The sequence below is a fragment of the Enterobacter asburiae genome (assembly GCF_008080435.1).
Classification (GTDB): domain Bacteria; phylum Pseudomonadota; class Gammaproteobacteria; order Enterobacterales; family Enterobacteriaceae; genus Enterobacter; species Enterobacter asburiae_C.
The window spans coordinates 114,631-172,301 of record NZ_VRKN01000007.1 but is presented as its reverse complement, the minus strand read 5'-3'; the positions used below and the strand labels follow the sequence as shown (position 1 = coordinate 172,301).

General features: G+C 56.8%; 45 protein-coding genes, 1 tRNA gene and 3 pseudogenes (2 of these 49 only partly in view). 23 read left to right on the top strand and 26 right to left on the bottom strand.

Going from position 1 to position 57,671, the window contains the following annotated elements; all coding sequences use genetic code 11:
• The 3 genes from FU672_RS15265 to FU672_RS15255 form a co-directional block, all read right to left on the bottom strand.
• Positions 1-1,177 carry the beginning of an efflux RND transporter permease subunit gene (locus FU672_RS15265; RefSeq protein WP_148243861.1) on the bottom strand. The gene continues 1,934 nt to the left of window position 1, outside the view, so only the first 1,177 of its 3,111 coding nucleotides appear in the window; it begins with the start codon at positions 1,175-1,177; the stop codon falls past the left edge of the window.
• Positions 1,177-2,298: an efflux RND transporter periplasmic adaptor subunit gene (locus tag FU672_RS15260; protein ID WP_148243860.1), complete on the bottom strand. Its 1,122-nt coding sequence runs from the start codon at positions 2,296-2,298 to the stop codon at positions 1,177-1,179. The genes FU672_RS15265 and FU672_RS15260 overlap by 1 nt, the downstream gene beginning before the upstream one ends.
• A 149-nt stretch (positions 2,299-2,447) precedes the next feature.
• The gene (locus tag FU672_RS15255; RefSeq protein WP_148243859.1) at positions 2,448-3,017 is read right to left on the bottom strand and encodes a TetR/AcrR family transcriptional regulator; all 570 of its coding nucleotides are present in this window, start codon (positions 3,015-3,017) and stop codon (positions 2,448-2,450) included.
• Positions 3,018-3,203: 186 nt separating this feature from the next.
• Here FU672_RS15255 and FU672_RS15250 point away from each other — a divergent pair, with 186 nt between their 5' ends.
• The 11 genes and pseudogenes from FU672_RS15250 to FU672_RS15210 all read left to right on the top strand — a co-directional run bounded on the left by FU672_RS15250 (position 3,204) and on the right by FU672_RS15210 (position 21,965).
• Entirely contained in the window at positions 3,204-3,623 is a 420-nt protein-coding gene (locus FU672_RS15250) for a GNAT family N-acetyltransferase (protein WP_148243858.1), read from the top strand.
• A gap of 129 nt (positions 3,624-3,752) precedes the next feature.
• Positions 3,753-4,019, top strand: a complete 267-nt coding sequence (locus FU672_RS15245; RefSeq protein ID WP_148243857.1) for an antitoxin — start codon at positions 3,753-3,755, stop codon at positions 4,017-4,019.
• Positions 4,010-4,404: pseudogene (locus FU672_RS15240) on the top strand (type II toxin-antitoxin system VapC family toxin). The gene FU672_RS15245 and the pseudogene FU672_RS15240 overlap by 10 nt, the downstream one beginning before the upstream one ends.
• 139 nt (positions 4,405-4,543) lie before the next feature.
• Entirely contained in the window at positions 4,544-5,344 is an 801-nt protein-coding gene (gene nlpA / locus FU672_RS15235) for a lipoprotein NlpA (protein ID WP_148243856.1), read from the top strand.
• 95 nt (positions 5,345-5,439) lie between these two features.
• Positions 5,440-6,219 carry an MBL fold metallo-hydrolase gene (locus FU672_RS15230; RefSeq protein ID WP_148243855.1) on the top strand — a complete coding sequence of 260 codons (780 nt, stop codon included), beginning with the start codon at positions 5,440-5,442 and terminating at the stop codon, positions 6,217-6,219.
• A gap of 26 nt (positions 6,220-6,245) precedes the next feature.
• Positions 6,246-7,199, top strand: coding sequence for a GlxA family transcriptional regulator (locus FU672_RS15225; RefSeq protein ID WP_148243854.1), 954 nt, complete (start codon positions 6,246-6,248; stop codon positions 7,197-7,199).
• A gap of 209 nt (positions 7,200-7,408) precedes the next feature.
• Positions 7,409-9,079 (top strand): ShlB/FhaC/HecB family hemolysin secretion/activation protein, encoded by a 1,671-nt coding sequence (locus FU672_RS15220; RefSeq protein WP_410053332.1) that lies wholly within the window; start codon positions 7,409-7,411, stop codon positions 9,077-9,079.
• A 14-nt stretch (positions 9,080-9,093) separates the two neighbouring features.
• Positions 9,094-11,682 (top strand): annotated as a pseudogene (locus FU672_RS25470) (two-partner secretion domain-containing protein); the annotation flags it as partial.
• 525 nt (positions 11,683-12,207) lie between these two features.
• Positions 12,208-20,592, top strand: a pseudogene (locus FU672_RS15215) (hemagglutinin repeat-containing protein); the annotation flags it as partial.
• A gap of 189 nt (positions 20,593-20,781) precedes the next feature.
• Positions 20,782-21,465 (top strand): endonuclease toxin domain-containing protein, encoded by a 684-nt coding sequence (locus FU672_RS25465; RefSeq protein WP_340673984.1) that lies wholly within the window; start codon positions 20,782-20,784, stop codon positions 21,463-21,465.
• Entirely contained in the window at positions 21,465-21,965 is a 501-nt protein-coding gene (locus FU672_RS15210; protein ID WP_148243917.1) for a contact-dependent growth inhibition system immunity protein, read from the top strand. The genes FU672_RS25465 and FU672_RS15210 overlap by 1 nt, the downstream gene beginning before the upstream one ends.
• A gap of 193 nt (positions 21,966-22,158) precedes the next feature.
• Here FU672_RS15210 and FU672_RS15205 read toward each other — a convergent pair whose 3' ends face one another.
• The 4 genes from FU672_RS15205 to FU672_RS15190 all read right to left on the bottom strand — a co-directional run bounded on the left by FU672_RS15205 (position 22,159) and on the right by FU672_RS15190 (position 25,690).
• A complete protein-coding gene (locus tag FU672_RS15205; protein ID WP_148243852.1) occupies positions 22,159-23,247 on the bottom strand; it encodes an AAA family ATPase in 1,089 nt (362 codons plus the stop codon).
• Positions 23,248-23,392: 145 nt separating this feature from the next.
• Complete coding sequence (locus FU672_RS15200; RefSeq protein WP_148243851.1) at positions 23,393-24,352, bottom strand: YbgA family protein; 960 nt, start codon at positions 24,350-24,352, stop codon at positions 23,393-23,395.
• 102 nt (positions 24,353-24,454) lie between these two features.
• On the bottom strand, positions 24,455-24,865 hold the full coding sequence (gene uraH / locus FU672_RS15195) for a hydroxyisourate hydrolase (RefSeq protein ID WP_148243850.1): 411 nt from the start codon (positions 24,863-24,865) through the stop codon (positions 24,455-24,457).
• Positions 24,866-24,964: 99 nt separating this feature from the next.
• Positions 24,965-25,690 carry a MerR family transcriptional regulator gene (locus FU672_RS15190; RefSeq protein ID WP_148243849.1) on the bottom strand — a complete coding sequence of 242 codons (726 nt, stop codon included), beginning with the start codon at positions 25,688-25,690 and terminating at the stop codon, positions 24,965-24,967.
• A gap of 117 nt (positions 25,691-25,807) precedes the next feature.
• On the opposite strand from FU672_RS15190, the gene FU672_RS15185 reads away from it, so the two are divergent.
• Positions 25,808-26,332, top strand: a complete 525-nt coding sequence (locus FU672_RS15185; RefSeq protein WP_148243848.1) for a lipocalin family protein — start codon at positions 25,808-25,810, stop codon at positions 26,330-26,332.
• 4 nt (positions 26,333-26,336) lie between these two features.
• Here the strand turns inward: FU672_RS15185 and FU672_RS15180 are convergent, their stop codons facing one another.
• From FU672_RS15180 to FU672_RS15155, 6 genes are read right to left on the bottom strand one after another with little or no spacing between them, the layout of a single operon-like run.
• On the bottom strand, positions 26,337-27,350 hold the full coding sequence (locus FU672_RS15180) for a fimbrial protein (RefSeq protein ID WP_410053331.1): 1,014 nt from the start codon (positions 27,348-27,350) through the stop codon (positions 26,337-26,339).
• Entirely contained in the window at positions 27,347-27,862 is a 516-nt protein-coding gene (locus FU672_RS15175; RefSeq protein WP_148243847.1) for a fimbrial protein, read from the bottom strand. Before FU672_RS15175 ends, FU672_RS15180 begins: the two co-directional genes overlap by 4 nt.
• Positions 27,853-30,378, bottom strand: coding sequence for a fimbria/pilus outer membrane usher protein (locus tag FU672_RS15170; RefSeq protein WP_148243846.1), 2,526 nt, complete (start codon positions 30,376-30,378; stop codon positions 27,853-27,855). Before FU672_RS15170 ends, FU672_RS15175 begins: the two co-directional genes overlap by 10 nt.
• A 23-nt stretch (positions 30,379-30,401) precedes the next feature.
• Entirely contained in the window at positions 30,402-31,079 is a 678-nt protein-coding gene (locus tag FU672_RS15165; RefSeq protein ID WP_148243845.1) for a fimbrial biogenesis chaperone, read from the bottom strand.
• A 53-nt stretch (positions 31,080-31,132) separates the two neighbouring features.
• Positions 31,133-31,717 (bottom strand): fimbrial protein, encoded by a 585-nt coding sequence (locus FU672_RS15160; protein WP_148243844.1) that lies wholly within the window; start codon positions 31,715-31,717, stop codon positions 31,133-31,135.
• Between the two features lie 53 nt (positions 31,718-31,770).
• The gene (locus tag FU672_RS15155) at positions 31,771-32,373 is read right to left on the bottom strand and encodes a helix-turn-helix transcriptional regulator (RefSeq protein ID WP_148243843.1); all 603 of its coding nucleotides are present in this window, start codon (positions 32,371-32,373) and stop codon (positions 31,771-31,773) included.
• A 706-nt stretch (positions 32,374-33,079) separates the two neighbouring features.
• On the opposite strand from FU672_RS15155, the gene FU672_RS15150 reads away from it, so the two are divergent.
• From FU672_RS15150 to FU672_RS15130, 5 genes are all read left to right on the top strand, one after another.
• The gene (locus FU672_RS15150; protein WP_148243842.1) at positions 33,080-33,856 is read left to right on the top strand and encodes a winged helix-turn-helix domain-containing protein; all 777 of its coding nucleotides are present in this window, start codon (positions 33,080-33,082) and stop codon (positions 33,854-33,856) included.
• A gap of 1 nt (position 33,857) precedes the next feature.
• On the top strand, positions 33,858-34,337 hold the full coding sequence (locus FU672_RS15145) for a YqeJ family protein (RefSeq protein WP_148243841.1): 480 nt from the start codon (positions 33,858-33,860) through the stop codon (positions 34,335-34,337).
• A 192-nt stretch (positions 34,338-34,529) separates the two neighbouring features.
• Positions 34,530-35,468 carry a GlxA family transcriptional regulator gene (locus tag FU672_RS15140; RefSeq protein ID WP_148243840.1) on the top strand — a complete coding sequence of 313 codons (939 nt, stop codon included), beginning with the start codon at positions 34,530-34,532 and terminating at the stop codon, positions 35,466-35,468.
• An 85-nt stretch (positions 35,469-35,553) separates the two neighbouring features.
• Positions 35,554-36,552: a class I SAM-dependent methyltransferase gene (locus tag FU672_RS15135; RefSeq protein WP_148243839.1), complete on the top strand. Its 999-nt coding sequence runs from the start codon at positions 35,554-35,556 to the stop codon at positions 36,550-36,552.
• A 104-nt stretch (positions 36,553-36,656) separates the two neighbouring features.
• Positions 36,657-37,100, top strand: a complete 444-nt coding sequence (locus tag FU672_RS15130; protein ID WP_148243838.1) for a GNAT family N-acetyltransferase — start codon at positions 36,657-36,659, stop codon at positions 37,098-37,100.
• Positions 37,101-37,132: 32 nt separating this feature from the next.
• Here the strand turns inward: FU672_RS15130 and FU672_RS15125 are convergent, their stop codons facing one another.
• From FU672_RS15125 to FU672_RS15110, 4 genes are all read right to left on the bottom strand, one after another.
• Positions 37,133-37,720, bottom strand: coding sequence for a hypothetical protein (locus FU672_RS15125; protein WP_262349018.1), 588 nt, complete (start codon positions 37,718-37,720; stop codon positions 37,133-37,135).
• A complete protein-coding gene (locus FU672_RS25125) occupies positions 37,717-37,986 on the bottom strand; it encodes an Hcp family type VI secretion system effector (protein WP_148243837.1) in 270 nt (89 codons plus the stop codon). Before FU672_RS25125 ends, FU672_RS15125 begins: the two co-directional genes overlap by 4 nt.
• A gap of 263 nt (positions 37,987-38,249) precedes the next feature.
• On the bottom strand, positions 38,250-39,287 hold the full coding sequence (locus FU672_RS15115) for a virulence RhuM family protein (protein WP_148243836.1): 1,038 nt from the start codon (positions 39,285-39,287) through the stop codon (positions 38,250-38,252).
• Positions 39,288-39,346: 59 nt separating this feature from the next.
• Positions 39,347-39,688: a SymE family type I addiction module toxin gene (locus FU672_RS15110; RefSeq protein WP_148243835.1), complete on the bottom strand. Its 342-nt coding sequence runs from the start codon at positions 39,686-39,688 to the stop codon at positions 39,347-39,349.
• Positions 39,689-39,813: 125 nt separating this feature from the next.
• On the opposite strand from FU672_RS15110, the gene FU672_RS15105 reads away from it, so the two are divergent.
• Both FU672_RS15105 and FU672_RS15100 read left to right on the top strand, forming a co-directional pair.
• Positions 39,814-40,005 (top strand): toxin-antitoxin system HicB family antitoxin, encoded by a 192-nt coding sequence (locus FU672_RS15105; protein WP_032649915.1) that lies wholly within the window; start codon positions 39,814-39,816, stop codon positions 40,003-40,005.
• A gap of 23 nt (positions 40,006-40,028) precedes the next feature.
• Positions 40,029-40,835, top strand: coding sequence for a toll/interleukin-1 receptor domain-containing protein (locus FU672_RS15100; RefSeq protein ID WP_148243834.1), 807 nt, complete (start codon positions 40,029-40,031; stop codon positions 40,833-40,835).
• A gap of 4 nt (positions 40,836-40,839) precedes the next feature.
• On the opposite strand, the gene FU672_RS15095 is transcribed toward FU672_RS15100, so the two are convergent.
• Positions 40,840-40,934: transfer RNA gene (locus FU672_RS15095), tRNA-Sec, on the bottom strand.
• Positions 40,935-41,222: 288 nt separating this feature from the next.
• On the opposite strand from FU672_RS15095, the gene FU672_RS15090 reads away from it, so the two are divergent.
• Together FU672_RS15090 and yicI are read left to right on the top strand one after the other, a co-directional pair.
• A complete protein-coding gene (locus FU672_RS15090; RefSeq protein WP_089598287.1) occupies positions 41,223-42,614 on the top strand; it encodes a glycoside-pentoside-hexuronide family transporter in 1,392 nt (463 codons plus the stop codon).
• A gap of 12 nt (positions 42,615-42,626) precedes the next feature.
• Positions 42,627-44,945, top strand: a complete 2,319-nt coding sequence (yicI, locus tag FU672_RS15085) for an alpha-xylosidase (protein WP_148243833.1) — start codon at positions 42,627-42,629, stop codon at positions 44,943-44,945.
• Positions 44,946-45,102: 157 nt separating this feature from the next.
• Here the strand turns inward: yicI and FU672_RS15080 are convergent, their stop codons facing one another.
• The gene (locus tag FU672_RS15080) at positions 45,103-46,791 is read right to left on the bottom strand and encodes an AsmA family protein (protein ID WP_148243832.1); all 1,689 of its coding nucleotides are present in this window, start codon (positions 46,789-46,791) and stop codon (positions 45,103-45,105) included.
• Between the two features lie 119 nt (positions 46,792-46,910).
• Complete coding sequence (gene xanP / locus FU672_RS15075) at positions 46,911-48,302, bottom strand: xanthine/proton symporter XanP (RefSeq protein WP_148243831.1); 1,392 nt, start codon at positions 48,300-48,302, stop codon at positions 46,911-46,913.
• Positions 48,303-48,526: 224 nt separating this feature from the next.
• Here xanP and gltS point away from each other — a divergent pair, with 224 nt between their 5' ends.
• A complete protein-coding gene (gltS, locus tag FU672_RS15070) occupies positions 48,527-49,729 on the top strand; it encodes a sodium/glutamate symporter (protein ID WP_148243830.1) in 1,203 nt (400 codons plus the stop codon).
• Positions 49,730-49,731: 2 nt separating this feature from the next.
• Here gltS and recG read toward each other — a convergent pair whose 3' ends face one another.
• Genes recG through gmk form a run of 5 tightly spaced genes read right to left on the bottom strand, consistent with a single transcriptional unit; the run spans position 49,732 to position 55,598 of the window.
• Positions 49,732-51,813 (bottom strand): ATP-dependent DNA helicase RecG, encoded by a 2,082-nt coding sequence (gene recG, locus FU672_RS15065; RefSeq protein ID WP_148243829.1) that lies wholly within the window; start codon positions 51,811-51,813, stop codon positions 49,732-49,734.
• A gap of 3 nt (positions 51,814-51,816) precedes the next feature.
• The gene (trmH, locus tag FU672_RS15060; RefSeq protein ID WP_045354723.1) at positions 51,817-52,506 is read right to left on the bottom strand and encodes a tRNA (guanosine(18)-2'-O)-methyltransferase TrmH; all 690 of its coding nucleotides are present in this window, start codon (positions 52,504-52,506) and stop codon (positions 51,817-51,819) included.
• A 4-nt stretch (positions 52,507-52,510) separates the two neighbouring features.
• On the bottom strand, positions 52,511-54,625 hold the full coding sequence (spoT, locus tag FU672_RS15055; protein ID WP_023309883.1) for a bifunctional GTP diphosphokinase/guanosine-3',5'-bis pyrophosphate 3'-pyrophosphohydrolase: 2,115 nt from the start codon (positions 54,623-54,625) through the stop codon (positions 52,511-52,513).
• Between the two features lie 19 nt (positions 54,626-54,644).
• Positions 54,645-54,920: a DNA-directed RNA polymerase subunit omega gene (gene rpoZ / locus FU672_RS15050; RefSeq protein WP_000135058.1), complete on the bottom strand. Its 276-nt coding sequence runs from the start codon at positions 54,918-54,920 to the stop codon at positions 54,645-54,647.
• A gap of 54 nt (positions 54,921-54,974) precedes the next feature.
• Positions 54,975-55,598: a guanylate kinase gene (gmk, locus tag FU672_RS15045; RefSeq protein WP_010426438.1), complete on the bottom strand. Its 624-nt coding sequence runs from the start codon at positions 55,596-55,598 to the stop codon at positions 54,975-54,977.
• Between the two features lie 251 nt (positions 55,599-55,849).
• Here gmk and ligB point away from each other — a divergent pair, with 251 nt between their 5' ends.
• Positions 55,850-57,520, top strand: coding sequence for an NAD-dependent DNA ligase LigB (gene ligB, locus FU672_RS15040; protein ID WP_148243828.1), 1,671 nt, complete (start codon positions 55,850-55,852; stop codon positions 57,518-57,520).
• Positions 57,521-57,522: 2 nt separating this feature from the next.
• On the opposite strand, the gene FU672_RS15035 is transcribed toward ligB, so the two are convergent.
• Positions 57,523-57,671 carry the final stretch of a trimeric intracellular cation channel family protein gene (locus FU672_RS15035; protein ID WP_148243827.1) on the bottom strand. The gene runs 469 nt beyond the window's last position, so the window shows 149 of its 618 coding nt (coding positions 470-618); its start codon lies beyond the right edge, outside the window; its stop codon occupies positions 57,523-57,525.

Below are 57,671 nucleotides of genomic sequence, written 5' to 3'. Positions count from 1 at the left end.
TGTTAATGGAATAGCCGAACAGCGCCAGCACGCCGAAGGTGCCCAGCAGAACGACAGGTACAGCCAGCGCCGGGATCAGCGTCGCGCGGATGTTTTGCAGGAACAGGTACATCACCACCACCACGAGGATAATGGCTTCGAACAGGGTCTGAATCACGTCCTCAACGGAGATCTTGATGAACTCGGTGCTGTCTTTCGGGTAGGCCACGTCGTAGCCTTCCGGCATCGACTTTTTGAACTCGGCGATTTTATCTTTCACCGCCGTGGCGGTGTTGAGCGCGTTCGCGCCCGGTGAAAGCATCACCGCCATACCCGCTGCCGGGTGGCCGTTGAGTTTTGCGGTTGAGGTGTAATCTTCGCTGCCCATCTCCACGCGCGCGACGTCGCTGATGCGCACGACCGCACCGCTGGACTGGCTCTTCACGATGATATTTTTAAACTGATCCACCGTTTGCAGGCGCGACTGGGCGCGCACGGTCGCGGTCAGCTGCTGGGCGTTCGACGAGGGCAGCGCGCCAATTTTACCGGCGGAAACCTGCACGTTCTGCGCTTCAATCGCGCTCTGCACGTCGGACGGCATCAGCGAGTACGACGCCAGCTTCGCCGGGTCGAGCCAGATGCGCATGGCGTATTCTGCCCCGAACACCTGCAGGCTGCCGACGCCTTCCACGCGCGCCAGCGGGTCCTGCATATTGCTCACCAGCCAGTCGGCGATATCCGAGCTGCTGGCCGTGTCGGTTTTATCGTACACGCCCATGATCAGCAGGAAGTTACTCTGCGATTTCTCGACGGTAATGCCGGACTGCTGCACCTCGGTCGGCAGGCGCGATTCTGCCTGCTGGACCTTGTTCTGCACCTGCACCTGGGCGGTGTCCGGATCGGTTCCCTGTTCAAACGTGACGTTAATGCTCACCGACCCGTCCGAGCTGCTGGTGGAGGTGAAGTAGAGCAGGTTATCCAGCCCGGTGAGCTGCTGCTCGATCACCTGCGTCACGCTGTTTTCCAGCGTCTGCGCGGAGGCACCGGTATAGGTGGCGGAGATTTTGATCGACGGCGGGGCGACGTCCGGGTACTGCGCCACCGGCAGCGTGCGGATCGCCAGCATCCCGGCAAGCATGATAAGAATGGCGATAACCCAGGCAAACACCGGGCGACGCACGAAGAAACGGGAAAACATCAGGCGTTCCCTCCGCTGGCTTTCATCTCTTCGGGTTTCACTTCCTGCCCGGCGGTCACTTTGTCGGTGCCTTCCACAATCAGCTTATCGCCCGCCTTCAGTCCGCTCAGCACCAGCCATTTGTCGCCGTAGGTGTCGCCCGTCTCCAGCTGACGCTGCTCGACCTTGTTGCTGGCGTTCACAACCAGCGCGGTGGCGGCGCCTTTGGCATCGCGGGTGATGCCCTGCTGCGGGGCGAGGATCGCGTCGTTCATGACGCCTTCATCCAGTCTGGCGCGAACGAACATTCCCGGCAGGAGCTGATGCTGCGGGTTCGGGAAGACGGCGCGCAGCGTGACGGAGCCGGTTGATTCATCCACCGCCACTTCGGTTAACGCCAGACGGCCTTTTTCACTGTAGGTGCTGCCGTCTTCGAGGATTAACGACACGCTTAGCGTATCGCTATTGGTGGCAAGGGTTTGCTTGCGTAAACGCAGCAGATCGGCGCTGGAACGGGTTAAGTCGACGTACATGCTGTCCAGCCCGCGAATGGTGGCGAGTGCGGTATCCTGCTGTGCAGTCACCAGCGCGCCGGGGGTCACGGAGGAGATGCCGATGCGTCCGGCAATCGGTGCGGTGACGGTGGTCCAGTTGAGGTTAATACGGGCGCTCTCCTGCGCGGCCTTCTTTGACTCAACGCTGGCCTTATCCTGTGCGCAGGTGGACTTCGTGTCTTCTGCGTCCTGACGCGACACGCCGTCGTCTTTCACCAGCTGCGCGTAGCGCTGGGCTTTCTGGCAGTCGGCCGCTACCAGCGCCTGGGCCTGTTTCAGCGCCGCGGCGGCTTCATCAAACGCCGCGCGGTAGCTGGAAGGGTCTATTTGATACAGCGCCTGGCCGGCCTTGACCGTATCGCCTTCGGTGAACAGCCGCTTCTGAATAATGCCGCCCACCTGCGGGCGCACTTCGGCGCTCATGGCGGCCGTGGTGCGGCCGGTCAGCTCACTGACGACGGACACCGGCTGGCTCATGAGGGTGACAATCCCCACATCCGCAAGAGGACGCTGGGGAGCAGATGTTTGCGCATTATCGCACCCTGTCAGGAGGAATAATGCCGCGATGGAGGTTGTTATGGTTTTCATAATCTTTTTTCCAGGGTGGACGATGCCTGCCCTGTTAATGGCTTAACAGGGAGGAGGGCTATTTAAAGGCACAGCGATACCGCATCTCCGGCATGGCCGGAAATGTTAAGTTGGGAAATTACTTATTCCCGTTAATTATTCACATGCGATTACTTCGCAGAGAAAAGCATATTTAAAATATTCTGATAGATAGGCTCTAATTGTTCTGACGGTACTTTTAAAGGCGCGAGTCGACGGTAAATAGTGCCTTCGATCATCACCGCGGTAATCTCCACGCAGCAGCGAATATGTTCATCGCTCAGATGAGGAAACTGTTTTTTCAGGTGCGCACAGGCGTTGGCAAACATACGGGCATCGGCTGCTGTTAACATGGCAGCCACCTGCGGATTACGCGTCGCCTCGGCAGACATTTCCAGCATCAGCGCATCGTCGTCTTCGTTGATCGTCTGACGCCAGGCGAGCGCCTGCGGCATCCCTTCCACCACCGTTTTGTCCTGCATCCCTTCGATACGTGAGTCGATAATACGGCGGATCATCTCTTCAATAATCGCGTCTTTGTTACTGAAATAACGGTAGATTTGCCCGACGCTGAGCTTCGCCTCACTGGCGATCTGCGACATGCTGGCAGCATGAAATCCGCTGGCGCGAAAGCAGCGACGCGCGGCGGTGATGATTTCGTCCTGACGTTGTTTTTGTCGTTCTTCCAGTTTCGTACTCATCGTCGGCTACCGTGTAAAAATGAGAATGATCGTTCTCAGTATACGTTTTGGGTGCGTATTGGAAAGGCCTTTTTTATTTAGATATTGAGAGAATGTTTCTGTATTTAAAAAATGGAGGAAATTAGGAGTTTTTATGAAGGTTAAGCTGTGAGATATTCAAATTGCGCTGAAAATAAGGAGAGAAATATGCACCTGAGCATAACAGATAATGTAACGCCCGCAGAAAAAGAAGAGCTATTTGTAGGGTTAAGAGCCTATAACGGACAGTTTATCGATCTGACAAACTTTAGCGGCGACATCGGTGTTTACGTACGAGACGATAAAGGCGTCATGCTCGGCGGGCTAATTGGGGTACGAAAAGGTGACTGGCTGAATATCGACTTCCTCTGGGTGAGCGACACCGTGCGCGGATCCGGCGTCGGCAGCCAGCTCATCAGAACGGCTGAAGAGGAAGCCAGACGCAAAGGCTGCAAGCACGCGCTGGTGGATACCGCCAGCTTCCAGGCGCGCCCGTTCTATGAAAAACAGGGGTACCAGCTGCAGATGTCTTTGCAGGATTATCCTTATCCGGGCATGCAGCGACATTATCTGGCGAAGCCCCTTTAAGTCCGTTTCTGCGATTATGGATTCAGCTATTTATTGCGAGTCGCATTCCTAATTTGAAGCGTGTTGCTTGTCTTCTTTTCAGGCCCTGGCGCATGCTTTGGCCTGGTCAAGTAAACCATGGAGATGGCAATGGAACGCACAGCAAAACTCTTCAAAAAGGGGCGAAACCAGGCCGTGATGCTGCCTGCTGAATTCGCATTTGATACAGAGAGCGTGTACATCCGACGGGATGAGGAGGGGAATGTCGTTTTGGCGGCAAAACCTGTTCAGACAAAGAGTTGGGATAAGTTTTTCCGCATGCTGGCAGTTACGGACGTACCGGATTCGTTTCTGAATAAAGACGAACGTAATCAGAGTGTTACGACAAGAGACCCTCTGGATGGAGCATGTTCATAAGGCATATGCTGGATACGAATATCGTGAGCCACTTGTTTAAACGACACCCGGAAGTTGTAAGCAGAATGACATGTTTGACTCCGGGAGACGTTTGTATCTCAAGCATTACCGAAGCGGAGTTGCTTTATGGTGCTGATAAGAAGAAAAGCAGTAGATTGAAAGAAACAATCCAGGAGTTTCTCAATACCATCACGATTTGCGACTGGGATAGTGATGCCGCCGCAACGTACGGCGAACTCCGTGCCGCGATGGAGAAAAAAGGGAAAGTGATGGGGGATCTCGATCAGCTGATCGCTGCACATGCTATCAGTCGGGGGTCACTAACGATCGTGCATTCAGAATGGTGCAGGAGCTTGCCGTCGAGGACTGGACGACAACGTTGTGATCCCTGATGCCCGGTGGCGCAGCGCCACCCGGCAATACCCGCATATAACTTATCCTTCTTATTGATTCTTTTTCGTTTTTTATTTCACCGCCTCGTTGTCGATATAGTCACTACAACATTCAGCAAAAGGAACTGTCTTGTGAAACGTCGATTGGGTGCTCTGGTACTTGCTGGCCTGCTGCTGGCGGGGTGCGATCAAAGTGGCAGCGATGCCAAACACATTAAAGTGGGCGTTATCAATGGCGCCGAACAGGACGTGGCGGAAGTCGCCAAAAAGGTGGCAAAAGAGAAATATGGCCTGGACGTGGAGCTGATCGGCTTCAGCGGCTCGCTGTTGCCTAACGATGCCACAAATCAGGGGGAACTGGATGCCAACGTCTTCCAGCATCGCCCGTTCCTTGAAGAAGATAACAAGGCGCATGGCTACAAACTGGTGGCCGTGGCGAACACCTTTGTTTTCCCGATGGCCGGCTATTCCCGCAAAATCAAATCCGTTTCTGACCTGAAGGACGGGGCGACCATTGCCATTCCAAACGACCCGACCAACCTTGGTCGCGCGCTGTTGCTGTTGCAAAAAGAGAAGCTCATTACCCTGAAGCCGGACACCGGGCTGCTGCCGACGGCGCTGGATATTACCGCTAACCCTAAGCACCTGAAAATCATGGAGCTGGAAGGGGCGCAGCTGCCGCGCGTGCTGGACGACCCGAAAGTGGATGTCGCCATCATCAGCACCACCTACCTCCAGCAAACCGGGCTGTCACCGGTGCATGACAACGTCTTTATTGAAGACAAAAACTCGCCCTACGTGAACATCGTAGTGACACGCGAAGACAACAAGGACGCGGAGAACGTGAAGGCGTTTATCCAGTCGTATCAGTCACCGGAAGTGGCAAAAGCGGCCGAGACGATATTTAACGGCGGGGCAGTGCCAGGCTGGTAAGGTTGACCCGATTCCATCGATCATCGCCCTTTAGCCCACATCGGACAACGCCGCATCTGGCTATTCTCCTTATCACACCAACAGGAGAATAGCCCATGAACATCACTCAAATTCGCAATGCCACCCAGGTAATCACCTACGCAGGAAAACGCTTTTTAATTGATCCCATGCTCGCGCCTAAAGGTGCTTACCCGGGTTTCCCCGGCACGGCACATGCGGATATTCGTAATCCGACGGTCGAGCTACCTGTTGACGTCAACATGCTGCTGGATACCGATGCGGTGATTGTCACCCACACTCACGACGATCATTGGGATCAAACCGCGATTGCCCTGATCGCTAAAGACAAGCCGATCTACGTACAAAACGACAGCGACGCCGCGCTGCTGAAGAGCCAGGGGTTTACTCACCTGACCGTGATGACTGAAGAGACTGCATTTGGCGATGTACATATCGCAAGAACTCACGGCGGGCAGCACGGTACCGATCGCGCTTACGCCGTGCCGGAGCTGGCGGAGCGTCTGGGCGAGGCCTGTGGCGTGGTGCTGCGTCATCCCGATGAGAAGACGCTCTATCTTGCAGGAGATACCGTCTGGCGTGACGAGGTGGCGGCCGATCTGCAAAAGCACCAGCCGGATGTGGTGGTGCTGAACGCTGGCTATGCCCACGTCATTGGTTTTGGGCCCATTATTATGGGGCAGGAGGATGTGCTCAACGTTCATTTCCTGCTGCCGCAGGCTAAAATTGTGGCGAGTCATATGGAGGCGATTAACCACTGCCTGTTGACCCGCAGCGCGCTGCGTGATTACGTTGAAGCCAATCAGGTGAGTGACGCAGTGAGCATTCCCCAGGATGGCGAAACCGTTATATTCTGAGTGCGTTAAAGGGAAAGGAGAAACAGATGTCGCCAATCAACGTCGCGATTGTCGCAGTAGACGGGTTCAGCCCGTTCCACTACTCCGTTCCCTGCATTCTGTTTGGTGATTCGGTCTCCGGCGAGAAGCGCTTTAACGTGACGATCTGCGCCGAAACGCCGGGTTTTCTCACCTCGAAAGACGGATTTGCCCTCAACGCCACGCAGGACTACACCGCCATTGGTCAGGCCGATATTGTCGTCGTTCCCTACTGGCAGCATGTCCTTGCGCGGCCGCCTCAGTCGCTGCTCGACAGCCTGGTGCAGGCAAGAGACAACGGCGCGGAAATCGTCGGGCTGTGTCTGGGGTCGTTTGTGCTGGCCTATGCGGGGATCCTTGATGGCAAACGTGCGGCCACCCACTGGGAGTTCGAACATCAGTTCCAGTCGCTCTTTCCGCATGTCCAGCTGGATATTAATGCCCTGTACGTGGATGACGGCAATATCATCACCTCTGCCGGTACCGCGGCTGCGCTGGACTGCTGCCTGTATATCATTCGCCAGCGCTTTGGCAGCGTGGTCGCCAACCAGATTGCCCGCCGGATGATTGTACCGCCCCATCGCGAGGGCGGGCAGGCGCAGTTCATCGCCCAGCCGGTACCCAAAGATACCCGTGACGGACGCATTAACTGCCTGATCGACTACCTACAGCAACACATCACCGAACCGCATAGTCTGGACTCGCTGGCGGAGGTGGTTTCGATGAGCCGCCGCACCCTGACCCGTCATTTTATTAAAGCTACGGGGATGAGCGTCGCCGACTGGCTTACCGCTGAACGCCTGCGGCGCAGCCAGATCCTGCTTGAAGCCGGAAATATGCCGATTGAGCGAGTGGCCGAGCTGGTGGGATTTAATTCCGCCGTCACCTGGCGACAGCAGTTTAAAGCGCGTTTTGGGGTGAGTCCCGCTGAGTGGCGAAAAACGTTTCGGCTTCATGCCTAGTGTATTACGGCTAACTCCAGATTTAAGGGTTAGTTAAATCATTTCTCATATTTTCTTAATCAACCTCTCACTTTTCTGAAAAAGTATTTTCTTTGATGTCCCTTAAAGCAAATTAGATATACTCGCATTAAGAATGCTCCTATATTTCGAGAATATTAATTGCGAATAAATTTTGTGGCATGGATGAATAGCAATAAAATAAAAAAAGAATAATTTCATTAGAAAATTATATTGTTTTTATCTTATCTGTTGCGCTTTTTTCAGCGAGCGTTAACGCTGCACCGTTGTCGCCAGCCGACCGCGACACTATTCAGCAGCAACAGCAGCAGCTTTTATTACAGAACCAGCAACAGCGTGAAGAGCTGGAGCGGAGTATTCCTCGCCCCGCGCCCGCCAGACCGCTGCCCGTTACCGGCACCGGGCCCTGTTTCACCATTGATACCATTACCCTTTCCGGCGCAACCTTAATCCCCCCGAAAACCCGACAGGCCCTTGTTGCGCCGTGGCAGGGCCGGTGTCTGGATATGGCGAAAATAACGGAACTTCTCGCCCATATTTCTGACTGGTATATCAGCCGGGGATATATCACCAGCCGTGCTTTTCTCACCGAGCAGGATCTCTCCGGCGGTCAGCTGAATATTGTTGTGCTGGAAGGCCGTCTGGAAGCGATCCGTCTGGAAGGCGAAACGCCGCGAATGCTGAAAATGGCGTTTCCGGGACGGGTGGGCGGCATCCTTAATTTACGCGACATCGAACAGGGTATGGAGCAAATTAACCGTTTGCGCGCCGAACCGGTTCAGATTGAAATTCTTCCGGGGACGCAGGCCGGATATTCCATCGTTAATCTCACGGCAAAGCCGGAATTTCCGTTAAGTGCATCGGTAAGCCTGGATAATAGCGGGCAGAAGAGCACCGGTGAAGACCAGCTTAACGGTGTGCTCACCGCCAGTAATATGCTGGGGCTGGCGGATAAATGGTTTGTCAGCGGCGGGCGCAGCAGTGATTTTGCCAGCGCGTACGATGCGCAGAATTTCCAGGCGGGCGTCAGCGTGCCGTTTGGCTACGGGTTACTGGACTACAGCTACGCCTGGAGTAATTACCGGACCACCATCAGTAACCAGGGATTTAACTGGCTCTCCACGGGCGATACCAAAACCCACCGCCTTAACGCGTCATGGGTGGTTTTCCGCAACGGGGATGTGAAAACCGGCATTGCGGCTGGCATGGTTCAGCGCTCCAGCCGCAACTGGCTCAACGACGCGCCGCTTCAGAGCAGCACGCGCAACCTCTCCAGCCTGGTCCTGGGGATTACCCACACGCAAAAAATGCTGGGCGGCGTGGCGACCTTCAACCCGACCTGGAGCCACGGCATGCCGTGGTTCAATGCCGAAACCGACGAAAATAAATCCGGGGATATGCCGCGGGCAGAATTCCGTAAATGGAGTCTGAACGCCAGTTTCCAGCGTCCTGTCGCCCGTAACGCGTGGTGGCTGACCAGCGCCTACGGCCAGTGGTCGCCCGACCGGCTGTACGGCGCCGAGCGCCTGACGCTCGGCGGCGAAAGCTCCGTGCGCGGTTTTAAAGAGCAGTACCTGTCCGGGGATAACGGCGGCTACTGGCGTAACGAGCTGGGGTATTCCCTCTTCACCCTCCCGGTGATTGGCGCGGTGAGCGCAACGGTCGCCGTTGACGGCGGCTGGCTGGAAAAAGACAGGCAGGACCGCTTTGCCTCCGGCACGTTGTGGGGAGGCTCGGTGGGGCTGAGCAGCGCAGGGCGCTGGTACAGCAGCCAGATTTCGGTCGGTACGCCGTTGCACTACCCCGACTGGCTCGGCCCGGATCATGTGAGCGTTAACTGGCGCATTGCCTTCATGCTTTAAGAGACTCTACGACTATGGATACCCGTCACCCACCCGTTCGTTTCTCGCAGCGTCTGATCAGCTGGATTGTCTGCGGCCTGATGGTCTGGCAGCCGATGGCGCCTGCCGTCGCGGCGGCGCTTACGCCGACCGGGCAGACCACGGTCGATCGGGCGGGGAACGGGGTGCCGGTCGTCAACATTGCCACGCCGAACGGGGCGGGTATTTCGCATAACCAGTTCGGTGAATATAACGTCGGCAAAGAGGGGCTTATCCTCAATAACGGCGCGGACCGTTTAACCCAGACCCAGCTGGGCGGGCTTATCCAGAACAACCCCAACCTGCAGGCCGGGCGGGAAGCGAAAGGCATCATCAACGAAGTCACGGGGGCAAACCGCTCGCAGCTGCAGGGCTATACGGAAGTCGCCGGTAAGGCGGCAAACGTCATGGTGGCCAACCCGTACGGGATCACCTGTAACGGGTGCGGATTTATCAACACCCCGAACGTCACCCTGACAACCGGCAAGCCGCAGTTTGACGCCAGCGGTAACCTGCTGGCGCTGGAAGTGACAAAAGGGGCCATCACGGTCGAAGGCCAGGGGCTGGACGCCAGCAAGAGCGACGCGCTGACGATTATTGCGCGCGCAACGGAAGTGAACGCCGCGATCCACGCGAACGACCTGACGGTGACGGCAGGGGCGAACCGCGTGGGCGCAGACGGCAGCGTTAAGCCGATTACCGGTGAGGGTGCCGCGCCCGTGGTGGCGGTGGATACCGGCGCGCTTGGCGGGATGTATGCCAACCGTATCCGCCTGGTCTCCAGCGAGACGGGCGTGGGGGTGAATCTCGGCAACCTCACCGCGCGCCAGGGCGATATTCAGCTGGATGCGGGCGGCAAACTGACGGTCACGAACAGCCTGGCCAGCGGATCGATTAGCGCGAATGGTGCGGGGGTGGCCCTCAGCGGCAGCCATCAGGCCGGTGGCGCACTGAATGTGGCCAGCTCGCAGGATGTGGAACTGAATAACAGCACGCTCGCCAGCCAGGGCGATATGCGCCTTTCCGCTGCGGGGAAAGTGCAGATGACGAGCGGCGGGACAAACAGCGCGGGCGCGCTGGCGGTCAGCAGCGGGCAGGCGATGACGCTCAGCAATACCTCCCTTATCTCCCGCGGCGCGGCGACGCTGGACAGTAAAGACACCCTGACCGTCAACGGCGGCGGCGTGTCGGCACAGGGCGGGGCACTGACCGTCGCAGGCGGGCAGGGAGTTGCACTTTCGGATGCAACGCTGACAGGCCAGGGCGACACCACGCTGTCTACCGGCGGCAGCCTGACGCAGCGCGGCGGCAGCGTCACCAGCAAAGGCGCGCTCAGCGTGGCGGCCGGGAAAGACATCACGCTGACCAATACCCGCAGCGGAAGCGATACCCGCGCGACGCTGACCAGCGGCGGCACGCTGTCATCCACGGCCAGTGCGGTCTCTGCAGGGGAGAGCCTGGCGCTGAGCGGCGGGCAGATAGTCCTGGACGGCCAGAGCAGGGCCGATGCCGCGGCAGATATCCGCCTGACGGGCAGCACCGTCAGTAACCAGGGGCAGGTGAATGCGGGGCGCGACATTGCGCTCTCCGGCGACAGGGTGTCAAACAGCGGCCAGCTGGCGGCGAAAGGGCATCTGGATGTGAATGCCGGAGACCTGACAAACGGCGGCACGGCGCAGGGCAACGACGTCACCCTGAAGGGGCAGACGGTCACCAACAACGGCACCCTGCAGAGCGCCGGTAACCTGGCGTTAAGCGCCGGAACCCTGGAGCAGCGGGGCACGCTGAGCGCGAAAGGTAATGCGAACGTCACAGCGCAGCAGACCCTGCGTAACGGCGGCAGCCTGCTGGCTGACGGCGCGATGAACGTGACCGCTGGCACGCTTGAGCAGAATGGCACCCTGTCCGGCGCGACGACGCTGACGGCGCAGGCCGGTACCCTGACCAGCGGTCAGGCGTCCCGCACCACCAGCCAGGGCAATGTCCAGCTTACCGCGACCCGCAGCGCCAGCCTGAACGGGCAGACGGACGCGGCGGGGGCATTAACCGTCAGCACCGGCGACCTGATCACCGGCCAGGATGCGCACCTGCAGAGCGGGCAGGCGCTCACCCTGCAGGCGCAGAATGCCACGCTGAACGGCACCCGGGCGGCGAAGGGCGCCCTGTCGGTGACGGCGGGCACGATTGCGCATGCCGGGAAATCCACCGGTGACACGCTGAGTTTGCACGCGACCGGCGACCTGACCAGCGGCGGGGAGCTCACCGCCAGCGCCATTACGCTCAGCGGACAGAACATCCTCCAGTCCGGTGTTGCAAAAGCGGACCGCATGACCCTGACGACCCCCGGGCGCATCACCAGCAGCGGCTCTCTGGTTGCCGGTACCCTCTCGCTGGACGCTGCCTCGGTGGAGAACGGCGGGCTGCTGCAGGGAACCACCCTGCTCAATCTAAAGACCGGGTCACTCACGAACCTCGCCGGCGGGTCGGTCTACAGCGCGCAGGATTTAACGCTGAACGTTCCGGTGCTGGCTAACAGCGGGCTTATCACCACTGACGGCACGCTGCGCATTAAAGGCGACACGCTGACAAACCAGGGTGAAATCAACGGCGTCAGCCTGAGCAGTGAGTACCTCAACCTGACCAACAGCGGACGTATGCTGGCGGACGACCGGCTCACGCTGAACGGCACTGCGTTTACTAACGCGGGCAGTATTGCCGCCGGCGACCTGCATATCACGGCGAACAGCCTGCAAAACCAGGGCACCGTTCTGGGGGAAGATACCCTGACGCTCGGCGTGGCAGACATCAGTAACCAGGGCGCGCTGCGCAGCAGCGGAACGCTGACGCTTAACGGCGAGACGCTTGCCAACAGCGGCGAGCTCAGCGCCACCGCCCTGCTACTGAAACTGACCCGCCAGGCCAGCAACGATGCCGACGGGCGGGTGATTGCCCGGGACGGCCTGACCCTGACCGCCGCCAGCCTGACGAACAGCGGGCTGATGGCCGGTACCGACGCGCAGTTTAGCAGCGTATCGGTGACCAACGGCGGCACGCTGCAGGGAACCCGTTCCCTGACGGCGACGGGGGAACAGCTCAGCAACCAGCAGGCGGGCATGCTGCTCTCCGGTGGCGCGCTCGACCTGCACCACACCACCCTGAACAACGCCGGACTCATGCAGGGTAACACCCTGAACCTGGCCACCGGCGAGTGGATTAACACCGGTAACACGCTCGGGGAAGCGGGCGTGACGGCGGTGGTGACCGGCGCGCTGACCAACAGCGGTAAGGTGCTCAGCCAGCAGGCGCTCGACGTTCAGGCCGGCAATACCGATAACCGGGGCCAGCTGCTGGCGAAAGTGCTGACCCTGCGGGGCGACCTGCAGAACAGCGGCCTGCTTCAGGGGAGCAGCACGCTGGCCTGGTCCGGCAACACCTTCGCGAACCAGACTCAGGGGCAGGTGACGGGCGGCGAGACCCTGACCCTGAGCGGGCAAACCCTCAGTAACGCGGGCAGCCTGCAGGGGCGCCGCGCGACGCTGGATGCCGGAAGCCTGAGCAACCAGGGCAGCGTCCAGGCGCTGGACGCCCTGACGCTTGCCACTACCGGCAGGCTGGATAACCAGGGGACCCTGCTCAGCCAGAGCCTGTTCACGCTGACGGCGGCGCAGCTGTTCAACGACGGCCAGCTGGCCGGGAAAGCGCTGACGGTGAAGGCCGCGCAGCTGAACAATACCGGCATTCTGCAGGGCAACGACACGCTGGCGCTGACCACCCGCGCGCTGAGCAACGGTGCCACCGGGCAGCTGGTGAGCGGAAGCAACCTGGATTTATCCCCCGACACGCTTGATAACGCCGGTCTGCTGCTGGTGAAAGGCAGGTTTACCCTCCGGGGCAGCGACCTGACCAACCGGGGAGATATTCAGGCGCAAAGTCTGGATTTTGGCCTGAGCAACACCCTGACCAGTATCGGGAACATCGTGGCCACCGGAGATGCCACGCTTAACGCGACGACGCTGACCAGCAGCGGCACGATGGCGGGCAAAACGCTGACCGCAGGCGCGGCGGAACTGCGCAACAGCGGCCTGATGCAGGGCAGCAACGCGGTTAACGCCACCGCCGACCGCTTTATCAACGAGCTGAACGGTAAATGGCTCTCCGGCGGCGGCTTCACGCTGAAGGGCGGACAGCTGACGAACGTCGGTACGTTGCAGGGCACGACGCTGGACATGACCGGCACCACCCTCACTAACAGCGGCACGGTGAACGGGCAGTCGGGACTCAGCGGCACGCTCAGCGGGGCGTTAACGAATACCGGGCTGCTGCAGAGCGGCGGCGCGACCACCTTCACCGCGGACACCCTGGCGAACCCGGGGCGCATCACCGGCGGCACGTTGACCCTCAACGCTCGCGACCTGAACAACAGCGGCCTGATGCAGGGAACGAACGGCCTGGCGCTCACCGGCACCACGCTGACCACGGGCGCGACCTCGCGCACCCTCTCCGGCGGCATGCTGACGCTGAACGCAGGCCAGCTGACCACGCAGGGGACGCTGCAGGGGAACGGCGCAGACGTCCGCGCCACCGACTGGACGCACGGCGGGTCACTGCTCAGCCAGGGAACGCTGACGGCCACGACCGGCGGCACGCTGACCTCAACCGGCTCGCTGATGAGCCAGGGCAGGGTGGATATCACCGCGCAGACGCTGGATAACCGCGGGCAGCTCCTCAGCGAGGGCGATGTGACGCTCGGCGGCAGCACGCTTAAAAACAGCGGCACCGTGCAGGGGAGCACCCTCGCGCTGCGTCAGGGCAGCATTAACAACCAGGGCACCTTAACCGGCCTGCAGAGCCTGACCCTGCAGGGGCAGCAGCGGCTGATGGCGCGCATGGCGATGGCCGCGCCGCAGCAGGAGCTGATTAACGGCGCAGGCGGTAAGCTTCTCACCCAGGGCACCCTGGCGATTACATCCGGCGCGGTGACCAACGCCGGCAGCTGGCAGGCACAGAACATTCTGCTTAACGCGCAGTCGCTCAACAACAGCGGCGCGGTGCAGAGTGCCGACGGGCTGCAGATGACGCTGGCCGACGCGCTCACCGGGACCACGGGCAGTAAGATTACCGCGCTGGGCACTGCCACGCTGCAGGCCGCCACGCTGGTGAACCAGGGGCAGTGGGCGGCGAAAAACCTGACGCTGACAGGCGGCACGCTCAGCAACAGCGGTGCCATCAGCGGGGTGAATGGCCTGACCCTCAGCCAGGCCGGCGCGGTCAGCCAGCAGTCGACCGGGACTCTGCTCTCCGGCGGGGCGCTGAACGTCACGGCGGCCTCCGTCACCAGCGACGGCAAAATGCAGGGGAGCACGCTCGGCATCACCACCGGGGCGCTCACCAACAGCGGACGTCTGCAGGGCGATAACGGCGCGACGCTGGCCCTCAGCGGGACGCTGACCAACAGCAGCGGGGGCGAAATCGTCAGCCGCGATGGCCTGACGCTGACCACGCCCGCGCTGTTTAACTACGGCCTGATCCAGGGCGGCGGCGAGACGCGCGTGACCGCCTCCTCGCAGGCGCGTAACGACGGCAGGCTGCTTTCCGGCGCGCGCCTGACGCTCGGCACGCCGCAGTTCTCCGGCACCGGCTGGCTGCAGGCCACCGACCTGATTCTTAATGCGGCAAACGCCGTCAACGGCGGTACGTGGGTGGCCGACCGGGCCACGCTGACCGGCACCACGCTTGCCAGCCAGGGCACCACCCAGGCGGGACAGCTGACGGTTAACTACGGCCAGCTGAACAACAGCGGCACGCTGCTCGGCAACACGCAGCTGAACATTAATGCCGACCAGGTGACCCAGAGCGCGGGCGGTAAGCTGCTGAGCGGCGGCAACCTGTGGCTGCAGAGCCGGGGGCTGGACCTGACCGGCCAGCTGGTGTCCCTGGGGGATTTAACGCTGCAGCTGACGAACGCGTTTACCAGCAGAACCGCCGTGGCGGCAGGCAGAACCCTGACCATCAGCAGCGGCGGCGATATCGATAACCGCAGCGTGCTGCAGGGGCAGGCGGTCAACCTCAATGCGGGCGGGCAGCTCAGCAATAACGGACAAATCACCACCGGCGGCGGCACCAGCACGCTCTCCGGCAGCAGCGTGGCGCTGAACGCCGCGGGCTCGGTGCAGGGCGGGGGCGATATCACCGTTGCCAGCCGGAGCAATATTACCGTCGACGGATTTACCGGTACGCGCGGCTCGCTGACCCTCAGCGCACCGGGCTCCATCGTCAACACCGCGCTGCTGTACGCGGCGAATAATCTGGCGCTGTTTGCCGACAGTATCACCAACCAGCGCGGTGACATCATGGCGGGGAACAACCTGTGGATGCAGCGGGATGCAGCGGGGAATGCCAACAGTCAGGTGGTGAACACGTCGGGGAATATTGAGACGCAGAATGGTGATATTGGGATCAGGACGGGGCATTTGCTGAATGAACGAGATGATATGGAGTCGAGCGGTAATACGCAGACTTTGACCAATCCCGCTTACGTCGGAACGGCATCATATCAGATATCTCTGGATGACATGCCAAAACTCAATTACGACATAGTTTATACCCGTACTGACGTATGGGTTGGCAGTTGCGGTCCAACGGGCGCATGTACTATGGATGAACCTTTTTACAGGAAATCCTATAAGCTTTCCGATACAGGAAAAACTCAGCGTTTTGCTATCTCCCGTACAACGATGGACATTTCAGGGAATAGCGCGGCAGGTCGTATTGCTTCAGGTCAAAACCTGAACATAAACGCCGCTACGCTAGATAACAATGCAAGTAACATTCTGGCAAATGATAATGTCGCGTTAAGCGGAAACGTGCTCAATAACAATAGCTATCAGTCTGGGGGTTATACAGATTATCTGGTTTACTCATCCTCTTATGTTGGCGCGGGTGGGGCTCTCTACACGCTGACAGGTCAGGAGCGGGTGCAAGATGAAGGGGGCGCTATTATTCGCGCCGTTATCCAGGCGGGCGGCAACGTCACCGCAAACTTCACCAGCAACATCAGCAACACTAATACCACCGCCAATGCAGGCGGCGTCAGCAACGTTATCTCCACCCCGTCGCTGAACACCCTCAGCAACCAGACTGTCGGCAGCGGCGTTCAAAAACAGGGGCTGAACGCTACCGGCACCGTGGCGGTGAACTCGCCGCAGTGGAACGATCAGCTTCAGGGGGCGCTGCAGCAGCTTAACGGCGGCGGCGCGCTGGAAAACGGCGGCGCGTCCGGCACGTCTCTCAGCAACATTGCCACCACGCAAAAAGGCAATGCGAACCTCGGCCAGCTGGGCGCACTGGCGAACGCCGGGGTCACCACCGCCGATCTCCGAACCGCTCAGGGCGGTGCCGTCGGGCATTATCAGGGCCAGCGCGTCGATACCAGCGCTTACCCGCTGCCGTCGGGCAACAACGGCTATTTTGTCTTCTCCGACAACCCGAAAAGCCCGTACCTGATCAGCATCAACCCGAAACTGAACGGTCTCGGGCAGCTTGATCCCGTCCTGTTTGCCGACCTGAACGCGATGCTCGGGGTCAAACCGTCTTCCACGGCGCCGCAGGAGACGCGGCCGGCGTTTACCGACGAGAAGCAGTTCCTCGGCTCGTCCTATATGCTGGGCCGCCTCAACCTGAACCCGGATTACGACTACCGCTTCCTCGGCGATGCGGCGTTCGATACCCGCTATGTCTCCAACGTGGTGCTCAACCAGACCGGTAACCGTTACCTGAACGGCATCGGCTCCGATCTGGATCAGATGCGCTATCTGATGGACAACGCCGCGTCGGCGCAGCAGTCGCTGGGCCTGCAGTTTGGCGTCTCGCTGACCGCCGATCAGATTGCCGCGCTCGACCACAGCCTGCTGTGGTGGGAAAAAGCCACCGTCAACGGCGAAACGGTGATGGTGCCGAAACTCTACCTGTCGCCGAAGGACGTCACCGTCAATAACGGCAGCGTGATCGCGGGCAACAATGTCACCCTGAAGGGCGGCAGCATCACCAACAGCGGCAGCTCGCTGCTGGCGAAAAACAGCCTGACGCTCGACAGCCAGAACAGCATCAGCAACCTCAACAACGGCCTGATGAAAGCGGGCGGTGACCTGAACCTGAGCGCCATCGGCGATATCAATAACATCAGCTCCACCATCAGCGGCAAAACGGTCGCGCTGGAGAGCCTGGACGGCAGCATCAACAACCTGACGCAGGTTGAGCAGATTGATATCAACGCCGGAGGGAAGTACGGCAACATCGGCATGAAAGACACCCTGCTGGGCAACACGGCGTCCATTACCGCGCAGGATGGCCTGTCGCTTGAGGCGGGGAAAAACATCACCGTCACCGGGGCGAACCTGGCTTCCGGCGGCGATATGCTGCTGAATGCGTGGGGCGATATTGCCGTCAACGCGAACCAGATCAACGACGCATTCAGCTCCAGCCGGGAGAAAACCAGCCGTTCGTCCGTCACGTATCAGGGCAGTAACGTCACCGCGGGCGGCAACCTGCTGGTGAATGCCGGGCACAACCTTGACGTGACCGCCAGCGACCTGAAAGCGGGCGGCAGCGCGGGGCTGAGCGCGGGCAACGACCTGAACCTGAACGCGGCACAGACAAGCGAAAGCAGCCGTAAAGGGAAAAGCGAATCCCACAGCACCGGGCTCGACCGCACCACGATTTCCGCAGGCGATAACCTGGTCCTGAAGGCCGGGCAGGATATCAACGCTCAGGCCGTCGCGCTGGCGGCGGAGAAAAGCGTCGGGCTGCAGGCGGGTCGCGACGTGAATCTGGCTGCGGAAGAGACCACGCAGGGCGACAGCTATAGGTCAGGCAAGAAAACCGTTATTAACGAATCGGTGCGTCAGCAGGGAACCGAGATCGCCAGCGGGGCGAATACCCAAATCCTCGCCGGACGCGATGTCACCACCGAAGCCGCGCAGGTGACGGCGAAGGGCGATATCGGCGTGGCGGCAGGCCGCGACGTCAATCTCAATACCGCAACCGAAAGCGATTATCACTACAAAGAGCAGACCAAAACCAAAAAAGGTTTCCTGAGCAAGAAAACCACCCACACCATCGAGGAGGACAGCGCGACGCGTGAATCCGGCTCATTGCTGAGCGGCGATAACGTGCAGGTGGTGGCGGGCAATAACCTGCGGGTGTTAGGTTCCGCCGTGGCGGGCGATGGCGACGTGCAGCTTAAGGCGGGCAACAACGTCGATATCGTGGCGGCCACGAACAGCGACACCTCCTGGCGCTTTAAGGAAGAGAAAAAATCCGGCCTGATGGGCTCGGGCGGGATTGGTTTCACCATTGGCAGCAGCAAAAGTACGCACGATCTCCGTGAGAAGGGCACCACCCAGAGCCAGAGCTTCAGTACGGTGGGTTCGACGGGGGGTAACGTGGCGATTTCTGCCGGAAACCAGGCCCACGTCGGCGGCGCGGATCTTATCGCCGGGAAAGATTTAAGCCTCAGCGGCGACAGCGTCGTCATCGAGCCGGGGCACGACAAGCGCACCCGGGATGAAACCTTCGAGCAGAAGAAAAGCGGGCTCACCGTGGCGCTCTCCGGCACCGTCGGTAGCGCTATTAACAATGCCGTGAGCGCGGCGCAGGAGACCAAAGAGCAAAGTGATGGCCGTCTGAAAGCCCTTCAGGCCACCAAAACGGTGCTGTCCGGCGTGCAGGCCGGGCAGGCAGCGGATATGGCGGCAACCACCGGCGACCCGAACGCAATGGGTGTAAGCCTCTCGCTGACGACCCAGAAGTCGAAATCACAGCAGCATGCTGAGAGTGATGCGGTGGCAGGCAGCACGCTGAACGCAGGCAACAACCTCGCCATCACCGCGAACGGCAAAAACAAAGGCGCGAACAGCGGCGATATAGTGATTGCGGGCAGTCAGCTGAAAGCCGGGGGTGACACCACGCTGGATGCACAGAACGATATTCTGCTGTCCGGCGCGGCGAATACCCAAAAAACAAGCGGCAAGAACAGCAGCAGCGGTGGCGGTATTGGCGTGAGCATCGGTGCCGGAGGCAACGGCGCGGGTATCAGCGTGTTTGCCAACGTCAACGCCGCGCACGGCAAGGATAAAGGCAACGGTACTGACTGGACCGAAACCACAATCGACAGCGGCAAAAACGTCACCCTTAAAAGCGGGCATGACACCGTGCTCGAGGGTGCCCAGGTTAACGGCGATAAAATCGTGGCAGATGTTGGTCACGATCTGCTGATGCGCAGCCAGCAGAACAACAGTGACTACGACAGCAAGCAGACCAGCGTTGCGGCGGGGGGCAGCTTCACCTTCGGCACCATGTCCGGTTCAGGCTATATCAACGCCAGCCAGGACAAGATGAAGAGTCGCTTTGATTCGGTGGCCGAACAAACCGGGCTGTATGCCGGGGACGGCGGCTTCGATATCACCGTGGGGCATCACACCCAGCTTGATGGCGCGGTTATCGCCTCTACCGCCACGCCGGACAAAAACAGCCTCGATACCGGGACGCTGGGCTTCAGCGATATCCACAATGAAGCGGACTTTAAAACGTCGCACTCCGGTATCAGCCTGAGCGGCGGCGGCAGCTTCGGGGATAAATTCCAGGGCAACCTGCCGGGCGGCATGATCTCCGCTGCGGGTAATAAAGGTCATAAGGAAGGCACCACACAGGCCGCGGTGGCAGAGGGCTCCCTCACTATCCGCGACAAGGCAAACCAGAAGCAGGACGTGGCCGATCTGAGCCGCGACACCGAACATGCTAACGACAGCATCAGCCCCATCTTCGACAAGGAGAAAGAGCAGAACCGTCTGAACGCAGTTGGGATGATCAGCGACATTGGTAGCCAGGTGGCGGATATTGCCAGGACGCAGGGTGACCTGAACGGGCTGAAGGCGGCCCAGAAAGAATCCGGCGCAACACTCCCCGCAAACGCGACAGAAAAAGAGCGGCAGGATTATCTTGGGAAACTGCGTGATACCAAGGCATACAAAGATGTGATGGTGACCTACGGAACCGGCAGCGCCATGCAGCGCGGCATCCAGGCGGCTACGGCAGCGCTGCAGGGACTGGCGGGCGGCAATATCGGAGGGGCGCTGGCGGGCGCGTCAGCACCGGAGCTGGCGAACATCATCGGCCATCATGCAGGCATTGATGACGATACGGCGGCAAAAGCGATTGCCCATGCCATCCTCGGCGGCGTAACCGCAGCGCTTCAGGGCAACAGTGCCGCAGCGGGCGCAGTGGGGGCCGCATCCGGCGAACTGATTGCGACAGCTATCGCCAGACAGTTCTATCCGGACACAGACCCGTCGAAGCTGACGGAAGAGCAGAAGCAGACCGTGAGTACGCTGGCATCTATTTCAGCGGGCATAGCTGGCGGGATTGCCGGGGGAAATACGGCTGGTGCGGCGGCTGGAGCCAGTGCTGGGAAGAATAGTGTTGAGAATAACTATCTGAGCAGTACGCAGGCAGTAGCATTCGATAAGGAACTTTCTGAGTGTCGAAAAGCTGGTGGTGACTGTCAGGCGATTATCGATAAATGGAAAAAAGTCAGTGATGAGCAAAGTGCTACAGTTGATGAGATATTGAAGGATGATCCCCTAACGGCTGTTGGCTGGAATAAGGAAGTTGCTGAGGGTGGCTACGATATGACAGAGCGCCCCGGCTGGTTGGGAAATATCGGCGCTGATGTTATGACCAGTGACGAAGCCAAGACCTACGTCCAACAGTGGAATGGTCAGGATCTGGCGAAAATAGACCAAAACAGTCCGGAGTGGATGAAGTATGCGGTATTCGCGTCCGATCCGGAAAATCAGGCCATGCTCGTCAGCGGTGGGTTGCTTGTAAAAGACATAACCAAAGCGGCGCTATCGTTCATGAGCCGCAATACTGCAACGGCTACTGTCAAAGCCTCTGAACTTGGAATGCAATGGGGACAGGGTAATATTAAACAAGGTATGCCTTGGGAGGATTATGTTGGATCATCCTTACCCTCCAGTGCCAGATTGCCCCAGAATTTTAAAACGTTTGACTATTATGATGTATCTACTAAAACAGCTGTGAGCGCTAAATCATTGGATACACAGACAATGGCGAAGCTGGCAAACCCTAATCAGATTTACAGTTCGATCAAAGGAAATATTGATGCAGCTGCAAAATTTGATACATACACACTCTCTCGAAAGACAATTGATTCTTCTATGATTGCTAATAGAGAGGTCCAGCTTGCTGTTCCTGCTACTACAACAAAAACGCAGTGGACAGAAATAAACCGAGCCATTGAATATGGCAAGAGTCAGGGTGTGACAGTTAAAGTGACACAGGTGAAATGATGAAATTTAATAAAAGTCAGGATTACAGGGCTAGTTGTTACTATAACTCTGAATTGTTGCTTGTTGAGACTCAATCGGGGCTGGGGATGGTTGCTGCTGATCCCCTCTTTCCTCCCCACTTATTGCACCCCGATGCCGATAATCAAAGTATCGGTGAAGTTGTTTTACAAGCGTTGTCAGATAGCCGGACATTGACGATTGAAGAGTGTGATACGTTCTTTGATGTTGAGAAAGGCAAAGAACAATATGCTGCCTGGATAGCAATGTTGATGAAAAAATACGGCTATAAAACCAAACGTGCTTTATTCAAAGATATGAAGAACTGTAGTGTACATTGTACCAATGGTTTTATCACTTTTTCACCCACTCGCCATGAGAAACTAGAAGGTTGGGGAAGAACTAAAGGTGATGGCATAGAAAATGTCGTTCTCTCTGTAGATAGCACTCCAGCCGAAATTGGCGCGGGTTTGCGACTAGCCCTCAGTCGTTGCAAAGGTTGATTCGAAATCCCGCCAAATGTCGGCGGGATTTTTGGGTTTGCCCTTTTTCACTTCCAGATAAGATGTATTTGGGCGTATCGTCTTCCGGTCAATTCTGATTTTCCAATAACTACTCTTGCCGTTGGAGGAATATTGCACATTATGTCAAAAGAAAAGAAGCGCTCTGAAGATCTACCCGAATGAGGGTATAGAGCTACCCTAGCCTCTCCACCCTCGTCTCCCCCTCCACCATCGACAGCTGATACAGCGAGAACGACCTCTGCTTCTCAATCAACTTCGCCAGCTCCGGCGAGTGGCTGGTGAGCCAGATCTGCGAGTAGCGGCTGGCCTCGGCAATTAAGCTCGCCAGCGCGGGCAGCATCTGAGGGTGCAGGCTGTTTTCCGGTTCGTTCAACGCGATAAACGCCGGTGGGCGCGGGCTTAACAGCGCTACCGCCAGGCACAGGAAGCGCAGGGTGCCGTCGGAGAACTCCGCCGGTTCCAGCGGCCTGCTCAGCCCCTCCCGCTGCATCATCATGCGAAAACGTCCGCTGGTGTTGTCGCTGTAAAACACGCAGCCGGGGAAGGCCTGGTCGAGAATGCGCATCAGCAGCAGCTCGTCGCCAATTTCCACGATGGTCTGAAACGCGGCCGCCAGGTTGGCACCGTCGCTGGCCAGCACCGGGGAGCGGAAACCGACCTGTGGGGCACGCATCGCCGAGCCGGATGAGACGGAAAACTCATGGTAAAAGCGCCAGTTACGCAGGGATTCGCGCATCTGCGACACTTCCGGGTAAAGATGCGGTTCGCCGAGCTGTCCGAATACCGATTCGTTCTCATACAGCGTGCCGCTGTGGGTCACTTTCTCGTGATGCACGTTGTTCAGAAACACCGCCTGGTTCTTACGCTTCATCAGCTGTGACGAAGGCCGACGGTGCTGGCCGCTCAGCCAGATGGACTCCTCTTTGATCACCGGATCGAGCTGAAACTGCGAGGGATAGGGCAGCTTCTCCACAAACCCGACCTGCAGTTCGTATTCGTAGGTCTCTGTTTCCACCGCCAGATTCATCCGCCGCAGCTGGTCGCTGCGGGTTTTGCCTGCCCAGAACACCTTCAGAATGCCGCCCTCATTCGCCAGCGCCTGGGAAAACTGCCCCTGGGCGGCGCTGTGCATCAGGTGTATCGCCTTGTAGATATTCGATTTCCCGGTACCGTTCGGCCCGAAGACGATGTTGAGCTGCTCCAGCTCCAGCGACATCTCGCGGATGGAGCGGTAGTTTTGAATGTGCAGGGTGTTGATCACAGGCGGGCCCCTTTTGCAGAATAAGCCTGTATATAATCACAGTCTTTGAGATGAAATGCAAAAAAGAGACGACAGTGAGGGTGTCGTCTAAACGGGGTACTGCTTTGGGCCTCTACGGGTTAGTGGGGCCTTCGCATTTTTATGATCACTTGACTGCCAGACGCAGACCCAAATCATCAGGATAGGGATCAAAGTAGTTTTGCGTCATCAGATACCGGTCGGGGTATTCGGCCAGGTAGTGCTTCAGCAGCGTGATCGGGGCGAGAATAGGCAACTGTCCGTTGCGATAGTGCAGGATCACGTCGCGTAGCTCGCCGCGCTGGCGGGTATTCAGTTGGCTACGAAAATACCCCTGGATATGCATCAGCACGTTGGTGTGATTCTTCCGCGAGGCGGGTTTTTTCAGGATGGTCATTAGCTTTTCCCGGTACGCCATGAAGAAGGCGTCCAGGTCTTCCCACTCGTGCAGCGAGGCAACGAACGGGCCGATTTCGCGGTAACCTGCCTGATGGTGCGCCAGCAGCTGAAGCTTATAGCGGCTGTGGAAGTCCAGCAGCGCGCGGCGCGTGAGCCCATTTTTACGCAGCGTGTTCAGTTCGTGCAGGGCAAATACCCGCTCGATAAAGTTTTCCCGCAGTACCGGGTCGTGTAACCGACCGTCTTCCTCGACGGGCAGCCACGGCCAGGTTTCAAGAAGGGCGGCGGTGAACAGCCCTACGCCCTCCTTGCGGCCCCGGTTGCCGTTTTCATCGTACAGCCGCACGCGTTCCAGGCCGCAGCTTGGGGATTTTGCACAGACGATAAATCCCGACAGATCGCCGATTTTTGGCAGATAGTCCGCCGTAAAGTCGGCCATTTTCTGCGTAATGTCATCATGAGGCGGCTTGCTGAAACGGAGTTGCGTTTCGCCGCAGTCCGTCAGCGTCAGGCGTATGGCCGGGCGAGGCGTCGGCAGACCGATGGCCATTTCCGGGCAGACGGGCCTGAAATTTACCCACTGGGCCAGCTCATCCATGACGAAGCCCATACGCTTGTGTCCGCCGTCAAAGCGAACGGCGGATCCGGTCAAACATCCGCTAATACCGAGCACAGGTTTCGTTGTCATGATGTGGTCCTCCCGTTCCAATAACTAAAACTTACACAATATGACTAATTTGTCCAAGTATTCGCGGAGCTATTTTTTATAATCCTTTAAAATCAATGCGTCTTAACTGCCCTTGTAGGTCGAGTAACCGTACTGGCTCAGCAGAAGCGGGATGTGCAGCTTTTCGTTGGTGCGGGTCACGGTAAACAGCACCGGGATCTCCGGGAAGAAGGAGTCCAGCTTTTTGCCGTGGAAGTAATCTGCGGTTTTGAAGGTCACTTTATACACGCCAGGCTGCATGTCCTGATCCTGGGGATAGAGCGATTTGATACGTCCGTCGTGGTCGGTTTTGCCGCTGGCAATCGGGGTCCATTTGTCCTGCTGCTGTTTCTCCAGCGTAACGGTTACGTCGGATGGCGGCATCCCGGTTTGCTGGTCGAGAATGTGGACGCTTAGCGTGCCGGCTGGGGCGCTAAAGGCGGCAGGGGCAAAGGCCATCGAGGCCAGGATCAGCAGAGGGGTCGTTTTTTTCATGGTGTTTTCCTGTGGAGTTATTCGTCACAGGAAAACGTTAGCATCTGCGGTGCGGGAAAATATTCAACTTTTCGTGAAGATTCCCGCAGGAGAAAATTATCAGAGGATAATCACTTCAAGCGATACCTGCTGCTGCCATTGCTCCAGCTGCTTTTTCCGCCCGACGGTAAGTTTGCCGCTGGTCACCAGAAGCCATTTACGTTCCGGGAAAATTTCCGGTGCCAGCGCGTCAGGCGGAACCGGCAGAATGTCGATCCGGTGGCCCTGCCCGCTGCGCGTTAGGGCTTCGAGCCAGATCTCGCACGGGTCGTTCAGGTGCCAGCCGCTGAGCAGAATATTATCGCCCGGCGCTTTTTTATCACCTTCGAGGCAAAACGAGGTGTAGGCGATGATGATGCCGTCGAGGATCGCGCGCAGGGTCATGGCGGCGGCGATGTTGGCCGAGACCTGGCTGCGCAGCGGGCGCAGCACGTTCGCGACCAGCTCCGGTCTTGGGTACTCGCGTCCGGCGTCGTAAATCATCTGGCGCAGGGACTCGACTTTGCCATCCTGCAGGCGTTGCAGCATGTTCTGCTGCAGGGTTTGCCAGTTGTTGGTCCGACCCGGCGTCGGGCGTTCCAGCAGCGGTTTGACCTGGCCGATCGGGACGCCTTTTTTTACCCAGTCGAGAATTTTTAGCGCCTGCTGGACGTCCTCATCGCTGTACTGGCGGTGGCCGCCTTCCGTGCGCTGTGGCTTGAGTAAACCATAGCGACGCTGCCACGCCCGCAGGGTGGTGGCGGTGATGCCGCTGAGTCGGGCGAATTCGCCGATGGAGTAAGCCATGTCCGTGTCCAGAGTGGAGGAATACTCTCAATATACTACGAATTTTCCCGGACGGGATGAAGCGCCGAAACGGTGCACTACACTTAACGTCCAACCGTGCAAATGAAAGGAATTCTCATGAAGCTATGGCCTGTTGTGACCGGTGTTGCCATTGCGCTGACGCTGGTCGCCTGTAAATCTCCTACGCCGCCGAAAGGCGTGCAGCCGATTTCCGGTTTTGACGCCAGCCGCTATCTTGGCAAATGGTATGAAGTCGCTCGTCTGGAAAACCGTTTTGAACGCGGGCTGGAGCAGGTAACCGCCACCTACGGTGAACGCAGCGACGGCGGCATCAGCGTGCTGAATCGGGGCTACGACCCGGTCAAAAATACGTGGAATGAGAGCGAGGGGAAAGCGTACTTTACCGGCGAGCCGACCACCGCCGCGCTGAAAGTGTCGTTCTTCGGCCCCTTCTACGGTGGCTATAACGTGATCAGGCTGGACGATAAGTACCAGTACGCGCTGGTCAGCGGCCCGAACCGCGATTACCTGTGGATCCTGTCGCGCACGCCAACCCTTCCCGAAGCGGTGAAGCAGGATTACCTGAACACCGCGCGCAGTCTGGGCTTCCGGGTTGACCAACTGGTGTGGGTAAAGCAGTAAGCCTCTACTGGTAGGAAAACGTAATGCTGGCCAGCGCGTTGGCCGAGCCGGGCACCAGTTCGCCGGTTCGGATGTACTGCGCCTGGAACGGCAACGTGAGCGTTTGCGCCGCCGTGGTGCTCTGGATAAAGAACTGGCCGGTTGTACCTGCGGCCGAGCTGTCCGGCCCCATCATCAGCGGTCCGGTGCCGTTGTAGAAAAACTGCACCCCAACGCCGGAAGCGGTGGAGTCTCCGGTCAGCGTCACCACCGACGAGGTGTTCGACGGCGTGGTCTGATCGGTCATCACCGCGTGAACCGCCACGTCCGCGTCGCAGGTCAGGCCGACGGTAAACGTCCCCGATGGCGACGTGCTCCCCACCATGGGCAGGGTGCGAATATCAATGGTGCCTAGTTTGACGCTGGCATTTTTGCTGCCGACCGTACATCCGCTGGCGGTCACCGTGATGGTGGTCGGGCTGATGATGACCTGCGCCGTTTTGACCTCGTTGTTGTAGGCGGTTAACACCGCGGCGTTGATGGTCGGGATGTTATAGACGTCGGATTTCAGCGCCGTGCCGGTTTTAATAAAGGTGACCTTGGCTGACCAGCCTAAACTGGTCGCATAACCGTTGGTGCCCTCCGCCGGGTAGCTTTGCGTAATACCGCTTTGCAGGGGAATGTATTTTGTCCCATTAAAATCCTTCAGCCCGATGATATACCCTACCCCCGGCACGCCGGTTTCAAAAATGGTGTAGTTTATGCCGTCGACGTTGACCGTCATCCCGCTTGAGATCGCGCTGCTGCTCGGCTCCAGCGTGCCTTTGGAACAGGTAAAAACCAGCCCGCACCAGAACACCTCCTTCACGCTGGCGGAGGCGCTCCAGGTCGATCCGATAATGCTGCCCGGCACAACCGAATCTGCCGGTCCGTTGTAGGTCATCGGTTGTGGGGAGAGCGTAATGTCCGATTTCCACTCCATCGCCTGCAGGCTGGCACAGAGAAACATACTGCTGATAAAAAAGAATAAACGCATCATAGATACTCCGTTGTCCATGTGGCGAAGGCTGACACATCGCCAGCGCTCACGGGTGCGCCGGTGGCAACCAGCTGCGCGTAAAAGGTCATCTGTACGCTGTCATCCCCCGTCGTTGCGTACGCGGTGGTTTGTGTTTTCAGGGGAATGAGTACGCTCTCTTTATCGAGGATTTGCACCGCCACGCCGGTAGCGCCACCGTCGGCAATTTTCAGCAGTTGCGGGTTGTCATCATCCGGCGTACCGCTGAAGCGGATTTTTACGCCAGCAAAGGTTGGCCCGCATGCTTCAAGCCTGAGCGTGAAGGGCGTTTTGATATTGCTGACGGCGCCGGTGCGGTTGAACTGTTTAATACCGATGGTGCCCAGCGGCACGTTCTGCTCCCCGGAGTCCTGTGCAACCACGCAGGTGTTGCCGATCAAATTGCCGGTGACGGAAACCAGCACGTCATACCCGCGAACGGGGAGGGTGAAAACCAGCAGTGCGATGCAGCCGATCCGAAACATTACTGACATACCACCTCCTGAGAATAGAGACCGGTGCGGGCGTTATAGTTCTGCTTGTTTAACGCATAGGTAATGGCGCAGCGCTGGCTGTTGCCGCGACCCCACACGGCATTCAGCGTGCCCTTCTCTGACAAACCGGACAGATACAGGCTGCCGCCATCGCCAACGATGCCGCTGGTTTTGTCATTATCGAGCGAGACCAGCGTGCCGAAGGGAAGCATGTCGTTGCCGCGACGCACGATAAACATCGCTTTTGCTCCCTGGTGCGTGGTGAAGGTGGCGCGAACCAGGGCACCATCGGTGGGCGTTTTATTGGCGATGGCGTTTTCCAGCTCCACGTTGTTGCCGGCGGTCGTCACGTCCAGTGCGACCTGGTTAACGCGGTACGGCGTGGCGTACGGGATCACCGCGTATCCCCGGCTGTCCGTTTTGATGCCCTTGTGGTTAAGCACGGCGACGTTGCTGGCCCCCGGGGCTTTCACCAGAATGTTGGTGTTCCCGAGTGGCTGGCTCAGCGTCAGGCCATCTTCATGCACTACCGCGCCACCGCTGATACCGTAGCTGAGGTTGCGGGAATCGCTGGCGTAGCTGTAGCCCAGGTTGTAGTCCCCCCACGCGCCTTCGTATTGCAGGGTGGCATCGCCGCCGTAGTGCTGCTGGGCGCTGTAGCGCTGGTTGACGCTATAGAACAGATTCTCCTGACCCGGCAGGTAACCGCTCACGCCCGTGCTGGCGGTTGTACCGGTGGCGTCCGCATGGGTCGTGGTAAAGCGCGCGCGGGTCGACAGCGCCGGGTTGCCCAGCGGGACCGAAATCGACATCGACAGGATGTTATCTTTCTTGTCGTCATACAGGCTCGAGCTTCGCTGGACGCTGACGCCAAGCGACACATTACGAAACGTGGCGTTCCACGCAAACTGCAGGCTTTGTGTGGTGTCTGACGTGTTCCAGTAGGTCTGCTGATCCCACGACAGTGACAGCGAGCCGTATTGTCCCATCGGCTGCGACAGCAGCAGCTGGTTTTTTGCCTTGCGCGACATGCGCAGGTTGTACACGTTGTCGTAATGGGTGGTGACGGTGCCATCATCTTCCACTGTCTGCTTTGGCGATCCGCCCGACATCCCTTTGTAGGTGGTATCGCTGAGGGTATAAAACCCTTTCGTGGAGTAGCGCAGGGAGAAGAAGTTAATCCGCGTGCCAATATCATTCAGCAGCTTGCTGTAGCGCAGGCGCACCGAATCACCGCTGTAGTGCCGATCGTCCGCCAGCTGGCTGCGGGCATGGGTCAGGTCAAGAGAGTAGGCGCCAAAGCGGCCGAGGTTTTGTCCAAACCCGAACGCCAGGCCGTTATAGCGATCGGCAAACTGTGCCCCGCCGTAAAACGTGAGGCCATATTGCCAGCCATAGAACAGCTCGCCCTGCACGAAGGAGGGCGCGTCCTGATCGCCCGTCGGGCGATATTTCCCGGCACCCAGGGCATATTTCACCTGTCCGTTACGCACAAGGTTCGGCACGCTGGCAAAGGGAAGCGTGTATTGCGTTTTGCTGCCGTCGTTCTCCTGAATGGTGACCGCCAGATCGCCTCCCGAGGAGGTCGGGTAGAGATCTTTCAGCACAAACGCCCCTGGTGGAACGGAGGTTTGATAGATGATGTTGCCGTTCTGTCGAACCGTCACGGTGGCGTTGCTGCGCGCGATGCCGCGAACTTCGGGCGCATAGCCGCTGAGGCTGGCGGGCAGCATGTTGTCATCGGTTTTCAGGGCGATGCCGCGCAGGCCCACGGAATCGAAGACCTGCGCCGAGGTGTACGTTTCCCCGGCATACATCTGCGCGCGCAGGGCGTGAATATCACGCTGCAGCCAGGTCTGCACGTGGGTGAGTTCATTACTGTCTTTGGTCCACGTGGTGAAGTCACGCAGCCGCCACGCGCCCAGGTTGACGCCGCTATTGAGGCTTGCAAACAGCTGCTGTTCCCGCGTGCGCGTCTCGCCGCGATACTCATTATTCGAGCCATTGACCACATAATTCAGCCATGCGGCAGGAATGCCAGCCTCCCAGCTTTCCGGGCTGACATACCCGCGCGGCAAATTGCGCATCGCACTTTGCGGTACGGTGAAGCTCAGGGTGAGCGTCTTCTGGTCCAGATCAAACTGCGTATCCGCAAACGCCTTCGTTAAGAAGATGCAGCGTTGCGCCAGCGGCAGGGCTCCGCCCTTCGCCTGATTGCTATCGATGCCCAGCGCGGCGAATTGCTCAGGCGTGAGGCAGGGCAGCGCTTCACCCGTGCTGTCTTCAGCAAGGCGGAACGTGACGTTACCTGTGAACGCGTAGTTAGTATTGATATACACGTTGAGGTTGTAATCACCCGGCGGCAACGCGCTCCCGGCGTTGACCCAGGCGAGATCGGCGCTGTTTGCGCTCTCGCCGTTGAGGAACGCGGGGTTAAATAGCAGCTCGCTTTCAGCAGCCACGGCTTGCCGAATCACCAGGGCGATCACCGTGGCGCACAGGATTTTTCTTTTCACGTGGTCACGCCTTACTGTTTGTATTATTGGGATAACGATGCGCGTGTGGCGGGAGTCCATGCCCCATAATCGTTAATGGTCTGGAAGCTCATGCTGCTCGCATGGCTGAAGGTTTCGGCCAGCGTCACGTTACCTTTTGGAGGCACCATCACCGGCTGCACCGGGATCCCGTCAATTTTCACGTTGATGGTGGTGAGGTAGTACGGCGTGGGGTTGCTGAGCGTCACCTTTCCGGCGCGATAGGCACCGGTCAGGCGTTTCCACGCCTCTCCCGGACTTTCCCCAAGTCCTTCCGGGCGATAAAAGACCTTGATGCGGTTAGCCGACGCAAACTGCAGCGTATTCCCGGAACCGCTTTGAGCCTGCTGTGGTATGGCTTTGACCGTCATCCAGTAGAGCGTCTCCCGATCCTGTGGCAGGGCTTTACCGTTAAACATGATTTTCACCGCGCTTTCGCTGGCCGGTTTCATGACGTACAGCGGTGGCGTGATCACGAAGTCGTTGGTGCGTTCCCCTTTCTCGTTCTCCACCCATGACTGGATCAGGAAAGTGGCGTCGGGATGGGTGTTTCTCACCTGCATCATGGACTGGGTAGTCGCGCTGGAGTAGACCATTCGCGTTGCGCCCAACCCCACGCCGCCGGCATAGACGGCGGAGGAACATAACGTGCCCGCCAGGCAAATCAATGTGTTTACGCGCATAGTGTTTCTCCTGAAAGCTAAGTCAGGCCCGGCCAGCAGACCGGGCCTGAAGATTACGAATAGGTCACGGTGTAGGTCGCGACAGCGCTGGCATCACCCGCGGTGGCGCCGCCCTTCGGCGAGTAATATTTCGCACTGAAGTTCAGGGTGTTGGCACCCTTACGCAGAGGGATGGCCGTAGCAGCTTCACCCAGCTTCACCACCTTGCCCTGCTCGTCATAAAGGCGAATAGCCACATTTTGTGCAAAGTTGGCACTGCCGTTTGTCCCGATGGCCAGGCTATTAACATCGGAGGTGTCTGGCGTACCGGTGAAGGTGACCGCCACGGTTGTTGCGGCAATCGGGTTCTCATCCGATGAGGCCGAGGTGTCGGCGATTTCACAATCTTCCAGCGTGATGGCAAACGCTTTTGCCGTGCTGGCTTCACTGCCTGCATTCTTCAGCGTTGCGGTACGAACTTCACCCATATCAACGTCAATGTTGGCGCTTCCTGCGCTGATGGCGCAGGCGGAAGTCACGACTTTGCCGTTGAAGTTCACCGTGCCGCCGCTGGTCTCTGCAGCCAGCGCCGTTCCTGCTGGCAGTAAGGCAGCAATAGCGACCGCAAGCAGTGTTTTGGTATTGAGTTGAGTTTTCATTGTCCTGATTCCATTATGTTGTTATGTCGAGATTTGCTCTGAAAGGAGCAGGTCTAACTGGTTAAAAAGACCAGCAAATCTGTCTTGTTCCTGAGCCCGAGTTTTCTTATCGCTGAGCTTTTTAACGCACTGACACGACGGTAAGAAAGCTGCTCTGTTTCGGCGATGTAACGCATATCCAGACCCTTTCGCAGTTCCTTCAATACCCTCCATTCGCCCGGCGTCAGCGATAACGCCGTGGGTTTCTTTATTGGGCGATAACGGCTATCGACCAGTTTTAATACGCTGGCTCGCCAGTGATAAAGCGGGTCCTGCAGCGAGATATAAGCGTCTATTTCACCGCGTATCCACAGCCAGGAATTTGCCGGCGCGGAATACATACAAATAAGCACGCCGGGATAGAGCACTTTCATCTTCTTGATATATTTCAGGCAATCATAACCCGCGTGATATTTATCCGTGCCGGATAAAAAAATTACATCTACAGGTCTTGCCGTTAACATCTTTTCGAGCTCCGCGTAATCATTGCTTGATGCATTAATCTGCATGTCAGGGGCAATGTTTTTTAATAACGCGGCGATCCCCTGGCGCGTAAAGTGATCTCCACCCAATAGCGCGATATTTAAATGACGTGTGTTGTTGTGTTTATTCGCCATGACATTCCCTCGATTTATAATTGTAATGAGACTCGCCTGTATGGTAGGGCGATGCCTGATATTTTCGAAGCAATTAAGCATTGCACGGTTTGAGCTCACTATACTCAAGGCGTAAAAGACGTAACCTGAATTAATCTTAATTTGTTTTAAGTGTGGTTTGCGTGTAGCGTCAATTTCTCCTCGTTGAACCGGTTCTTGCTTATCTGCCTGTAAATAATCATACCGGTATTTTTTATTGAAAAGTTGGCTTTAATAAATGTTTTGTAAGGGAATCGTCTAGTGATGTCATACGAGGCGCATTGTTACTGACGGTTACTAACAGTTTCGTGTTGAAATTGTTAATTAAGACGACAGCTTTCGAATTGGCCGTAATGTCGAAATCCGGTGGCAGGGCGCGTCCTCTCTGCTTTTCGCTAAAAAAATAAATTAAGCATGCTGAATAATTCAGACAGCGATGGCTAAAGCGTTCAACGGGCGCATTTGTCGAGTTTTGTCAGTGTCAAGATGGCTTAAGTGGCGATTAAGAAAAGTTCAGACCGGATAGATAAAGGGAAAGGAAAAATAAGATTTTTCGCCAGGCGTCAGGATATACAGTTGTGCATTTATCCGTCACATTAATCCTTACACAGGCGAGGGATACGCAGGTTAACCGTGAAGGGATTCTACTGTAGCAACAGGTGTTGACCAGAGGTATTTAGTCCATTCTATGCATAAGTATTACATTATTAATGGCCTGGTAGAGTTTCACCCAGCGGCCAGCACATTACGCGATCTGAACAATCCCGAGCGGGTAGTGGTATTAAATTCCCCGGCGGGCCGTTGTTTGTTGTTATTAATAGAGAGAGTCGGAAGTATTGTGACTCAACAGGAGTGCATGGATATTGTCTGGCAGCGTCGGGGGATGCTGGTTTCGCCTAATACCTATTACCAGAACATTTCTATTCTGCGTAAGGGACTAAAGAAAGTCGGTTTTGAAACCGATCCGATAGTCACTATCCCACGCATTGGACTGACGCTCGCAAGCGATACGCAAATCATTATTAAAGAGACGCAGCCGCAGACCGAAGAGGAAGAACAGGCTGCTCTGGATACCTGCGAAGAGGAGATTGTCGAGCCGACGGTTTCTAAACAACGCTTATGGTTGCCTTGCGTGCTGGTGGCGTTGCTGGTATTGGCTGGCGTGAGCGTGAGCGTGAGCGTTATCGGCCATCGCCTGACGCATGACAGCTATTTTGTTGACGGATACCGCTTCGCGACGAAGATGGGCGAGTGCCAGCTCTATTTTGCTCGCGATGTTGAAACGCAATACGATCGAGATAAAGCGCTGGTCTATGCTGCACCGTTTAAGGAGCAGTGCGTGAACTATCCCTGGATATATGTCAGCGGCTACACCCTGCTACCTCGTGCGTCAGTAATTCGCTGTGACAGGCCGATGACGGAATCCAACCACTGTATGTCTGATTATTTTATAGAGGATCGTTAGTATGATTCGCTACCGTCAAATGCTCTTTGCGCTCTGCCTGTGCCTGCTGATGGGGGCTGTTGTGGCAGCGTATTACCTCTGGCATCGCCATTACATCCAGCCCTTTGCCTGTCAGGTGAACTTTATTCAGCATCACCGTGATGAGACGTTGTCTCTGTGGCTGAACTACACCGTGGAGGGTAACAGCGGAATACTCAGCATGAATGGCAAGGTGAAAAGCGACCCAACGAAGAGGCTGAACCGCAAAGTTTTCTTTCAGATTGAGCGTAAAGACAGCGTCTATAACCTGACGTCCGTACGTAATATAAAATTCCCGGACGATAACATCAGCGACAGTTGGCTGGAGAGATACGAGCCCTTATTTTTTATCTACCCGGATAAGAATATTTATATGCGCATTAAGAAACAGCAGAATGAGAATTATTTATTTATTCTGGGGACGCTACCAACCTATGTGTGCCACACGTCAAAAAACAGGTAGTGACAACGAGAAATTCTTTTAAGTTTTTCCTGACATCATTTATGTTTGATTTAACAGCCAGACTATACATTAGGGAAATATAATAGCAGCAATAATGTTGCGATAATGTAATTATTATTCTTCGGCAAGTTAATGAAAACTTTAATTGATGATCACGTCAGAATGACGCCTGCACGGAATAAACCCCTGCATATGGGTTTACTCCTGTGGCCCCAGTTCTCGCTTTTCGCATTTTCAGGATTGATAGAAGCGTTACGCATTGCATCCAGCGTCCAAAAGCGTAGCCAGAAAATATGCTTTAAACTCAGCCTGATAAGCATTCACCCCGACTTACCGGTGGTAAGCAGTTCTGGGATCAGCGTACGGCCCGATGCCGCCCATGCGCCGCCCGGTGACTTCGACTACATTGCGGTGATTGGTGGAGGCCTGGAGCACCTTAACCAGGGGCACCGTGGCGACAGAGCGTTTCTCACGGATGCTCATCACAACAGCATTCCTCTGATAGGTATTGGGACCGGCAGCTTTATTCTGGCGGAGGAAGGCTTACTGAATGAGCGCCGCGCCTCGATTCATCCTCACCATCATGGCGTTTTCACGCAACGGTTCCCGCAGGTTTATGCTGAGCAAGGCCTCGATTTTATAGACGAAGGCGATGTGCTGACCTGCCCGGGTGGGATCTCAACGCTCACTCTGGTAACTTCGCTGATCCGCGCCCACGGGGGAGACGACATTGCGGCCACCACCTCCCGGCGGCTGTCTCTTCCTCCGCATGATGCCGCCACGCCACAGCCCGCGAATGTCGCCATGATCCCTGATTCACGGCTGCGCAGGGCGGTGACGATCGTCGAACAATATCTGACTCACCCGCTGAATGCCGCCAGGCTCGCTCAGGACGTTAGGTTGAGCGAACGTCAGCTTAACCGCCTGTTTCACGCCGAGTTTGGCAAAACGGCGCGGGAATTTATTCGCAGCGCCAGGCTGCGCTATGCCTGCTGGCTGCTGAAGAACTCTCAGCAAAGCGTCACGGATATCGCGCGGCGGATGCGATTTAGCGACTGTGCCCACTTTATTCGTCATTTTCAGACCGAGTACGGCTGTACGCCGGGGGTATGGCGCACGTCGCAGAACTGATGTGCCGATTTCGTGCTTTCTTCGTAGGGTATTACTGGCCCGCCTGGATAGACTTCCGTTAAAAGCCTAACGGAGGGAAGATGACATGAACTGGCAGCCTTTTCGCGGCGATGCACCGGAAAATATGACGATTTTCAGCGCGTCATTTCCCGACGTCAGCGACCAGTGGCCAATGAAAGACGATGCTGCCCGTGAGATCGCCTCCCTTGACCGCGCCCTGAAAGCCGAGCCAGCGCTCCGGCCGCCGCGGGTGGAGTACGAAGAGGGGGGGCAGGCCGTGCTTGTCCCGCAGAACCGCTATTCCGAACAGGCGTTTCACAACCGCCCGGCGCTCACCGCGTGGCGAACCCGGCTGGTACCCTCCGCGCTGGCGCTGTTTGTGGTGCAAAACCCGCTGGAAGACCGCCTGCCCGACGGCACAAAAATGGACAGCGACAGCCGCCAGTGGTTTATTCACGCTAACGATGCGGTTGGCGTGCGTTCCCGCGCCCGGGTGCTGGCCGCGCTGGTGGATAAGTACATTCATAATGAAAGCGAGAACAACTGGGTCAGCCTCGCGAGCGGCGCTGCCATCCCGGTGCTGGAGGCGCTGCGTGAAGCAAAGCTCGACGGCCAGCAGGTGTATCTCACGCTGGTGGACAAAGACCCCGTAGCGCTCAGCTGGGCCGAAACCATGGCGGCGCAGGAAGGGATTGTGGTGGGCGAACAGCTGACGTTGCTCAGGCGTAACCTGTTCCATACGCTGGTACGTAACGAGGATTTACTGCTGGAGCTGGGCGAGCATCAGGCCGAACTGGTCGACGCGCTGGGGATTTTTGAATACTTCAACGATACCGATGCGGTGATTTTTCTCCAGCGCGCGCTGCGGCTGGTGAAGCCCGGCGGGGCGGTGATTGTGTCGAACATGCTCACCAGCAGCCCGCAAATTGACTTTGTGCTGCGGGGCATCGGCTGGGAGGATATTCACCCGAGGTCGTTACAGCAGCTGCAGGATATTCATCTCGCGGCGGGCGTGCCGGTGGAAAACGTCACCGTGGTGGTGCCGAAGGATGGGGTGTATGCGGTGATGGAGATTAAAGCTTAGCGCAGTCTGTTCCCTCTCCCTTGAGGGAGAGGGCTAGGGTGAGGGGGGGAACAGATCGCAAAGAGTGGCTTGAAATAGTTCGATTTTCCAAACATGATCCCCCCATGAAAATTGAAACTGCACTCCCCACACACTTCGAACGTCTGGTCGCGATCTGGGAATCCTCCGTCCGCGCCACCCATCACTTTTTGCAGGAAAGTGATATTGCGGCGCTGCGCCCGTTATTGCTTAATGCCTATCTTCCTAACCTCAAGGTCGTGATTGCTCGCGATGACGCAGGCGTTATTCACGGCTTTTTAGGCGTGGATGAAAACCGCATTGAAATGCTGTTTGTTGATGATGTGAGCCGGGGGAAGGGCGTCGGGAAATTGCTGCTGCAACACGCTATTGCAGAGTTCGGCGCGAACGAAGTGGACGTGAATGAGCAGAACCCGCAGGGCGTCGCGTTTTATCGCCATATGGGGTTTGAGCAGGTCGGACACTCGGAACTGGACGGGCAGGGGAATCCGTTTCCGTTGTTGCATATGCGGTTGGGTGGGCAGGCTTAACGCCCTCTCCCTGTGGAGAGGGAGTCTGCAAACTAGTTACTGGTAATTTGCCCGATGATTACGCCACGCACTTTTTCGCCATCGAAGTAATAAGAGACGGTATTACTTTGAACAAACCCATCCTGGACTGGCGTCTCCTGATAAAAAAGCACCGCTTTCTTTTTAGCGATCTCTTTCTTGCCGAACAATTCGACTAAACTCCCGTGAGTTGCATTGAATAATGGAACGTTAGCGACTGAGACTCTGACTGGTTCTGTGGTTTTCGTACACTCTTCATGGCTGCCATCTTTGGCTATGGCTAGCGCAGTTAACAATCCTGCACCCATTTCGTTATCAGAAATGAACCAATAGTTCGTGCCATCGTCGTCATGAAGGCAGACCCAACGAGCGGAGTTGTCTTTGTTAACTGATGTGCTGGAGATATCTGTCAGATGAGTAACCTCCATTTGCACGGTTTTCTTACCAATGGTGATGGTCGGTGAAAGGGGTACTGTTGTAGAAATTTCCGTCAGCGATCCGTCTTCATCGTAATACTGGGTCGCGAAGCCGGTCATTTCAGTTGCTGAGACGTGCGAACTTACTGAAACGAGTAGTGGCAATAAATAAAATAAACGCTTCATTTGGCAACCAATACCGTATCGTTGCTTTTCCAGATACTCCTCCTGGCACTCAGAGGAGCAATGATGCAGCCCTCTGAAGAATCGTCAGGGTGCAAACTGCTTTTACCATTTGTTGTGATTTTTCCGGAGAACTTATCTATTGGTTGTTCTATAGAGTGCATAAACTCAATCACCTCTATTGAACCTTCGCGATCTTTTACATCGACAGATCCTTTACTCCTCCGGCCTGAATTATCCTCAAGCCATAAGTAAACTGATATAGCCATCTCAATCTCCTTTTACAGACTGAGTGAAACTACTCTTCATTAATCGTTTAAATTGTGACTGACATTTCAAAACATGAACGCTAAAAAACGTTGGCTGGTTAAAAAGAAAGTTATCGTTGTGAGATATGAGTGGCTTGAATTGATGTTAAAAAATTATAAGGTTGATTTATGGCTGCTCTTACATCGCAAGAACAATGATAACTAGAAAATAGCATTAAATATTGAAATGATGAATATGATTAAATACTGAGCCAGCACCGGCATTAGCGCTTAGCCTGCTTATCCCATTTTAATAAGCCGACAATATCTTTCTCACCTTCGGCTTCTTTCAGCAGGCGCTGCTTTTTTTCAAACTCAATGTATTCTGAGCACGCCTTTTCATCAGCCGCTTTCTTGCTGATTTTGCCTGCTCCTTCTAAAACGTCCCGGTCGTTAAATTGCAGGAACTGATCGAGTTTGGTTTGCCAGTCTCGTAAAAATACCTGCTTGCGGCGTTTGGCCTGATCTTCAGCAAAATCGAGCCACATATTCACGACGCGATTAAGCTCGCTCACCTCATCCTGAGAAAGATAATTTTTTGCGGTGGTGACATCGCTTTTACGGACTTCTTCGCCTTTATAGCTGGTCAGCCCCATATGCGGCTGAGTGGCGTCTGCACGTTGGTGAATCAGCTCAGCAGCGGTGTGGCCCGTGCAGGCAAAATGCAGTTTATTCTGGATGGTCTGGAAGAATTGCGCGGTTTCTTTGAGTGACGGCTGATAATCAGCGGCTAATGCGAAAATCTCCCTCACGCGGAGATAGACCCGGCGTTCGCTGGCTCGTATATCGCGAATGCGTTCCAGCATTTCATCGAAATAGTCAGGTACGGCGGATGATCCCACTGGCGGATTTTTCAGGCGCTCGTCGTCCATAACGAAGCCTTTAACCAGATATTCCTGCAACGTTTGGGTGGCCCACTGGCGGAACTGTGTCCCTCGAGCGGAGCGGACGCGATAGCCGATGGCGAGAATGACGGGCAGGCTATAGTGAAGCGTGTTGCGATTGACCTTTCGCTGACCTTCTTGTTGAACTTGTAAGTAAGCCTTACAAGTTGCTTTTTGTTCAAGCTCACCTTCTTCGTAAATTGCTTTAATATGCTGAGTAATGGCTTGAGGAGTGACCTGATAAAGAGCCGCAATGGCTGCTTGCGACAGCCAGAGCGTTTCATGTTCAAAGCGACATGTGATGCGAACAGTTCCATCATCACTGGCAAACATAACAAATTCGCCTGCTGGAGATTGGATTACGTCTTGATCTGCCATGTCGCCTCCCTCTTTCGAGTGATTAACCTTACCAGTGTGTAGTATGCCAGAAACAGTCGCTATACCAGGTGGTTTGTATGTGATTTTGCGAGGCGCTTTCCAGGACGCGGAGTTTGGATCGCTGCAAGCGCGTCCTCTATTTCAATGAGCTTTGCTTTCGTCCGTTTATAATCATCCTGCAACCTCTGCTCCTGCTCGTTATACGCCACCAGAACGATGCATCCCTTCATGACTTTTATTGTGACCTGCTGCCCGGTATCAAAACCTGCCGCGCGTAGCCATTTGCCGGAAAGGATGATTTTCGGCGTGGATTTGTCAAAAACATTCGGGCGGTATCCCACAATTACCGAACGCTCGGTTCCGGATTGGTCGGTGTCTGGGGTAGAATGCGAATCAGCCATAATCAACTCCTTGATAGTTGGTGAGGTTAGACGCTCCGGTTGTGTTCCCGCACACCGGGGCGTTGCAAGTACAGGAGGCTTAGGTGGCCTCCTATATGTGCCAGAGTAGATGGATAGGTGGCCTCATGTCAATCATATCGCGCGAAAAAAAACCAAAAGGCGGCGGGCAGTCTCCGCAGTTTAAGATGCGAATTGATCCGGCATTGAAGGAGCAGTTGGATGCTGTGGCAGCTGAGGAAGGGGTGAGTCTCGCCAGCTGGTTGAAGGAACTGGCGAGGGAGGCGTTACGATTAAGGAAAATTGAACCTAAGGGTTAACATGATGAATAAGGGATTCAGCCATGCCTAAAGAAATGGATCGATATGGTACCGTTAAAGTAATATCTGGAAAATTTAAAGGACGTATTGGTTATTACGATGATGATGATTCTCTTTTTCCAGAAAACTATGAATGGAATGAAGAAGATGATGATGATGAAACAATAGAAGGTATAATCCATGTCGCTATCGTATATTTTGGTCATTTTTCTCTAGCGACTGAGCATCATGGAATCTCTTATGATGATTTAGAATATGCATCAATGCACGATTTAGTAAATCGTAAAGCTGAACTTACTAAACTGTGCTCCCCATACAATAAAATATCATATAAGAAATTGTGTAGTTATTTTTCAGAATTACATTACATTGAAACTACTCTTCTGGATCAAATTGTGGAGCAGCGCTATATGAATAAACCTAACGGGGCAAAAGTTTTCATCTCTCATTCATCATTGGATAAACCGTTTGCAAAGATGTTATGTATGGACCTTGAAGCAAATGGGTATGCTCCTTGGTTGGATGAATGGGACATAAAAGTAGGGGAAAGTATTCCCGAACGAATTTCAGACGGACTAGAAGAAGCTGATTTTGTAATTGTTATTCTTTCTGAAAATGCGGTTTCATCAAAATGGGTAGAAAGAGAATGGCAAACAAAATATTGGAATGAAATTCAACATAATCGTATTCATGTGCTTCCTTTACTTTTGAAAGATTGCAAAATACCTGAATTGTTAAAAACAAAAAAATACGCAGATTTCAGAAATGATTTTAATAGTGGATTAAGGGACTTATTGGCAGCACTAGAAAGTTTGTATAAAAAGAAATGAATTTTGGCGGAAGATCACAGGAGTCGAACCTGCCCGGGAACGCTGGCGTCCCCAACTGGATTTGAAGTCCAGCCACCTCACCGGAGATGACGATCTTCCGCGCCTGCATTGCTACATGGAGGCGGGGCGCATTATAGCTACTTTCAGGCATTTACCACATACCCTCACACACTTTTTTCACCTCTCTTTTGACCTGTACCCCCCTGTTTCAGTTAATTCCTAAGAAAATCCTCATGTTAGCCCTTCGTGCTTCCAACATTTACCGCGATCACAAAAAACAAGAAACGTAATCTGCTAACCAGAAAACGCAATACCCGCATCTGAAACAATGGTTTAAAACCAATGCAACCGGTCTCAGCGCCCCCTACAGCGTGAAGGATAAAAAAGATGAGCGAAGTATTGTCAGTAAAAGAGAAGATTGGCTACGGCATGGGAGACGCCGCCAGCCACATCATTTTTGATAACGTCATGTTGTACATGATGTTTTTCTACACCGATATTTTCGGCATTCCCGCCGGGTTTGTCGGCACCATGTTCCTGCTGGCGCGCGCGCTGGATGCGATCTCCGACCCGTGCATGGGGCTGATTGCCGACCGCACCCGCAGCCGCTGGGGCAAGTTCCGTCCCTGGATTTTGTTTGGTGCTATCCCGTTCGGCATTGTCTGCGTGCTGGCCTACACCACGCCGGACCTCAGCCTCAACGGCAAAATGGTTTATGCCGCCATCACTTACACCCTGCTGACCCTGCTCTATACCGTGGTCAATATCCCCTACTGCGCGCTGGGCGGCGTGATCACCAACGACCCGACGCAGCGTATCTCCCTCCAGTCCTGGCGCTTTGTGCTGGCGACGGCGGGCGGCATGCTTTCTACGGTGCTGATGATGCCGCTGGTAAACCTGATTGGCGGCGACGATAAGGCGTTCGGCTTCCAGGGCGGGATCGCCGTGCTGTCGGTGGTCGCGTTCCTGATGCTGGCGTTCTGCTTCTTTACCACCAAAGAGCGCATCCAGGTGCCGCCGAGCACCACCTCCATGCGGGAAGACCTGCGCGACATCTGGCACAACGACCAGTGGCGCATCGTTGGCGTGCTGACCATCCTCAACATTCTCGCCGTCTGCGTGCGCGGCGGTGCGATGATGTACTACTGCACCTGGATCATGGGCTCGCCGGAGGTGTTCGTCGCGTTCCTCACCACCTACTGCGTCGGCAACCTGATTGGCTCCGCGCTGGCAAAACCGCTCACCGACTGGAAATGCAAGGTCAGTATCTTCTGGTGGACTAACGCCGCGCTGGCGGTGGTCAGCGTGGCGATGTTCTTCGTCCCGATGCATGCCACCGTGCTGATGTTCGCCTTTATCTTCGTCATCGGCGTGCTGCATCAGCTGGTGACGCCGATTCAGTGGGTAATGATGTCCGATACCGTCGATTACGGCGAGTGGACCAACGGCAAGCGTCTGACCGGCATCAGCTTCGCGGGCACGCTGTTCGTGCTGAAGCTTGGCCTGGCGCTGGGCGGGGCGATGATCGGCTGGATGCTGGCAGGCGGGGGCTACGATGCGGCAGCCAAAACCCAGAACAGCGCGACCATCAGCATCATTATCGGCCTGTTTACCCTGGCCCCGGCGGTCTGCTACGTGCTGAGCGCCATCATCGCCAAACGCTACTACACGCTGAAAACCCCCTTCCTGACCAAAATCATGGGCGAGCTGGCGCAGGGCGCGCGCCGCAATCAGCAGGAATTTGAAAACCTGCCGGTCAGCAAAGAATTACAGAACTAAGAGGACGAGAGCATGAAAATCAGTGATGGAAACTGGCTCATTCAACCGGGCCTGAACGTGACGTATCCGGTTCAGGTGTTCGACGTGGAGCAGCAGGGTAATGACCTGGTGGTGTACGTGGCGCCGCGTGACGTGCGCGAGCGCACCTGGCAGCTCGACACATTGATGTTCACGGTGCGCCTGTTTGCTCCGCAGGAAGGGATTGTCGGGGTGCGAATTGAGCATTTCCAGGGCGCGCTCAATAACGGCCCGCACTATCCGCTGAACGTTCTGAAAGACGTGAAGGTTGAGATTGAAAACAACGCGGATTTTGCCGAGCTGAAAAGCGGCAGCGTTAGCGTGCGCGTCACCAAAGGCGAGTTCTGGGCGCTGGATTTCCTGCGTAACGGCCAGCGGATTACCGGCAGCCAGCTGAAAAACAACGGCTACGTGCAGGATACCAACACTGACCGCAATTACGTTTTCGAACGTCTGGATCTGGGCGTGGGGGAAACGGTCTACGGCCTGGGCGAGCGCTTTACCGCCCTGGTACGCAACGGTCAGACGGTCGAAACCTGGAACCGCGACGGCGGCACCAGCACCGAGCAGTCCTATAAAAATATTCCGTTCTACCTGACCAACCGCGGCTACGGCGTGCTGGTGAATCACCCGGAAAACGTCTCGTTTGAAGTCGGCTCCGAGAAGGTCTCCAAAGTGCAGTTCAGCGTCGAAGGGGAATATCTGGAGTACTTCGTGATCGACGGCCCGACGCCGAAAGCGGTGCTGAACCGCTATACGCAGTTTACCGGGCGTCCGGCGCTGCCGCCTGCGTGGTCGTTCGGCCTGTGGCTGACCACGTCGTTCACCACCAACTACGACGAGGCCACGGTAAACAGCTTTATCGACGGCATGGCCGAGCGCGACCTGCCGCTGCACGTCTTCCACTTCGACTGCTTCTGGATGAAAGCCTTCCAGTGGTGCGATTTTGAGTGGGATCCGGTGACCTTCCCGGACCCTGAGGGGATGATCCGCCGCCTGAAGGAGAAAGGGTTGAAGGTCTGCGTGTGGATCAACCCGTACATCGGCCAGAAATCCCCGATCTTCCGGGAGCTGAAAGAGAAGGGCTACCTGCTCAAGTGCCCGGACGGCTCCCTGTGGCAGTGGGACAAATGGCAGCCGGGCCTGGCGATTTATGACTTCACCAATCCGGAAGCATGCCGGTGGTATGCCGACAAGCTGAAGGGTCTGGTGGACATTGGCGTCGACTGCTTTAAGACCGACTTCGGCGAGCGTATCCCGACCGACGTGCAGTGGTTCGACGGGTCCGATCCGCAGAAGATGCACAACCACTTCGCCTACATCTATAACGAGCTGGTGTGGAACGTGCTGAAAGAGACGGTGGGAGAAGAAGAGTCGGTGCTGTTTGCCCGTTCTGCCTCCGTCGGGGCGCAGCAGTTCCCGGTACACTGGGGCGGCGACTGCTACGCCAACTACGAGTCGATGGCCGAAAGCCTGCGCGGGGGGCTGTCGATTGGTCTGTCCGGCTTCGGGTTCTGGAGCCACGATATCGGCGGGTTCGAAAATACCGCGCCGGCGCACGTCTACAAGCGCTGGTGCGCGTTCGGGCTGTTCTCCAGCCACAGCCGCCTGCACGGCAGCAAATCCTACCGCGTGCCGTGGGCGTACGATGACGAGTCCTGCGACGTGGTGCGCCATTTCACCCAGCTGAAGTGTCAGCTAATGCCGTATCTGTATCGGCAGGCGGCGCAGGCCCGCGAGTTCGGCACGCCGATGCTGCGGGCGATGATGCTGGAGTTCCCGAGCGACCCGGCATGCGATTACCTCGACCGTCAGTACATGCTGGGGGATTCGCTGATGGTGGCGCCGGTGTTCTCCGAGGCGGGCGACGTGCAGTTCTACCTGCCGGAGGGCCGCTGGACGCACCTGTGGCACAACGACGAAATCCAGGGCAGCCGCTGGCATAAACAGCAGCATGATTTCATGAGCCTGCCGGTCTACGTGCGCGACAACACCCTGCTGGCGCTGGGCAACAACAACCAGAAGCCGGACTACGCGTGGAACGAGGGGACGGCCTTCCAGCTGTTTAACCTGGACGATGGCGCAACGGCGGTGAGCGAAGTGCCTGCGGCGGACGGCTCCGTGGCGTTTACGCTGAAGGCGTCACGTCGGGGCGACATCGTGACCATTACCGGCGCGGGAGACGCGCAAAACTGGTCGGTGTGCTTGCGCAACATGTTGAAGATAAGTGGTGTGAAAGGCGGCTCGCACGCAGGCAGCGAGTGGGGCGTGGTGGTGAAAGCAGAGGGGAATGAGGTAGTGGTTCACTTCTGAGCCGCAAAAATGCCCGGTGGCGCTTCGCTTACCAGGCCTACGGTAATTATGCGGTCTGGTGCCCTCACCCTGGCCCTCTCCCACAGGGAGAGGGAACAAATATCAAAAACGGCAACTGGGTTGCCGTTTTGCATTTACCTTACGCCACCCGGCTTGTTTATTGCACAGGTGTTGAAACCACGCCATCCGTTATCGTCTGCTGTACCTGCTGTTTATCCATATTCACCGCGTTCAGCTTGCCGTTCACCGTCGGCTTCAGTGGTGCGCTGGCCTGCACGCTGCCGCTGGCGGTGAGCTGAATATTGCCGTCGCCCGTAATCGGCAGTGCAGGCCAGCCCCATTGTTGCAGTACGTTAAGCGGTACGCCGCGCCCGTTCAGGCTCACCGTAGTCTGCCGCTGCGGGAGCTGGGAAACCGTCGCCGTTGCTTCCAGAATACCTTTCTCGGTAAACGCGCTCAGGTCGGTAATGTTCACCGTGGCGGCGTTGGCATTCAGCGCCAGCGACGGACGGCGCACGTCCACGCGGTTAAAGGTCGCCGCCGCGCCGTTCAGGGTTGCGCTACCACCCCAGATACCCCACTGGCGATCTTTCACCAGCTGCAGGTTTGCGCCATAGCCGTCCAGAGAGGTGATCTGCCACGGGAAGGCGGGATCGATGTCGATCACCAGGTTGCGGCTCAGGCCGAATTTTTGCAGCGTGACGCTGTTCAGCCATTCCGGCAGAGGCTCCATCCACAGCGTTTTCCAGTTCTGCGGCAGGGTGTATTCCAGCCCGGCGATGGCGACATCGTCCAGCACCAGCGCTTTACCGTCGCGCAGCCAGTTACCGGAGGTGCGCACCATGCCGCCTTCCCAGCGGGAAGTGAACTGGCGCAGCGCCATGCCCTGCGGGGAAAACTCCGCATTCAGGATCGGGTCGAACAGATGCAGCGAGCCGTAGATAAATTCGCTGGCGTTCATGGACAGGCGACCTTCCTGGCTTTGCCAGTCGCCTTTGCTGAGAGTCAGGTTGCGCAGGCTTAAATCGAGATCGGTCACCGCCCAGTCCGGGCCCTGAAGCCGGGCGTCGGTCACATCCAGACGGCCAATCTGCAGAGAGGGAATGGTGGCCAGCGGCGCGAAGAACGCCATCAGCGTTTTATCGCTCTGCAGGCGGATCTCGTTCAGACGCATCGTGTCGATAATCCAGCTCCCGTCGGCGTTGCGCAGGGCGGAGCCGGTGAGTGAGCCACGGGCCATGTCGGCGCCAATCGTTTTCAGCACCACTTCCTTGCCGTTAAGCTGGCCTTCGATCAGCACGTTGGTGGCCGGTACGCCGTTCAGGGTCAGCGAGCCTGCGCTCATCTGAATCTGCGCGTTATTACCCAGCACGTTGCCCGCTTCCGGCTGCCATGGGCTGACGCCGCCCGTGACCTTCTGCGCGCTGAGATCCCATTCGGTATTCGGGCTGTTAAACGCCATGTTGTTCAGCTGCAGGCGATCCGCCTGGAAAGGCAGCGGTGCGGTCTGTGGCGAGAGATTCAGCGTGCCGTCGAACAGGGTGATGGTGTCCATATGCAGCGGATCGGTTATCTGGCGGCTGCTCAGGCCGATATCGACTTTTTTGGCAACCAGCGTGGCGGGTTTACCGTCCCGACCGAAGGTGACGTTTTCCAGAATGATGTGGGAAGGTGACGAAAAGCGGTGATTCATCTTGTCGAAACTGAGTTCGTAGTCGGTATTCACCGTCACCCAGCTGCTGACCTGAGACGCGCCCCAGCGAGTCTGGAGCAGAATGTAGAGCGCCAGCATCACAATGAGCAGGGCTACCAGAAGATAGATGAGGAGCTTTCCAATAAATTTCATGGTCTTCCATCCCGCAAAACGCACATAAGGGAGTTATGCACGATTTATGCGCAATCCTCAAGGCGGGAATGGTGTAATTAGATGTCACGGCAGGCATTGACTGCCTGCCGTGAAGAGGATCAGTTCTTTTCAGGCGGGAAAACGAGGTTCAGAACGATAGCGGTGATACCGCCCGCGGCAATGCCGGAAGAGAGCAGGTTTTTCACCCAGTCAGGTGCAAACTGCAGGATCAGCGGCTGCTGGGAAACACCCAGACCGACGGCCAGCGACAGCGCGATAATCATGATCGCGCGGCGGTTCAGCGGCTCGCGGGAGACGATACGCACACCGGAGGCCGCGATAGTCCCGAACATCACCAGTGTTGCGCCGCCCAGCACCGGCTCAGGGATGTGCTGCACAAAGCCGCTCACCGCCGGGAACAGACCGAGGACGATCAGCATCAGCGCCACCACAAAACCGACGTAGCGGCTGGCGACGCCGGTCAGCTGGATCACGCCGTTGTTCTGACCGAAGCAGGAGTTCGGGAAGGTGTTGAATACCGCAGAGACAAACGAGTTCAGGCCGTTCGCCAGCACGCCGCCTTTCAGGCGCTTCATGTACAGCGGGCCGGACACTGGCTGCTCGGAGACGTCGGAGGTGGCGGTGATATCACCGATGGTCTCCAGAGAGGTGATCATAAAGACCAGCATCAGCGGCAGGAGCAGACCCCAGTCAATGCCCAGACCGTAGTACAGCGGCGTAGGGACAGTGATCAGCGCGCTGTTGGTCGGCGCGGTGCTCTCAGGCAGCATGCCCAGCGCCCACGCCAGCAGATAACCCGCCGCCATCGCGATCACCAGTGAGGCGACGCGCAGGTAAGGGTTACGCTGACGGTTAAGCAGAATAATGATCGCCAGTACCACGCCCGCCAGCAGCAGGTTTTTCGGCGCGCCGAAGGTGTGGTCGCTCATGGCGGCATATCCGCCGCCGATGGAGGTGAGGCCCACCTGGATCAGCGACAGGCCGATAATCATTACGACGACGCCGGAAACCAGCGGGGTGATGACGCGACGAGCCAGATGCAGAACGCGGGAGATCACCATCTCCGTACAGCTGGCCAGCATCAGCGTGCCGAACAGCGCCGCCATCATGGTCGGAACATCCGCACCGCCGGTTTTCAGCGCCGTACCGCCCATGATCAGTGGCGCCACGAAGTTAAAGCTGGTGCCCTGAATCGACAACAATCCCGACCCCACCGGACCCCACGCTTTAATTTGAATGATCGAGGCCACACCAGAGGCGAAAAGAGACATGCTGATGATGTGCTGCGTGTCCTGCGCCGGTAAACCGAGCGCCTGGCAGATCAGCAGCGCCGGGGTGATCACCGCAACAAACATCGCCAGAAGATGCTGGCAGGCGGCGAAAAGCGTTTGCGGCAGCGGCGGGCGGTCTTCAAGGCGGTAAATTAGTTCGCTATTTTGCTTCTGCGCAATCGGTTGCGCATCAGGCGACTCTATGGTGTTAACGGACATCGGCGGCAATCCCACGGTGGAAAAGCGGGCATTTTATCTGACCACCTGGTAAAAGCAAACGATTGCCAGCAAAAAAAGGGAATAAAATCTGCCGCTGCGAGCAGGTTTTCTACACCCCATCGGGAAAAAAAATTACACTTTTCGCGCCGGGGCTCATGACGAGCGCAAACCGGCCCAGGATAACGCCGCGTGTGTATGGAACACGCGCAAAACAGGAGCCTTCTATGATTCATCTCGATACGTTGTCGACACTTGTTGCCGCAACGCTGGTCCTACTGCTTGGCCGTAAGCTGGTACATAGCGTTTCCCTTCTGAAGAAATACACCATTCCTGAACCTGTCGCCGGTGGCCTGCTGGTGGCGCTGGCCCTGCTGATACTGAAAAAAAGCATGGGCTGGGAAATTGATTTTGATATGTCCCTGAAAGACCCGCTGATGCTGGCCTTCTTTGCCACTATCGGCCTGAACGCCAATCTGGCGAGCCTGCGAGCGGGCGGTAAAGTGCTCGGCGTGTTCCTGATTGTGGTGGTGGGGCTGCTGCTGATGCAAAACGCTATTGGCATCGGGATGGCGACGCTGCTGGGGCTGGATCCGCTGATGGGGCTGCTGGCGGGGTCAATTACCCTTTCGGGCGGTCACGGTACCGGCGCGGCGTGGAGCAAGCTGTTTATCGAGCGCTATGGCTTTGAAAACGCAACGGAAGTAGCGATGGCCTGTGCGACCTTTGGTCTGGTGCTGGGTGGCCTGATTGGCGGTCCGGTGGCGCGGTATCTGGTTAAGCACTCCACCACGCCGAACGGCAGGCCTGACGATGAGCTGGTGCCGACGGCATTCGAAAAGCCGGACGTTGGGCGTAGTATTACCTCGCTGGTGCTGATTGAAACCATCGCGATGATCGCCATCTGCCTGACCGTGGGTAAAGTGGTTGCGCAATGGCTGGCGGGCTCAGCGTTTGAACTCCCGACCTTTGTCTGCGTGCTGTTTATTGGGGTGATCCTGAGCAACGGTCTGGCGCTAATGGGCTTCTACCGCGTGTTTGAACGGGCGGTATCGGTGCTCGGCAACGTCTGCCTGTCGCTGTTCCTGGCGATGGCGCTGATGAGCCTCAAGCTGTGGGAACTGGCCTCGCTGGCGCTGCCGATGGTGGCGATACTGGCGGTGCAGGCGCTGTTTATGGCGCTGTACGCCATCTTTGTCACCTGGCGCATGATGGGGAAAAACTACGATGCGGCGGTTCTGGCGGCGGGTCACTGCGGGTTTGGCCTTGGGGCTACCCCAACGGCTATCGCCAACATGCAGGCGATCACTGAACGATTCGGACCATCACACATGGCGTTTCTGGTGGTCCCGATGGTCGGGGCGTTCTTTATTGATATCGTCAACGCGCTGGTGATTAAGCTGTACCTGATGCTGCCGATGTTTGCCTGAGATCAGGCGTTGGAGTAGCGTTCGGTTTCCGGCATCCAGCGCTCAATTAACGCTGCCGCCTGTTCGGGGTAGCGTTCATGAATATGGCGGGCCAGGCGCTGAACTTCGGGGATCATAGCCTGATCGCGCAGCAAATCCGCCACTTTGAATTCGGCGTTCCCCGTCTGACGCGTGCCCAGCAGTTCACCCGGGCCGCGGATCTCCAGGTCTTTTTGCGCAATCACAAAACCGTCGTTGCTGTCGCGCAGCACCTGCAGACGCATCTGGGCGGTTTTTGAGAGCGGGGCTTTGTAGAGCAGTACGCAGTGGGACGCTACCGCGCCACGGCCAACGCGCCCGCGTAGCTGGTGGAGCTGGGCAAGGCCGAGACGTTCCGGGTTTTCGATGATCATCAGGCTGGAATTCGGAACGTCCACGCCGACTTCGATCACCGTGGTGGCGATCAGCAGATGCAAATCACCCTGTTTGAACGACTGCATCACCGCCTGTTTTTCGGCGGGCTTCATGCGTCCGTGAACCAGACCCACGTTCAGCTCCGGCAGCGCCAGCTTAAGCTCTTCCCACGTTGCTTCGGCAGCCTGCGCTTCCAGCAGTTCAGACTCTTCGATCAGCGTACAGACCCAGTAGGCCTGACGCCCTTCGTGCGTACAGGCGTTGCGTACGCGGTCGATGATATCGCTGCGGCGCGTGTCAGGAATGGCGACCGTTGTGACCGGCGTACGGCCCGGCGGCAGTTCGTCGATGGTGGAGGTATCCAGATCGGCGTAGGCGGTCATCGCCAGGGTGCGGGGGATCGGCGTGGCGGTCATGATCAGCTGATGCGGATGGAAGCCCTGCTGCAGCCCTTTTTCCCACAGCGCCAGACGCTGATGCACACCGAAGCGGTGCTGCTCGTCGATAATCACCAGCGCAAGACCGTTAAACTGCACCTGCTCCTGGAAGATGGCGTGCGTGCCGACAATCATCTGCACCTGCCCGCTGGCAATAGCCTCCTGTTGCGCAAGGCGTGCTTTGCCTTTTTGCTTCCCGGCAAGCCAGCCCACTTCAATCCCCAGCGGTGCGAACCAGGCGCGGAAATTGTTGGCGTGCTGTTCAGCCAGCAGCTCGGTCGGCGCCATTAGCGCGACCTGTTTACCGTGGGCAATCGCGCGCAGGGCCGCCAGGGCGGCAACCAGCGTTTTACCGGAGCCCACGTCGCCCTGCACCAGGCGCATCATCGGCACGTCGAGCGCCATGTCGCGTTCTATCTCTGCGGTGACGCGCGCCTGTGCACCGGTGGGTTTAAACGGCAGCGAGGCCAGCAGCTTATCTTTGAGCTCATCACGCGGGCTTAAGGGCTGGGCGTGGAAACGCTGCGCGCCCGCGCGAAGCGCCAGCATGCTCAGGTTATGGGCCAGTAATTCCTCAAGGATAAGACGCCGTTGGGCGGGGTGTTTGCCGCTTTCCAAATCGCTAAGCTGCAGCGTTGGCGGCGGGCGGTGCAGGGTACGCAGCGCTTCGGGCAGGCTCATCATGCCTTGAGCCAGCTCGGGTGGCAGCAGCTCGGTAATGGCGCAGGTATCCAGCAGCTCCAGCGCCTGGTCAGTGAGCTTACGCAGCGTCGCCTGCTTGATGCCTTCCGTCGTCGGGTAAACCGGGGTGAGCGTCTCCTGCAGTTCCGGCGTGCTGAGATCGCCCTGCACGCGGTACTCCGGGTGGATCATCTCTGCGCCGTATTTCCCGCGTTTGGCTTCGCCATAGGCCAGCACTCTGCGGCCCGTTGCCAGGCTGTTTTTCATCGCCGCGCTGAAGTTGAAAAAACGCATCGTGAGAATACCGGTGCCGTCGCTGATCTGACAGGTCATCATCCGGCGTCCGCCGAAGGTGATGTTGCAGTTCAGGACTTCGCCTTCAACGGTGGCGTAAATGGCGGGAAGGAGATCGCTAATCTTATAGAGCTGAGTGCGGTCTTCGTAACGCAGGGGGAGGTGAAGCAGGAGATCCTGCACGGTGTGCAGGCCAATTTTTGCCAGCTTATTGCTTTGCGCCGCGCCCACGCCCGTCAGGCTGTTGAGCGGGATGGCATCCAGCAGGCGGCCTTTCATCGCTTACCCGGCGTACTGCATGGTGGCCCACCACTCGGCATCGGCTTCAATTTCGCCCTGCGCGTTGACGTGGGGGTAAGGCAATTTTTTCTGCTTCGCAACGCGAGCCAGCACCGGATAACCACCTTCAAACAGCAGGCGCTGCTGTTCATCTTCCGGCAGCATGCTGTTGCTGCGCTCATACATCCCGGCGTTTTGACGCTGACGCTGCGCTTCATACAGAATGAGCGCGGACGCCACGGAGACGTTGAGAGACTGGACCATGCCGATCATCGGAATGATGATGTCCCTATCCGCCAGATCCAGTGCTTCCCGGGAGATCCCGGTTTTCTCCTGACCCATCAAAATGCAGGTCGGACGGGTGTAGTCGATCTCGCGGAAATCTACGGCTTTAGCGGACAGGTTAGTGGCAAGGATCTGCATCCCACGCCCTTTCAGGTGCGATACGGCTTCGCCAATGGTGTGATGATTTTTGACAGACACCCAGCTGTTGCTGCCTGCCGCCGCCGAGACCGTATTTCGCATACGGCCATCCGGCCAGACGGCGTGCACTTCATGCACACCGACGGCGTCTGCGGTCCGGACGATGGCAGAAACGTTATGAGGTTTATGCACCTGCTCCATGCAGACCGTCAGGTCAGGCTGACGCCTGGCGAGCATTTCGCAGATACGTGCATAACGTTGTGAATTCATAAACCTAGTTTCGGTTTCGGGTGACTTTAATCACGTCCGGCATGACGCGGATCTTGCGCATAATATTCGCCAGATGCACGCGGTCGCGGGCGGTCAGACGAATAAAGGCGCTATACACGCGGCCATCTTTCTCTTCCGTATTCAGACTCTGAATGTTGGACGAGGCCGTGTTGATCGCTGCCGTCAGGTTCGCCAGGGCACCCTGGTGGTTGAACATATCCACCTTAATTTCGGTGATAAATTCCTGCGCGGTCTCTTTATCCCACTCGACCGCCATAAACTTCTCGGCTTCTTTCTGGTAGCCGCGGATGTTACGACAGGATTCGTGGTGAATAACCAGCCCTTTACCCGGGCTGACGTGCGCAATAATCGGGTCGCCAGGAATTGGACGACAGCATTTTGCGAAGGTGATCAGCACCCCGTCCGCGCCTTTAATCGGCAGGTGTCCGTGGCTTTGCGTGGTTGCCGGCACCGCTGTCGTGTCGCCTTGCTGCAGATTCTTCGCCACCACCACGCTCATGGCGTTGCCGAGGCCAATCTCTGCCAGCAGGTCATCAAGCGACGCGAGCTTCATGCGCTCCAGCTCACGCTGGACGTTCTCCTGCGGAATTTCAGCCAGCTTACGGCTGCCGCCCAACGCGTGGTTGAGCAGACGACGCCCCAGGCTGACGGAATCATCACGCTTGAGGTTTTTCAGCAACTGGCGAATTTTGGCGCGCGCTTTGGAGCTCACGACAAAGTTCAGCCAGGCCGCGTTCGGACGTGCGCCCGGCGCGGTAATAATTTCTACCGTCTGGCCGCTGGAGAGCGGCTGAGACAGCGGATAAGGCTGTCTGTCGACACGCGCGCCGACGCAAGCATGCCCGATATCGGTATGCACGGCGTAAGCGAAGTCGACCGGTGTTGCGCCCGCAGGCAGTTCGACAATGCGACCTTCTGGGGTGAAAACGTAAATCTCATCCGGGAAGAGATCGGATTTCACGCTTTCGATAAATTCGAACGAGCTACCCGCACTCTGCTGAAGCTCCAGCAGGCTTTGCATCCAGCGCTGGGCGCGGATTTGTGCGGTTGTGCTGCTTTCACCACCGTGCTCTTTATACGCCCAGTGTGCGGCAACACCCATCTCTGCCATCTGGTCCATGTCTTCGGTGCGGATCTGCACCTCAACAGGCACGCCGTGTGGCCCGATCATCGAGGTGTGCAAAGATTGATAGCCGTTCGCTTTTGGAATGGCGATGTAATCTTTCATGCGCCCCGGACGCGGTTTGTAGAGGCTGTGCATCTGCCCCAGCACGCGATAACAGGTGTCTGAGTCATGAACAATGACGCGGAAGGCGTAGATATCCATGATCGAGTGAAAACGCTGCTCTTTGAGCACCATTTTGCAGTAGATGGAGTACAAATGTTTCTCGCGACCGCTGACGCGGCACGGGATTCCCGCTTCCTGTAAGCGCCCTTCGATTTCAGAGAGGATTTTTTGAATCATCTCTTTACGGTTACCGCGTGCGGCTTTCACCACCTCTTTAATCACGCGATAGCGGTTCGGGTACAACGCTTCAAAACCCAGCTCTTCCAGCTCAGTTTTAATGTGATGAATACCTAAACGGTGCGCCAGCGGGCTGTAGATTTCGAGGGTTTCACGGGCAATGCGGCGACGTTTATCCGGGCGAAGTGAGCCCAGCGTGCGCATGTTGTGGGTACGGTCAGCGAGTTTGATGAGAATGACGCGGATATCCTGCACCATCGCCATAATCATCTTGCGGAAGTTTTCGGCTTGCGCCTCTTTCTTGTCGCGGAAATTCAGCTTATCAAGCTTAGAGACCCCTTCCACTAGTTCGGCAACGCTTTTGCCAAACAGCTGTTCCATGTCCTGATAAGTAGCAGGGGTATCTTCGATCACGTCGTGCAGCAGAGCGGCCATGAGCGTTTCGTAGTCGAGTTTCATCTCGGCCAGAATACAGGCCACCGCTACCGGGTGCGTGATATAGGGTTCACCGCTTGAACGTGTCTGGCCCTCGTGAGCGTCACGTGCAACGAGATACGCCTGCTGAAGACGCTTAATCTGGTCTTCAGGCAGGTAGGTTTGAATCAGTTGATTCAGGCTTTCAAACAGATACAAGGGCGACCCGCAGGTTTAATTAACGACGACCTTCAGCAATAGCGGTTACGGCCTGCAGTTCTGCGGCTTCCTGCTCTTGCTGCTCCTGGCGCTCACGCACGTCGAGGATCTGGTTGTTGATCAGACCTTCTTCGATTTCGCGAAGTGCAATAACGGTGGTTTTATCGTTTTCTTCCGGTACCAGCGGATCTTTACCGCCTACCTGCATCTGACGAGCGCGACGCGCGGCGACCAGCACCAGGTCAAAACGGTTACCAATTTTCTCTACAGCGTCCTGAACAGTTACGCGTGCCATACTTAAAATGCTCCACAGGTGAAGAAATGACTGGGCATGATACTGAAAGTGGGTTCAGTCTGCCAACAGTTTGGTGATTAATGCGTCATGTCGCTGCTTCTGGCGGCTCATACGCAGGCGTTCTGCACGAAGAATGGTTTTGAGATCGCTCAGCGCGGCATCAAAATCATCATTCACAATAAGGTAATCATATTCCGCGTAATGGCTCATTTCTGCAACAGCCTGTTCCATACGCTTTGCGATCACTTCTTCGCTGTCCTGGCCGCGGCCACGCAGGCGGCGATCCAGCTCATCTTTCGATGGCGGTAAAATAAAGATACTGCGCGAGTCAGGCATTTTCTTACGAATTTGCTGTGCGCCCTGCCAGTCGATATCCAGGAACACATTCACGCCCGTGGCCAGAACCTGCTCAATGGTTTCACGCGAGGTACCGTAGTAATTACCGAATACTTCAGCGTGTTCAAGAAACGCGTCTCTGCCGATCATCGCTCTGAACTCATCGTGATCCACAAAGAAATAGTGTTCGCCGTGCACTTCACCTGGACGCGGCGCTCGCGTGGTGTGAGAAACAGAAACCTGAGTGTCATACAACGGTTGGGTTTTTAACAGTGCCTGAATAAGGCTGGATTTACCCGCGCCACTAGGGGCAGAAACAATATAAAGCGTGCCTTGAGCCATGAGAGTCTTTTGTATGTGTTAACGAAGAAGTCCTACATACGGGCTTATTATACACGTCACCGCCGTGTGACGTAGCCTTTGTCACACTTTTTCCCCTCGATTATTGAATTTTGCGTGCCGTTTTCAGGTTTTATCTGGGGTTTTCAGCAACCAAAAGAAATACCGGATAGCGTCTCGCATTGTGAAACGTTGGCGTTAGCGTTGTTTCAGGCATCCGGGTATACCTCCTGCAATGCAAAGGAGGGGTAGCGATGTGGCGATGGATAAGCGGGTTAATGCTGTTGTGGTGTGGCTATGGCGCGGCGGTGTGTCCGGTGTGGTCGCAGGCAAAAGCAGAGAAAGAGATGGCGTCGTTAAGCGCACAAATCAAACGCTGGGATGAGGCTTACTGGAAGCAGGGCGTGAGCGAGATCAACGACGAGGTTTACGACCAGCTTCACGGGCGGTTAACGCAGTGGCAGCGCTGTTTTGGCAGTGAGCCTTCAGAAGAGAAACTCCCCGCGCTGGCGGGGAGCGTAAAACATCCTGTTGCCCATACGGGCGTACATAAAGTGGCCAGCAAAGAGGAACTTAGACAGTGGATGCGTGCCCGACAGCATCTGTGGCTGCAACCCAAAGTTGACGGTGTGGCGGTGACGCTGGTCTATCGTGACGGAAAGTTAGCCCAGGCCATCAGTCGCGGTGATGGCCTGCAAGGGGAAGACTGGACCGAGAAGGTGCGTTTAATCCCGTCTGTTCCGCAAAATCTCACCGGCGCGCTGGTGAATAGCGTCTTACAGGGCGAGCTTTACTGGTTACGCGACAACCACATTCAGCAGCAGATGGGCGGAATGAACGCTCGCGCAAAGGTGGCGGGTGCGATGATGCGGCAAAAGGATAACTCGCTATTGAGCAAGATCGGCGTGTTCATCTGGGCCTGGCCGGACGGACCGAGAGATATGCAGACCTCTTTAGCTGAACTGTCTCAGGCCGGTTTTACGCTGTCGGCACGGTATACGCTCCCCGCTGAATCTGTTGATGCCGTCGAGAAACAGCGCGCGGCCTGGCACGTGACCGCATTACCCTTTGCCACGGATGGCATTGTGGTGCGTTCGGAGGATGAACCCGCGGGCGAAAGCTGGTTACCCGGAGAAGGCAACTGGGTCGTCGCGTGGAAATATCCTCCCGCAGCACAGGTCGCTGAGGTGAGTGATATTCATTTTTCCGTGGGGAAAACGGGCAAAATTTCCGTTGTAGCAGCGCTGGAGCCCGTGCAACTGGATGATAAACAGGTGCAGCGGGTGAGTCTGGGCTCGGTTGGGCGCTGGCAGAGGCTGGATATTGCTCCGGGGGATCAGATTCAGATCAGCCTGGCCGGGCAGGGTATCCCCCGGTTTGATAAGGTGCTCTGGCGCGGGACGGACAGACATAAACCAGAGCCTCCGGCCTCGCATTATCATGCTCTTAGCTGTTTCTATGCTTCGCCGGAGTGTATGGAGCAGTTCTTTGCCCGGCTGACGTGGCTCAGTTCAAAGCAGGTATTCGATATTGAAGGGTTAGGCGAGTCAGGCTGGCGGACCCTCTGGCAGGCGCATCATTTTGAACATCTCTTTTCATGGCTGTTATTAACTCAGGCGCAGCTGCAGGCTACTCCGGGGGTTTCCTCAGCACGCGGGCTGGCACTCTGGCACCGATTTGATCTGGTGCGCGAGAAGCCGTTTATCCGCTGGCTCATGGCATTAGGTGTTCCATTGACACAGGCTTCGCTGAAGGCGATGGGAGACATATCGTGGCAGAAGATGAGCGGGCGTAACGCAAAGGACTGGCAGACCCTGCCGGGAACGGGAGAGGAGAAAGCGCGACAAATCGTTAACTGGATGCACGCGCCTCAGATTGATGTGCTGACGAAATGGCTCGCTGAACAGCACATCAATGGGTTCTGAAGCTAGTGTGCGCTGTGTTTGTAATGAAAAACGGGCAGCCCGAGCTTCAGACGCAGCGCCAGCATGCGGGCCGTAAAGCCAAACAGCAGCGTCGAGATGACCACCACATCATGGTTCGAAACGTAATGCTGAAGGGCGATGTAAAGCACCG

Excerpts from the sequence above, each read along its gene's own strand:
- ligB (WP_148243828.1), top strand. The coding sequence starts at position 55,850 with ATGTGGCGATGGATAAGCGGGTTAATGCTGTTGTGGTGTGGCTATGGC.
- rpoZ (WP_000135058.1), bottom strand. The coding sequence starts at position 54,920 with ATGGCACGCGTAACTGTTCAGGACGCTGTAGAGAAAATTGGTAACCGT.
- FU672_RS15135 (WP_148243839.1), top strand. The coding sequence starts at position 35,554 with ATGAACTGGCAGCCTTTTCGCGGCGATGCACCGGAAAATATGACGATT.
- FU672_RS15260 (WP_148243860.1), bottom strand. The coding sequence starts at position 2,298 with ATGAAAACCATAACAACCTCCATCGCGGCATTATTCCTCCTGACAGGG.
- FU672_RS15165 (WP_148243845.1), bottom strand. The coding sequence starts at position 31,079 with ATGCGCGTAAACACATTGATTTGCCTGGCGGGCACGTTATGTTCCTCC.
- FU672_RS15160 (WP_148243844.1), bottom strand. The coding sequence starts at position 31,717 with ATGAAAACTCAACTCAATACCAAAACACTGCTTGCGGTCGCTATTGCT.
- FU672_RS15175 (WP_148243847.1), bottom strand. The coding sequence starts at position 27,862 with ATGTCAGTAATGTTTCGGATCGGCTGCATCGCACTGCTGGTTTTCACC.
- FU672_RS15100 (WP_148243834.1), top strand. The coding sequence starts at position 40,029 with ATGCCTAAAGAAATGGATCGATATGGTACCGTTAAAGTAATATCTGGA.
- FU672_RS15255 (WP_148243859.1), bottom strand. The coding sequence starts at position 3,017 with ATGAGTACGAAACTGGAAGAACGACAAAAACAACGTCAGGACGAAATC.
- FU672_RS15105 (WP_032649915.1), top strand. The coding sequence starts at position 39,814 with ATGTCAATCATATCGCGCGAAAAAAAACCAAAAGGCGGCGGGCAGTCT.
- FU672_RS15200 (WP_148243851.1), bottom strand. The coding sequence starts at position 24,352 with ATGACAACGAAACCTGTGCTCGGTATTAGCGGATGTTTGACCGGATCC.
- FU672_RS15230 (WP_148243855.1), top strand. The coding sequence starts at position 5,440 with ATGAACATCACTCAAATTCGCAATGCCACCCAGGTAATCACCTACGCA.
- uraH (WP_148243850.1), bottom strand. The coding sequence starts at position 24,865 with ATGAAAAAAACGACCCCTCTGCTGATCCTGGCCTCGATGGCCTTTGCC.
- FU672_RS15210 (WP_148243917.1), top strand. The coding sequence starts at position 21,465 with ATGAAATTTAATAAAAGTCAGGATTACAGGGCTAGTTGTTACTATAAC.
- recG (WP_148243829.1), bottom strand. The coding sequence starts at position 51,813 with ATGAAAGGCCGCCTGCTGGATGCCATCCCGCTCAACAGCCTGACGGGC.
- FU672_RS25125 (WP_148243837.1), bottom strand. The coding sequence starts at position 37,986 with ATGGCTATATCAGTTTACTTATGGCTTGAGGATAATTCAGGCCGGAGG.
- FU672_RS15185 (WP_148243848.1), top strand. The coding sequence starts at position 25,808 with ATGAAGCTATGGCCTGTTGTGACCGGTGTTGCCATTGCGCTGACGCTG.
- xanP (WP_148243831.1), bottom strand. The coding sequence starts at position 48,302 with ATGTCCGTTAACACCATAGAGTCGCCTGATGCGCAACCGATTGCGCAG.
- FU672_RS15080 (WP_148243832.1), bottom strand. The coding sequence starts at position 46,791 with ATGAAATTTATTGGAAAGCTCCTCATCTATCTTCTGGTAGCCCTGCTC.
- FU672_RS15155 (WP_148243843.1), bottom strand. The coding sequence starts at position 32,373 with ATGGCGAATAAACACAACAACACACGTCATTTAAATATCGCGCTATTG.
- gltS (WP_148243830.1), top strand. The coding sequence starts at position 48,527 with ATGATTCATCTCGATACGTTGTCGACACTTGTTGCCGCAACGCTGGTC.
- FU672_RS15090 (WP_089598287.1), top strand. The coding sequence starts at position 41,223 with ATGAGCGAAGTATTGTCAGTAAAAGAGAAGATTGGCTACGGCATGGGA.
- FU672_RS15115 (WP_148243836.1), bottom strand. The coding sequence starts at position 39,287 with ATGGCAGATCAAGACGTAATCCAATCTCCAGCAGGCGAATTTGTTATG.
- FU672_RS15190 (WP_148243849.1), bottom strand. The coding sequence starts at position 25,690 with ATGGCTTACTCCATCGGCGAATTCGCCCGACTCAGCGGCATCACCGCC.
- gmk (WP_010426438.1), bottom strand. The coding sequence starts at position 55,598 with ATGGCTCAAGGCACGCTTTATATTGTTTCTGCCCCTAGTGGCGCGGGT.
- FU672_RS15145 (WP_148243841.1), top strand. The coding sequence starts at position 33,858 with ATGATTCGCTACCGTCAAATGCTCTTTGCGCTCTGCCTGTGCCTGCTG.
- FU672_RS15180 (WP_410053331.1), bottom strand. The coding sequence starts at position 27,350 with ATGATGCGTTTATTCTTTTTTATCAGCAGTATGTTTCTCTGTGCCAGC.
- FU672_RS25465 (WP_340673984.1), top strand. The coding sequence starts at position 20,782 with ATGACAGAGCGCCCCGGCTGGTTGGGAAATATCGGCGCTGATGTTATG.
- trmH (WP_045354723.1), bottom strand. The coding sequence starts at position 52,506 with ATGAATTCACAACGTTATGCACGTATCTGCGAAATGCTCGCCAGGCGT.
- FU672_RS15110 (WP_148243835.1), bottom strand. The coding sequence starts at position 39,688 with ATGGCTGATTCGCATTCTACCCCAGACACCGACCAATCCGGAACCGAG.
- FU672_RS15140 (WP_148243840.1), top strand. The coding sequence starts at position 34,530 with ATGGGTTTACTCCTGTGGCCCCAGTTCTCGCTTTTCGCATTTTCAGGA.
- FU672_RS15150 (WP_148243842.1), top strand. The coding sequence starts at position 33,080 with ATGCATAAGTATTACATTATTAATGGCCTGGTAGAGTTTCACCCAGCG.
- FU672_RS15125 (WP_262349018.1), bottom strand. The coding sequence starts at position 37,720 with ATGAAGCGTTTATTTTATTTATTGCCACTACTCGTTTCAGTAAGTTCG.
- FU672_RS15245 (WP_148243857.1), top strand. The coding sequence starts at position 3,753 with ATGGAACGCACAGCAAAACTCTTCAAAAAGGGGCGAAACCAGGCCGTG.
- yicI (WP_148243833.1), top strand. The coding sequence starts at position 42,627 with ATGAAAATCAGTGATGGAAACTGGCTCATTCAACCGGGCCTGAACGTG.
- FU672_RS15225 (WP_148243854.1), top strand. The coding sequence starts at position 6,246 with ATGTCGCCAATCAACGTCGCGATTGTCGCAGTAGACGGGTTCAGCCCG.
- FU672_RS15250 (WP_148243858.1), top strand. The coding sequence starts at position 3,204 with ATGCACCTGAGCATAACAGATAATGTAACGCCCGCAGAAAAAGAAGAG.
- FU672_RS15130 (WP_148243838.1), top strand. The coding sequence starts at position 36,657 with ATGAAAATTGAAACTGCACTCCCCACACACTTCGAACGTCTGGTCGCG.